Source organism: Mycobacterium palustre (assembly GCF_002101785.1).
Taxonomy (GTDB): domain Bacteria; phylum Actinomycetota; class Actinomycetes; order Mycobacteriales; family Mycobacteriaceae; genus Mycobacterium; species Mycobacterium palustre.
On record NZ_LQPJ01000091.1, the window covers coordinates 1 to 56,673 of the forward strand.

The 56,673-nt window shown below is 70.7% G+C and carries 54 protein-coding genes and 2 pseudogenes (1 of these 56 only partly in view); 24 read left to right on the forward strand and 32 right to left on the reverse strand.

The window, feature by feature from the left end; translation table 11 throughout:
- The 4 genes from ftsL to AWC19_RS09970 all read right to left on the reverse strand — a co-directional run.
- Positions 1–723, reverse strand: a 723-nt coding sequence (ftsL, locus tag AWC19_RS09955; protein WP_483869934.1) for a cell division protein FtsL, incomplete at its 3' end; no start/stop codon positions are given.
- On the reverse strand, positions 720–1,862 hold the full coding sequence (rsmH, locus tag AWC19_RS09960) for a 16S rRNA (cytosine(1402)-N(4))-methyltransferase RsmH (protein WP_085077894.1): 1,143 nt from the start codon (positions 1,860–1,862) through the stop codon (positions 720–722). The genes rsmH and ftsL, both read right to left, overlap by 4 nt.
- The gene (gene mraZ, locus AWC19_RS09965; protein WP_085077895.1) at positions 1,837–2,268 is read right to left on the reverse strand and encodes a division/cell wall cluster transcriptional repressor MraZ; all 432 of its coding nucleotides are present in this window, start codon (positions 2,266–2,268) and stop codon (positions 1,837–1,839) included. Before mraZ ends, rsmH begins: the two co-directional genes overlap by 26 nt.
- Before the next feature lie 438 nt (positions 2,269–2,706).
- On the reverse strand, positions 2,707–3,105 hold the full coding sequence (locus AWC19_RS09970) for a DUF3040 domain-containing protein (RefSeq protein ID WP_085077896.1): 399 nt from the start codon (positions 3,103–3,105) through the stop codon (positions 2,707–2,709).
- A 339-nt stretch (positions 3,106–3,444) separates the two neighbouring features.
- Between AWC19_RS09970 and AWC19_RS09975 the strand changes: the two genes are divergently transcribed.
- Together AWC19_RS09975 and lppM are read left to right on the forward strand one after the other, a co-directional pair.
- Positions 3,445–4,044 (forward strand): GNAT family N-acetyltransferase, encoded by a 600-nt coding sequence (locus AWC19_RS09975; protein WP_085077897.1) that lies wholly within the window; start codon positions 3,445–3,447, stop codon positions 4,042–4,044.
- Positions 4,045–4,157: 113 nt separating this feature from the next.
- Positions 4,158–4,814, forward strand: coding sequence for a lipoprotein LppM (lppM, locus tag AWC19_RS09980; protein ID WP_169718099.1), 657 nt, complete (start codon positions 4,158–4,160; stop codon positions 4,812–4,814).
- Here lppM and AWC19_RS09985 read toward each other — a convergent pair.
- Positions 4,811–5,713, reverse strand: coding sequence for a mycobacterial-type methylenetetrahydrofolate reductase (locus AWC19_RS09985; RefSeq protein WP_085077898.1), 903 nt, complete (start codon positions 5,711–5,713; stop codon positions 4,811–4,813). The two genes, lppM and AWC19_RS09985, sit on opposite strands and share 4 nt — an antisense overlap.
- Positions 5,714–5,912: 199 nt before the next feature.
- On the opposite strand from AWC19_RS09985, the gene idsA2 reads away from it, so the two are divergent.
- Positions 5,913–6,962 (forward strand): bifunctional (2E,6E)-farnesyl/geranyl diphosphate synthase, encoded by a 1,050-nt coding sequence (gene idsA2 / locus AWC19_RS09990; protein ID WP_085077899.1) that lies wholly within the window; start codon positions 5,913–5,915, stop codon positions 6,960–6,962.
- 10 nt (positions 6,963–6,972) lie between these two features.
- Positions 6,973–8,499: an alpha-(1->6)-mannopyranosyltransferase A gene (locus AWC19_RS09995; protein WP_142281103.1), complete on the forward strand. Its 1,527-nt coding sequence runs from the start codon at positions 6,973–6,975 to the stop codon at positions 8,497–8,499.
- Here AWC19_RS09995 and AWC19_RS10000 read toward each other — a convergent pair.
- Complete coding sequence (locus AWC19_RS10000) at positions 8,486–8,890, reverse strand: Rv2175c family DNA-binding protein (RefSeq protein WP_085077901.1); 405 nt, start codon at positions 8,888–8,890, stop codon at positions 8,486–8,488. The two genes, AWC19_RS09995 and AWC19_RS10000, sit on opposite strands and share 14 nt — an antisense overlap.
- 78 nt (positions 8,891–8,968) lie before the next feature.
- On the opposite strand from AWC19_RS10000, the gene AWC19_RS10005 reads away from it, so the two are divergent.
- Entirely contained in the window at positions 8,969–10,174 is a 1,206-nt protein-coding gene (locus AWC19_RS10005; RefSeq protein ID WP_211284892.1) for a protein kinase domain-containing protein, read from the forward strand.
- Between the two features lie 99 nt (positions 10,175–10,273).
- Here AWC19_RS10005 and AWC19_RS10010 read toward each other — a convergent pair whose 3' ends face one another.
- The 3 genes from AWC19_RS10010 to AWC19_RS10020 all read right to left on the reverse strand — a co-directional run bounded on the left by AWC19_RS10010 (position 10,274) and on the right by AWC19_RS10020 (position 13,222).
- Positions 10,274–11,662 (reverse strand): class II 3-deoxy-7-phosphoheptulonate synthase, encoded by a 1,389-nt coding sequence (locus tag AWC19_RS10010; RefSeq protein WP_085077902.1) that lies wholly within the window; start codon positions 11,660–11,662, stop codon positions 10,274–10,276.
- Positions 11,663–11,707: 45 nt separating this feature from the next.
- Positions 11,708–12,202, reverse strand: coding sequence for a polyadenylate-specific 3'-exoribonuclease AS (locus tag AWC19_RS10015; RefSeq protein ID WP_085077903.1), 495 nt, complete (start codon positions 12,200–12,202; stop codon positions 11,708–11,710).
- Positions 12,203–12,361: 159 nt separating this feature from the next.
- A complete protein-coding gene (locus tag AWC19_RS10020) occupies positions 12,362–13,222 on the reverse strand; it encodes a hypothetical protein (protein WP_211284896.1) in 861 nt (286 codons plus the stop codon).
- A gap of 115 nt (positions 13,223–13,337) precedes the next feature.
- Here AWC19_RS10020 and AWC19_RS10025 point away from each other — a divergent pair, with 115 nt between their 5' ends.
- Positions 13,338–14,621: a glycosyltransferase 87 family protein gene (locus AWC19_RS10025; RefSeq protein ID WP_085077905.1), complete on the forward strand. Its 1,284-nt coding sequence runs from the start codon at positions 13,338–13,340 to the stop codon at positions 14,619–14,621.
- On the opposite strand, the gene AWC19_RS10030 is transcribed toward AWC19_RS10025, so the two are convergent.
- The 5 genes from AWC19_RS10030 to AWC19_RS10050 form a co-directional block, all read right to left on the reverse strand.
- A complete protein-coding gene (locus AWC19_RS10030; RefSeq protein ID WP_085077906.1) occupies positions 14,618–15,346 on the reverse strand; it encodes a lysophospholipid acyltransferase family protein in 729 nt (242 codons plus the stop codon). The two genes, AWC19_RS10025 and AWC19_RS10030, sit on opposite strands and share 4 nt — an antisense overlap.
- 86 nt (positions 15,347–15,432) lie before the next feature.
- Positions 15,433–15,840 (reverse strand): hypothetical protein, encoded by a 408-nt coding sequence (locus tag AWC19_RS10035; protein WP_085077907.1) that lies wholly within the window; start codon positions 15,838–15,840, stop codon positions 15,433–15,435.
- Positions 15,837–17,096, reverse strand: coding sequence for an ArsA family ATPase (locus AWC19_RS10040; protein WP_085077908.1), 1,260 nt, complete (start codon positions 17,094–17,096; stop codon positions 15,837–15,839). The genes AWC19_RS10035 and AWC19_RS10040 overlap by 4 nt, the downstream gene beginning before the upstream one ends.
- A gap of 16 nt (positions 17,097–17,112) precedes the next feature.
- A complete protein-coding gene (locus AWC19_RS10045; RefSeq protein WP_085077909.1) occupies positions 17,113–17,550 on the reverse strand; it encodes an SRPBCC family protein in 438 nt (145 codons plus the stop codon).
- Between the two features lie 103 nt (positions 17,551–17,653).
- Positions 17,654–18,043: a polyketide cyclase / dehydrase and lipid transport gene (locus tag AWC19_RS10050; protein ID WP_085077910.1), complete on the reverse strand. Its 390-nt coding sequence runs from the start codon at positions 18,041–18,043 to the stop codon at positions 17,654–17,656.
- 81 nt (positions 18,044–18,124) lie between these two features.
- On the opposite strand from AWC19_RS10050, the gene AWC19_RS10055 reads away from it, so the two are divergent.
- Positions 18,125–19,927: an AMP-dependent synthetase/ligase gene (locus AWC19_RS10055; protein ID WP_085077911.1), complete on the forward strand. Its 1,803-nt coding sequence runs from the start codon at positions 18,125–18,127 to the stop codon at positions 19,925–19,927.
- A gap of 18 nt (positions 19,928–19,945) precedes the next feature.
- Here the strand turns inward: AWC19_RS10055 and pimB are convergent, their stop codons facing one another.
- The 4 genes from pimB to AWC19_RS10075 form a co-directional block, all read right to left on the reverse strand.
- Complete coding sequence (gene pimB, locus AWC19_RS10060; RefSeq protein ID WP_085077912.1) at positions 19,946–21,088, reverse strand: GDP-mannose-dependent alpha-(1-6)-phosphatidylinositol monomannoside mannosyltransferase; 1,143 nt, start codon at positions 21,086–21,088, stop codon at positions 19,946–19,948.
- A gap of 42 nt (positions 21,089–21,130) precedes the next feature.
- A complete protein-coding gene (locus AWC19_RS10065; RefSeq protein WP_372508548.1) occupies positions 21,131–21,859 on the reverse strand; it encodes a hypothetical protein in 729 nt (242 codons plus the stop codon).
- A gap of 151 nt (positions 21,860–22,010) precedes the next feature.
- The gene (gene ripC, locus AWC19_RS10070) at positions 22,011–23,147 is read right to left on the reverse strand and encodes a peptidoglycan hydrolase RipC (RefSeq protein ID WP_425436897.1); all 1,137 of its coding nucleotides are present in this window, start codon (positions 23,145–23,147) and stop codon (positions 22,011–22,013) included.
- Positions 23,148–23,365: 218 nt separating this feature from the next.
- On the reverse strand, positions 23,366–23,641 hold the full coding sequence (locus AWC19_RS10075; RefSeq protein WP_085077914.1) for a hypothetical protein: 276 nt from the start codon (positions 23,639–23,641) through the stop codon (positions 23,366–23,368).
- 137 nt (positions 23,642–23,778) lie between these two features.
- On the opposite strand from AWC19_RS10075, the pseudogene AWC19_RS10080 reads away from it, so the two are divergent.
- Positions 23,779–25,635 (forward strand): annotated as a pseudogene (locus tag AWC19_RS10080) (DEDD exonuclease domain-containing protein); the annotation flags it as partial.
- On the opposite strand, the gene trpD reads toward AWC19_RS10080, so the two are convergent.
- On the reverse strand, positions 25,573–26,706 hold the full coding sequence (gene trpD, locus AWC19_RS30500) for an anthranilate phosphoribosyltransferase (protein WP_142281105.1): 1,134 nt from the start codon (positions 26,704–26,706) through the stop codon (positions 25,573–25,575). The pseudogene AWC19_RS10080 and the gene trpD sit on opposite strands and share 63 nt — an antisense overlap.
- A gap of 95 nt (positions 26,707–26,801) precedes the next feature.
- On the opposite strand from trpD, the gene ctaE reads away from it, so the two are divergent.
- The 4 genes from ctaE to qcrB are packed head-to-tail and all read left to right on the forward strand — an operon-like array spanning position 26,802 to position 31,219.
- On the forward strand, positions 26,802–27,413 hold the full coding sequence (gene ctaE, locus AWC19_RS10090) for an aa3-type cytochrome oxidase subunit III (RefSeq protein WP_085077916.1): 612 nt from the start codon (positions 26,802–26,804) through the stop codon (positions 27,411–27,413).
- 37 nt (positions 27,414–27,450) lie between these two features.
- A complete protein-coding gene (gene qcrC / locus AWC19_RS10095) occupies positions 27,451–28,305 on the forward strand; it encodes a cytochrome bc1 complex diheme cytochrome c subunit (RefSeq protein WP_085077917.1) in 855 nt (284 codons plus the stop codon).
- A 5-nt stretch (positions 28,306–28,310) separates the two neighbouring features.
- Positions 28,311–29,519, forward strand: a complete 1,209-nt coding sequence (gene qcrA, locus AWC19_RS10100; RefSeq protein WP_211284898.1) for a cytochrome bc1 complex Rieske iron-sulfur subunit — start codon at positions 28,311–28,313, stop codon at positions 29,517–29,519.
- Positions 29,516–31,219 (forward strand): cytochrome bc1 complex cytochrome b subunit, encoded by a 1,704-nt coding sequence (gene qcrB / locus AWC19_RS10105; RefSeq protein ID WP_085077918.1) that lies wholly within the window; start codon positions 29,516–29,518, stop codon positions 31,217–31,219. Before qcrA ends, qcrB begins: the two co-directional genes overlap by 4 nt.
- A 4-nt stretch (positions 31,220–31,223) precedes the next feature.
- On the opposite strand, the gene AWC19_RS10110 is transcribed toward qcrB, so the two are convergent.
- Positions 31,224–32,858, reverse strand: coding sequence for a fatty acyl-AMP ligase (locus tag AWC19_RS10110; protein WP_085077919.1), 1,635 nt, complete (start codon positions 32,856–32,858; stop codon positions 31,224–31,226).
- Positions 32,859–33,120: 262 nt separating this feature from the next.
- Between AWC19_RS10110 and AWC19_RS10115 the strand changes: the two genes are divergently transcribed.
- Positions 33,121–33,354, forward strand: a complete 234-nt coding sequence (locus tag AWC19_RS10115) for a hypothetical protein (protein ID WP_085077920.1) — start codon at positions 33,121–33,123, stop codon at positions 33,352–33,354.
- Between the two features lie 9 nt (positions 33,355–33,363).
- On the opposite strand, the gene AWC19_RS10120 is transcribed toward AWC19_RS10115, so the two are convergent.
- The 4 genes from AWC19_RS10120 to ctaC all read right to left on the reverse strand — a co-directional run bounded on the left by AWC19_RS10120 (position 33,364) and on the right by ctaC (position 36,478).
- On the reverse strand, positions 33,364–34,008 hold the full coding sequence (locus tag AWC19_RS10120) for a DUF2561 family protein (RefSeq protein WP_085077921.1): 645 nt from the start codon (positions 34,006–34,008) through the stop codon (positions 33,364–33,366).
- The gene (locus tag AWC19_RS10125) at positions 34,008–34,799 is read right to left on the reverse strand and encodes an MmpS family transport accessory protein (RefSeq protein WP_085077922.1); all 792 of its coding nucleotides are present in this window, start codon (positions 34,797–34,799) and stop codon (positions 34,008–34,010) included. The genes AWC19_RS10120 and AWC19_RS10125 overlap by 1 nt, the downstream gene beginning before the upstream one ends.
- Before the next feature lie 183 nt (positions 34,800–34,982).
- Complete coding sequence (locus AWC19_RS10130) at positions 34,983–35,402, reverse strand: cytochrome c oxidase subunit 4 (RefSeq protein WP_085077923.1); 420 nt, start codon at positions 35,400–35,402, stop codon at positions 34,983–34,985.
- An 8-nt stretch (positions 35,403–35,410) separates the two neighbouring features.
- Positions 35,411–36,478, reverse strand: coding sequence for an aa3-type cytochrome oxidase subunit II (gene ctaC / locus AWC19_RS10135; RefSeq protein ID WP_443677528.1), 1,068 nt, complete (start codon positions 36,476–36,478; stop codon positions 35,411–35,413).
- Positions 36,479–36,658: 180 nt separating this feature from the next.
- Here ctaC and asnB point away from each other — a divergent pair, with 180 nt between their 5' ends.
- A complete protein-coding gene (asnB, locus tag AWC19_RS10140) occupies positions 36,659–38,617 on the forward strand; it encodes an asparagine synthase (glutamine-hydrolyzing) (RefSeq protein WP_085077925.1) in 1,959 nt (652 codons plus the stop codon).
- A gap of 87 nt (positions 38,618–38,704) precedes the next feature.
- On the opposite strand, the gene AWC19_RS10145 is transcribed toward asnB, so the two are convergent.
- Entirely contained in the window at positions 38,705–39,679 is a 975-nt protein-coding gene (locus AWC19_RS10145) for a carbohydrate kinase family protein (protein ID WP_085077926.1), read from the reverse strand.
- 133 nt (positions 39,680–39,812) lie between these two features.
- Between AWC19_RS10145 and AWC19_RS10150 the strand changes: the two genes are divergently transcribed.
- On the forward strand, positions 39,813–40,460 hold the full coding sequence (locus AWC19_RS10150) for an Rv0361 family membrane protein (protein ID WP_085077927.1): 648 nt from the start codon (positions 39,813–39,815) through the stop codon (positions 40,458–40,460).
- A 27-nt stretch (positions 40,461–40,487) separates the two neighbouring features.
- On the opposite strand, the gene AWC19_RS10155 is transcribed toward AWC19_RS10150, so the two are convergent.
- Both AWC19_RS10155 and AWC19_RS10160 read right to left on the reverse strand, forming a co-directional pair.
- Positions 40,488–40,844 carry an iron-sulfur cluster assembly accessory protein gene (locus AWC19_RS10155; RefSeq protein WP_068232292.1) on the reverse strand — a complete coding sequence of 119 codons (357 nt, stop codon included), beginning with the start codon at positions 40,842–40,844 and terminating at the stop codon, positions 40,488–40,490.
- Positions 40,845–40,912: 68 nt separating this feature from the next.
- Complete coding sequence (locus AWC19_RS10160) at positions 40,913–41,989, reverse strand: glycerate kinase family protein (protein WP_085077967.1); 1,077 nt, start codon at positions 41,987–41,989, stop codon at positions 40,913–40,915.
- A gap of 185 nt (positions 41,990–42,174) precedes the next feature.
- Here AWC19_RS10160 and AWC19_RS10165 point away from each other — a divergent pair, with 185 nt between their 5' ends.
- The 4 genes from AWC19_RS10165 to AWC19_RS10180 are packed head-to-tail and all read left to right on the forward strand — an operon-like array spanning position 42,175 to position 45,223.
- Positions 42,175–42,861, forward strand: coding sequence for a DUF3043 domain-containing protein (locus AWC19_RS10165; protein ID WP_085077928.1), 687 nt, complete (start codon positions 42,175–42,177; stop codon positions 42,859–42,861).
- A 27-nt stretch (positions 42,862–42,888) separates the two neighbouring features.
- The gene (locus AWC19_RS10170; protein ID WP_085077929.1) at positions 42,889–43,425 is read left to right on the forward strand and encodes a bifunctional adenosylcobinamide kinase/adenosylcobinamide-phosphate guanylyltransferase; all 537 of its coding nucleotides are present in this window, start codon (positions 42,889–42,891) and stop codon (positions 43,423–43,425) included.
- Positions 43,422–44,477 carry a nicotinate-nucleotide--dimethylbenzimidazole phosphoribosyltransferase gene (gene cobT / locus AWC19_RS10175; protein WP_169718101.1) on the forward strand — a complete coding sequence of 352 codons (1,056 nt, stop codon included), beginning with the start codon at positions 43,422–43,424 and terminating at the stop codon, positions 44,475–44,477. Before AWC19_RS10170 ends, cobT begins: the two co-directional genes overlap by 4 nt.
- On the forward strand, positions 44,474–45,223 hold the full coding sequence (locus AWC19_RS10180; RefSeq protein WP_085077931.1) for an adenosylcobinamide-GDP ribazoletransferase: 750 nt from the start codon (positions 44,474–44,476) through the stop codon (positions 45,221–45,223). The genes cobT and AWC19_RS10180 overlap by 4 nt, the downstream gene beginning before the upstream one ends.
- 11 nt (positions 45,224–45,234) lie before the next feature.
- Here the strand turns inward: AWC19_RS10180 and AWC19_RS10185 are convergent, their stop codons facing one another.
- Positions 45,235–46,341 (reverse strand): branched-chain amino acid aminotransferase, encoded by a 1,107-nt coding sequence (locus AWC19_RS10185; RefSeq protein ID WP_085077932.1) that lies wholly within the window; start codon positions 46,339–46,341, stop codon positions 45,235–45,237.
- A gap of 55 nt (positions 46,342–46,396) precedes the next feature.
- Positions 46,397–47,494: a glycine cleavage system aminomethyltransferase GcvT gene (gcvT, locus tag AWC19_RS10190; RefSeq protein ID WP_085077933.1), complete on the reverse strand. Its 1,098-nt coding sequence runs from the start codon at positions 47,492–47,494 to the stop codon at positions 46,397–46,399.
- Positions 47,495–47,538: 44 nt separating this feature from the next.
- Between gcvT and AWC19_RS10195 the strand changes: the two genes are divergently transcribed.
- Together AWC19_RS10195 and AWC19_RS10200 are read left to right on the forward strand one after the other, a co-directional pair.
- Entirely contained in the window at positions 47,539–48,663 is a 1,125-nt protein-coding gene (locus tag AWC19_RS10195; RefSeq protein ID WP_085077934.1) for an adenylate/guanylate cyclase domain-containing protein, read from the forward strand.
- A gap of 11 nt (positions 48,664–48,674) precedes the next feature.
- Positions 48,675–50,234 carry a leucyl aminopeptidase gene (locus AWC19_RS10200; protein WP_085077935.1) on the forward strand — a complete coding sequence of 520 codons (1,560 nt, stop codon included), beginning with the start codon at positions 48,675–48,677 and terminating at the stop codon, positions 50,232–50,234.
- A gap of 10 nt (positions 50,235–50,244) precedes the next feature.
- On the opposite strand, the pseudogene AWC19_RS10205 reads toward AWC19_RS10200, so the two are convergent.
- Together AWC19_RS10205 and AWC19_RS10210 are read right to left on the reverse strand one after the other, a co-directional pair.
- A pseudogene (locus AWC19_RS10205) lies at positions 50,245–51,838 on the reverse strand (phytoene desaturase family protein).
- A 3-nt stretch (positions 51,839–51,841) separates the two neighbouring features.
- Positions 51,842–52,309, reverse strand: coding sequence for an SRPBCC family protein (locus AWC19_RS10210; protein ID WP_211284893.1), 468 nt, complete (start codon positions 52,307–52,309; stop codon positions 51,842–51,844).
- 146 nt (positions 52,310–52,455) lie between these two features.
- Between AWC19_RS10210 and AWC19_RS10215 the strand changes: the two genes are divergently transcribed.
- On the forward strand, positions 52,456–52,797 hold the full coding sequence (locus AWC19_RS10215) for an aminopeptidase (RefSeq protein WP_085077936.1): 342 nt from the start codon (positions 52,456–52,458) through the stop codon (positions 52,795–52,797).
- Between the two features lie 18 nt (positions 52,798–52,815).
- Here the strand turns inward: AWC19_RS10215 and AWC19_RS10220 are convergent, their stop codons facing one another.
- Complete coding sequence (locus tag AWC19_RS10220; RefSeq protein ID WP_085077937.1) at positions 52,816–54,588, reverse strand: SDR family oxidoreductase; 1,773 nt, start codon at positions 54,586–54,588, stop codon at positions 52,816–52,818.
- A gap of 171 nt (positions 54,589–54,759) precedes the next feature.
- Between AWC19_RS10220 and sucB the strand changes: the two genes are divergently transcribed.
- Both sucB and AWC19_RS10230 read left to right on the forward strand, forming a co-directional pair.
- Positions 54,760–56,547 carry a 2-oxoglutarate dehydrogenase, E2 component, dihydrolipoamide succinyltransferase gene (gene sucB / locus AWC19_RS10225; protein WP_085077938.1) on the forward strand — a complete coding sequence of 596 codons (1,788 nt, stop codon included), beginning with the start codon at positions 54,760–54,762 and terminating at the stop codon, positions 56,545–56,547.
- Positions 56,548–56,562: 15 nt separating this feature from the next.
- Positions 56,563–56,673: the beginning of a TIGR01777 family oxidoreductase gene (locus AWC19_RS10230; protein ID WP_085077939.1), read on the forward strand. The gene runs 801 nt beyond the window's last position; only the first 111 of its 912 coding nucleotides appear in the window; its start codon is at positions 56,563–56,565; its stop codon lies off the right edge, out of view.

Here is a 56,673-nt window from a genome sequence, read left to right on the forward strand (position 1 = left end):
CACCGGCCCTGGCCCCGGAGGTCCCGGTGCCGGGGGCGGCGGCGGGGCCGGAGCCACGTCGGGAATCTTGGTGTTCAGCGGCGGTGGCGGAACGCCGTCGGCGGGCTTGGGCGTGCCGACCACCACCCAGTTACCCGCGGGGTCCTGCACCAGGTGTGCGGTGTCGCGGGTCGGGATCATGCCCTGCTTGCGGGCCGCCTCGGCCAGCGCCGGCGCCGACTCCGCCTCGCGCACGTCGCGTTCCAGCGCCTCCTTCTGCTGCTGCAGCATCCGGTTCTTCTCGCGGGCGTGGCTGAGCTGGTAGGAGCGCTCGGCGGAGTCGGTGGACAGCCACAGCGTCAGCGCCAGCCCGAGGCCCAGTGCCCCGATGACCAGCACGACGAACGGAACCTTGCGCGCCAGCGTCTGTGGCCGCAGGTCGACGGCCGCCAGCCGGGCCGCCAACCGCTCGGTCAACGGCGGGCGGACGACTCTGGGGGCCTTGGCCTTTCGCGCCTTGGCCCGAGCCTTGGCCTGGCTGGTGTTCTTGGGACGGGCCGAGCGCTCGACCGGCCGGGCGATGGGGCCCGTCTGCGGCGCGGACTTGGGCGCGCGGGCCTCGCGGGTGGGCGCCGAGGACCGGGTGCGGCGCGGGACCGCATCGGTCGAGGCGCGCCCGGCCTTGCGGGCCGACCGGTCGCGTCCGCGGCCGCGGCGCTTGGGCGCCTCGCGCTCTACCTTCATGAGTCGCCTTTCCCAAGTCGTTGCAGGGCGCGTAACCGCACTGCGGCGCTGCGGGGGTTGCGTTCGATCTCCGCGGCGTCGGCCCGTTCGGCGCCGCGCGTCAACGACCGGAACCTCGGCTCGTGGCCGGGAAGTTCGAACGGGAGGTCCACCGGCGTGCGCGACGCGACCGCGTCGGCGAAGGCGCGCTTGACGATCCGGTCCTCCAGCGATTGATAGGCCAACACCACGATGCGCCCGCCGCCGGCGAGCGCGTCCAGGGCGGCGGGAAGCGCGGCGCGCAGCGAGGTCAGCTCGTCGTTGACCGCGATGCGCAGCGCCTGGAAGGTGCGCTTGGCCGGATGCCCTCCGGTGCGCCGGGCCGGCGCCGGAATCGCTCGGTAGAGCAGGGCAACCAGCTCGGCGGTCGACGTGAACGGGGCGCGGGCGCGCTGCCGCACGATCTGTGCGGCGATGCGGCGCGCGAACCGCTCCTCGCCGTAGCGGTGCAGGATGTCGGCGAGCGCCGCCTCGTCGTAGGTGTTGAGGATGTCGGCCGCGGTCAGCGGCGCCGCCGGGTCCATCCGCATGTCCAGCGGGGCGTCCTGGGCGTAGGCGAAACCCCGCTCGGCCCGATCGAGCTGCATGGACGAGACGCCGAGGTCGAACAGCACCCCGTCGACGGATTCGGTTGCGCCGTAGCCGGATTCGGCCAGCGCGTCGACCAGGCCGTCATACCGGGTGTGCACCAGGGTGGTGCGGTCGGCAAAGGGCGCGAGCCGGGCCCCGGCGATGTCCAGCGCGGTGGGGTCGCGGTCGAGGCCGACGACGCGCAATCCGGGGAAATCGGTCAGGAACCGCTCGGAGTGGCCGCCCGCGCCGAGCGTGGCGTCGACGAGGACCGCCCCGGACCCGTCGGGGTGGTGGCGTGTCAGCGCGGGGGCCAGCAGCTCGAGGCAGCGTCGCAGCAGTACGGGCACGTGCCCGAAGTCCTGCGGGTTGTCAGCCACCGCAACACCGGGGGCTAACGGCGTGGCCCCTGCACCCGGGTCCCTGTCCGAAGGCGCGAACCTGGCGTTGGGGAAGTACGCCAGGGTCGGTTCGGGCAGAGGCCACGATGCACGGGCACGCGCCTCAGATGATGTCGCCGAGTGCTTCATCGCTGGCCGCGGAGAAGTTCTCTTCGTGGGTCTGCTGATAGTCGGTCCAGGCCTGGGCGTCCCAGATTTCGAGGTAGTCGACCGCCCCGATCACCACGCAGTCCTTGGACAGCCCGGCGTAGCGGCGGTGGTCGGCGGACAGGGTGATGCGGCCCTGGGCGTCGGGATGCTGCTCGTCGGTGCCCGCGGCGAGGTTACGCAGGAACGCCCGCGCGTCCGGGTTGCTGCGCGAGGCCTTGCTGGCCCGGCGGGCCAGTTGCTCGAATTCCGCCCGCGGGTACACGGCGAGGCTGTGGTCTTGGCTCTTGGTGACCATCAATCCCCCTGCCAGCGCGTCGCGGAACTTGGCGGGCAACGTGAGCCGCCCCTTGTCGTCGAGTTTGGGCGTGTAGGTGCCGAGAAACACCAGCTCACCTCCCCGTCGGGGTCACCCAAACGCTTCAGCCACCATACCCCACATTCCCCCACTTTGCCCCATTGATGGAGTGTCGTGGCGGAGTTTTCCGGGTCATCCGCCACTTTTCGCCGGCGCAGGGCGACCAGGGCACCCGCGTCGCGGCCGAGCGGACCTTTGGCGAGCCGGCAAAAGCGCACGTCAGCGGCCGGAAGCGGCCGTGTGGGGCGCGGTGGGGCAGCAAGTGGGGCCCGGTGGGGCGGGAATGCTGCCGTTCGGACTCGATTGCGGCTCAATCGGGACTCGGGAGGGGCCGGGAAGGGCCGGGCGGCCGAGACTGCGTGCAGGGCGTCGATCCGGCCCGGGACCACGCGCTCATCGCAGGCGCGGCGTGCACGAAAAACGGGGTAGCCCGTCGGCTACCCCGTGTGACGTCCTACGTTGCTGCGGCTAGTCGTCGAAGCGGCGGCGGAACCGGTCCTCCATGCGGCTGGTGAAGGAGCCGCCACCCCGGTTGCGCCGCTGGCGCGCCGAGCCGGGCGCCGAGGAGTGGTCGGGCCTTCCCGTCAGCCGCGGACCCGTGATGGCGTAGACGACGCCGCCGAACATGACAACGAAGCCGACGACGCTGAGGATCGGGAAGTTGCCGATCATCGTGGCCTTGACCGCCACCCCGAACACCAGCATCGCAAGACCGATGACGAATAACGCCGCGCCTTGCAGGCGCCGCCGGGTGGTCGGTGCACGGAACCCAACGCCGCGGACGCTCGACGCGAATTTGGGGTCTTCCGCGTACAGTGCGCTCTCGATCTGATCGAGCATCCGCTGTTCATGATCGGAGAGTGGCATTCGTCCCTCCTTGCCGACAGTTTGGCACGTCACTATCGATAGCACGCGGATGCCCGTTGTAAAGGCAACTAACACAGATGATACGAGGTCGATCTGCGCCGTACCACTGGTTCGGCAGCGATTCTATCCCGGCCGCGGCCCGGAACTCATGTGGGCCACAACACCCTGCGCGGCGCCACGCTCGCGACGGTGCGCGGTCCACGGGCCGGGTCGCTGCCACCGGTCGTCCAACCGAGCGCCGGGGTCCGATAATGGCGATAGCGCACGGGGCCGACCGACCGCACGAAAGCCAAAGCACCCGCACGCGACCGGACCACCGGACGAGGAGGGCACCGCGAGTTGGCGATATTCCTCATCGATCTGCTGCCGAACGATATGGAGCGCCGTCTCAGTGACGCCCTCGGGGTGTACGTCGAAGCGATGCGATACCCGCGGGGCACCGAGAACCAGCGCGCCGCGATGTGGCTGGAACACGTCCGGCGACGCGGCTGGCAGGGCGCGGCCGTCGTCGAAGTCGACGGCCCCACCGACGAACCGCCGCCGGCCGCCGTACTGGGCAGCGCGCCGTTGCTGGGCGTGGCATACGGCTACCCCGGGGCGCCCGGGCAGTGGTGGCAGCAGCAGGTGGTGCTGGGCCTGCAACGCGGCGGGTTGCCGCCCAACGAGATCGCCCGGCTGATGAGCAGCTACTTCGAGCTGACCGAGCTGCACATCCATCCCCGGGCCCAAGGCCATGGCCTGGGCGAGGCGCTGGCCCGCCGGCTGCTGGCCGGGCGCGCCGAGAAGAACGTCCTGCTCTCCACGCCGGAAACCAACGGCGAAGACAACCGGGCGTGGCGGTTGTACCGGCGGCTGGGCTTCAACGACATCATCCGCCGCTACCACTTCGCCGGGGACCCACGGGCTTTCGCGATCCTGGGCCGCGCCCTACCCCTGTAGCGGCACGGCGCGCCGGGACGCCCCACCGGATCTGGCACGATGACCTGGTGCGCGCCAGCCCTGCCCCGCCGAAAGCCCGTGGATTGACCCGTCGCTGGCGCCGCGTGGTGGGCATGGCGACCCTGCTGTTGCTGCTGGTGCCGCTGGCCACCGGGTGCCTGCGGGTGCGTGCGTCGCTGACCGTCTCCCCCGACGACCTGGTTTCCGGCGAGATCATCGCGGCCGCCAAGCCGAGAACACCCAAGGACACCGGCCCGCAGCTCGACAGCAACAACCTGCCGTTCAGCCAGAAGGTGGCGGTGTCAAACTACGACAGCGACGGCTACGTGGGCTCGCAGGCGGTGTTCTCCGATTTGACCTTCGCCGAGTTGCCGCAGCTGGCCAACATGAACTCCGACGCCTCCGGGGTGAACCTGTCGCTGCGCCGCAACGGCAACCTGGTGATCCTGGAAGGCCGCGCGGACCTGACCTCGGTGACCGACAACGACGCCAACGTCGAGCTCACCATCGCGTTTCCCGGCGTCGTCACCTCGACCAACGGGGACCGCGTCGAGCCCGACGTGGTGTCGTGGAAGCTCAAGCCGGGCGTGGTGAGCACCATGACCGCCAACGCGCGCTACACCGATCCCAACACCCGCAACTTCACCGGGGCGGGCGTGTGGCTGGGGATCGCGTCCTTCGCGGCCGCCGGGGTGGTCGCGCTGCTGGCCTGGGTCAGCCGGGACCGCTCCCCGCGGTTCACCGCGCCCGGCGACCAGCCGCCGGGTTAAATCGGTCCCGGCGACCCGGGCGACCAGTACTCCAGCATCTCCGCGAAGGTCTGGAACGCGGGTCCGGACACCCCGTAGGTCGCCTCGAAGTGGATGCTCAGCGGGAAGCCGAGCTCGCCGACCCCGTCGATCACGCGCTTGTACAGGTCGACCATGAGCTTGCGCTTCTGGTCGGGCTCGCTGGCGGCCAGCCTCTTGACGAAGGCCTGCTCGTCGGCCACCGCGGCGTTGCCCGGGTCCTGGATCAGCCAGTTGATCAGGCCGACGCGGCTCTCCACCTTCGGCACGAACCCGAAGGAAAGCAGCAGCTCGGGCCGGTGCTCGGTGTTCTTGGCGAACTCGGTCAGAAAGCCCACGATCGCGTCGGAATACAGCAGCTGGGTCATGCCGTAGGTCGCGCCCCGGTCGCATTTGAAGTTGAGCCGGCCCTGTTCGCCGTCGCGGGTGGGGATCACGATCACGCCGCGGTTGCTGACCAGGTCGCGGTAGATGGACAGGGCGTCGGTCGGCGCGACGCCGGAGCCTTCGCCGTCGTTCATCGTGCGGGGCACGCCGACGAACACCACGCCTTCCATCCCGGCCGCGCACAGGTCGCCGAGCCGCTGCCGCAGCGAGGCCTCGTCCATGAACGCCGTCACCTGCGTGCACAGGCCGCGCAGGCCCGGCAGTTCGGGCCTGATGATCGACCAGAAGTCCAGCACATCGAACTTCGGCTTCATCGCGACCGGGCGATCGTCGTCTTCGGCGATCATTCCGGGGATCATTACGTGCCGGATCCGGCCTTCGAGACCGGTTTCGGCCGAGTACCGCACCACTTTTCGCGCGTCGTCGAGTGCCCGCTCCGGCCCGTCCTCCACGTTGGGCGGCACCAGCTCGAGCGCGACGGTGTTGAGGGTCACGCGGCTCCTTTCCCTCAGACGACTAAGCGCAACGCGGCGCGGACACCCCCGCCAGCATAGGGGCGGTTAGTGAGGCAGTCGAAGCAACTCAGGCGCAAGCGACATAAACTGTCGGCCCTAGGACGAATATCCGTCACGCCGAGCAGAAAGGGGCGCCGCGCTGAGCCCAGAAGCCGCGGCAACAGCGGCAACCGTCGAGTTGACCGGCGCCGTCACCGAGCAGCTTCGGCGATACCTGCACGACCGGCGCGCCCAGACAGCCCACATCGGCGGCGACTACGACGTCCTGATCGGCGCCCTCGAGGACTTCGTGCTGGGCGGCGGCAAGCGGCTGCGGCCGGCGTTCGCCTATTGGGGCTGGCGCGCCGTGGCGACCGGCGAACCCGATCCCGAAGCGCTGCTGCTGTTTTCCGCCCTGGAACTGCTGCACGCCTGCGCGCTGCTGCACGACGACGTGATCGACGACTCGGCCACCCGTCGCGGCAAACCGACCACCCACGTGCGGTTCGCGGCCCTGCACCGCGACCGGGGCTGGCGCGGCTCCCCCGAGCGGTTCGGGGCCTCGGCGGCCATCCTGCTCGGCGACCTGGCGCTGGCCTGGGCCGACGACATCGTCTTCGCGGCGCCGCTGTCCCCCGAGGCTCGGGGCCGGGTGCAGCGCGTGTGGGCCGAGATCCGCACCGAGGTGCTGGGCGGGCAGTACCTCGACATCGTCGCCGAGGCCAGCGGCGCCGAATCGATCGCGTCGGCGATGAACGTCGACACCTTCAAGACCGCCTGCTACACCGTGGCGCGTCCGGTGCAGCTGGGCGCGGCCGCCGCCGCGGACCGGCCCGAGGTGCAGGCCGCCTTCGGCCGATTCGGGACCGACCTCGGCGTCGCGTTCCAGCTGCGCGACGACGTGCTGGGCGTGTTCGGCGATCCCGCGGTCACCGGCAAGCCGTCCGGCGACGACCTGCGTTCCGGCAAGCGCACCGTGTTGCTGGCCGAGGCGGTGGAACTGGCCGACAAGTCGGACCCGTTGGCTGCCAACCTGTTACGCGCCTCGATCGGCGCCCAGCTGACCGACGCACAGGTCGCGCAGCTGCGAGAGGTGATCGAGTCGGTGGGCGCGCTGGCCGCCGCGGAGCGGCGCATCGCCGCGTTGACCGAACGGGCGCTGGCCACGCTCGCGGCCGCGCCCATCCACGCGGCCGCCAAGGCGGGACTCGCCGAACTGGCCCGGATGGCCACGGACCGATCCGCCTAGGCCCGTGACGATGCCGACCGACACGCCCGTCGCCGACGCCGCCACCAGACAGTCTGCGGCGCAGCGGTTTTCACGGTTACGAGCGTTTACCGCCACCCCGGAGGCCGGCCCGGCGAAGCTGGGCTTCGTGGGCTCGGTGCTGATCACCGCCGGCGGGCTCGGCGCGGGCAGCACCAAGCCGCACGATCCCCTGCTGGAAGCGCTGCACCTGTCCTGGCTGCGCTTCGGGCACGGGCTGGTGCTCTCGTCCATCCTGCTGTGGACGGGCGTGGGCCTGATGCTGATCGCGTGGGTGCTGCTGGGCCGTCGGGCGCTGGCGGGCGGCGTGTCCGAGTTCGTGATGCGGGCCAGCACCGCCTTCTGGCTGGCGCCGCTGTTGCTGTCGGTGCCGGTGTTCAGCCGCGACACGTATTCGTATCTGGCGCAGGGCGCGCTGCTGCGCGACGGCTTCGATCCCTACGCCGTCGGGCCCGTGGCCAACCCGAACCCCTTGCTGGACAACGTAAGCCCGATCTGGACGATCACGACGGCCCCGTACGGCCCGGCGTTCATCCTGATCGCCAAGCTCGTCACGTTGACGGTCGGCAATCACGTGATCGCCGGGACGATGCTGCTGCGCCTGTGCATGCTGCCCGGGCTGGCGCTGCTGATCTGGGCCACCCCGCGGCTGGCGCACCACCTGGGCACCGACGGCGCGCTGGCGCTGTGGATCTGCGTGCTTAACCCGTTGGTGCTGATCCACCTGATGGGCGGCGTGCACAACGAGATGCTGATGGTGGGCCTGATGGCCGCCGGGATCGCGCTGACGTTCCAAGGCCGGCACGTCGCGGGCATGATCCTGATCACGGTGGCGATCGCGGTGAAGGCCACCGCCGGGATCTCGCTGCCCTTCCTGGTGTGGGTGTGGGCGCGGCACCTGCGCGAGCGGCGGGGTTATGCCCCGGCGCTCGCGTTCCTCGCGGCCACCGGGGCATCGCTGCTGATTTTTGCCGTCGTGTTCGCGATCCTGTCCGCGGTGGCCGGTGTCGGGCTGGGCTGGCTGACCGCGCTGGCCGGATCGGTGAAGATCATCAACTGGCTCACCGTGCCCACCGCGGTCGCCAACCTCATCCACGCCGTGGGCAGCGGCTGGTTCCCGGTCGACTTCTACGCCACGCTGCGAGTCACCCGGTTCATCGGCATCGGGATCATCGCGGTGTCATTGCCGTTGCTGTGGTGGCGATTTCGGCGCGACGACCGCGCCGTGCTGACCGGGATCGCCTGGTCGATGCTGGTCGTGGTGCTGTTCGTTCCGGCCGCGCTGCCGTGGTACTACTCCTGGCCGCTGGCGGTGGCGGCGCCGCTGGCGCAGTCCCGGCGGGCGGTCGCGGCCATCGCGGGGCTGTCCACCTGGGTCATGGTGATCTTCAAGCCCGACGGGTCGCACGGCATGTATTCCTGGCTGCACGTCGCGCTGGCCACGGCCTGCGCGCTGGCCGCCTGGTACGCGCTGCACCGCGCGCCGGAGCCGCAACCGGAATCGGTCAGTACGCCATAGCCTGTGCCCGGCGCACGACCTCCCGCGCCTGATGGGCGTGCAGCGCGTCGACGGGCCGGGCGTTGCTGATGGCGTCGCGGGTGCCGTCGCGCGTGATCGTCAGCGACGGGTCCGGGGTGAACAGCCAGCGCACGATCTCGGTGTCGTGATAGCCGCCGTCGTGCAGGATCGTCAGCAGCCCGGGCAGGCTCTTGACCACCTCGCCGGAGTTGGTGAAGAACACCTGCGGCACCACCACGCCGCCGCCCCGCCGCACCGCGACCAGATGGCCCTCCCGCAGCTGCTGCTGGACCTTGCTGACCGGCACGTGAAGCAACTCGGCGACCTTGGCCAGGTCATAGGTTGGCTCATCGGGGTCCAACACGTCGTCGCCGGCCGGGATACTGCTCATCAGCGAAAGTGTAGGCCCTGGCTTCGCCTTAGGACCCGCGTTCCGCGCTCGATTCCACAGCGCACCTACGATGGCCCGGTGGCCGGACCTCAGACGCGCGATCCCCTGGAGGACACGTTGCTGGACGGCCGCTATTTGGTGCAGTCCAAGATCGCCAGCGGCGGCACCTCCACGGTGTATCGCGGCCTGGACACCCGGCTGGACCGCCCGGTCGCGGTGAAGGTCATGGATTCTCGCTACGCCGGCGACGAGCAGTTCCTGACCCGCTTCCAGCTCGAGGCCCGCACCGTGGCCCGGCTGAAAAACCCAGGGCTGGTTGCGGTCTACGACCAGGGCCTGGACGCCAGGCACCCGTTTCTGGTCATGGAGCTGATCGAGGGCGGCACGCTGCGCGAGCTGCTCGCCGAGCGGGGCCCGATGCCACCGCATGCCGTGGCGGCGGTGCTGCGCCCCGTGCTGGGCGGGCTGGCCGCCGCCCATCGGGCCGGCCTGGTGCACCGCGACGTCAAGCCCGAGAACGTCCTGATCTCCGACGACGGCGAGGTCAAGATCGCCGATTTCGGGCTGGTCCGCGCCGTCGCGGCCGCCGGAATCACCTCCACCAGCGTCATTTTGGGCACCGCGGCCTACCTGTCGCCCGAGCAGGTGCGCGACGGCAACGCCGGGCCGCGCAGCGACGTCTACTCCGCCGGGGTTCTCACCTACGAGCTGCTGACCGGGCACACGCCGTTCACCGGCGACTCGCCGCTGTCGATCGCCTACCAGCGGCTGGATACCGACGTGCCGCCGGCCAGCCTCGCGATCGACGGTGTGCCAGCGCAATTCGACGAGTTCGTGCAGCGCGCGACCGCGCGCGACCCCGCAGACCGCTACGCCGACGCGATCGAGATGGGCGCCGAGCTCGACGCGATCGCCGAGGAGCTGGGCCTGCCGGGGTTTCGGGTGCCGGCGCCGCGCAATTCGGCCCAGCACCGGTCGGCGGCGCTGCACCACAGCCGGATGACCCAGCGACAGGCCGCCGCGCAGCCGCCGCGCCCGCCAGGGCAGGCGCCGGTACGCCACCCTACCCGTCAGCTGGAGCGCCCGCCCGCCCCCAAACTCGAGGATTACGAATATCAGCCCGTATCAGGGGAATTCGCGGGCATCGCGCTCAGCGAGTTCGTGTGGGCGCGCCAGCACGCGCGGCGCATGGTGCTGGTGTGGGTGGCCGTCGTGCTGGCGCTCACCGGCCTGGTCGCGACCGTGGCGTGGACGATCGGCAGCAACCTGACCGGCCTGCTGTAGCGCCTTCTCTCCGCGAGCGTGCGCGGTTGTATCCCCGCTGCGGCGTGTCGTCGTACCGACGCGCACGCTCGCGACAAACTGAAAGGACAAAACTGAAAGCTAGTCGCGAAGCATCTCGGCGACCAGGAACGCCAGCTCCAGCGACTGCTGGGTGTTCAGCCGCGGGTCGCAGGCGGTCTCGTAGCGGCCCACCAAATCGGTGTCCGAAATGTCTTGCGCCCCACCGAGACACTCGGTGACGTTCTCCCCGGTGATTTCGACGTGGATGCCGCCGGGGTGGGTGCCCAGCGCGCGGTGCACCTCGAAAAAGCCCTGCACCTCGTCGACGATGCGGTCGAAGTGCCGGGTCTTGTAGCCGTTGGACGACTCGTGGGTGTTGCCGTGCATCGGATCGCACTGCCAGATCACCTGGTGCCCGGTGGCCTGGACCTTCTCGACGATCGGGGGCAACAGGTCGCGCACCTTGTTGTTGCCCAGCCTGCTCACCAGCGTCAGGCGGCCGGGCCTGTTGTGCGGGTCGAGCCGCTCGACGTACTCGACGGCCAGCTCCGGCGTCATCGTCGGGCCGATCTTGACCCCGATCGGGTTGGCGATCACCTCGGCGAACGCGACGTGCGCGCCGTCGAGCTGGCGGGTGCGCTCGCCGATCCACACGGTGTGCGCCGACAGGTCGTACAGCTGCGGTTCGCCGCCCTCCACGTCGGACAGCCGCAGCATGGCCCGCTCGTAGTCGAGCACCAAAGCCTCGTGGCTGGCGTAGATCTCGGCGGTTTGCAGGTTGCGGTCGGCCACCCCGCAGGCGCTCATGAACCTCAGGCCCCGGTCGATCTCGGTGGCCAGCGCCTCGTAGCGCGCGCCGGCCGGCGAGGTCCGGACGAACTCCCGGTTCCAGTCGTGCACCAGGTGCAGGGAGGCCAGCCCCGACGAAGTCAGCGCCCGCACCAGATTCATCGCCGCGCTGGCGTTGGCGTAGGCGCGCACCAGCCGCGACGGGTCGTGCTCGCGGGCGGCGGCGTCGGGCGCGAAGCCGTTGATCATGTCGCCGCGGTAGGAGCGCAGCCCCAGCGCGTCGATGTCGGCCGACCGCGGCTTGGCGTACTGACCGGCGATGCGGGCCACCTTGACCACCGGCAGGCTGGCGCCGTAGGTCAGCACGACGGCCATCTGCAGCAGGGTGCGGATGTTGCCGCGGATGTGCGGTTCAGTGTTGTCGACGAACGTCTCGGCGCAGTCACCGCCCTGCAGCAGGAACGCCTCCCCCCGCGCGACCTGGGCCAGCTGGTCCTGCAGCCGGACGATCTCGGACGGCACCGTCACCGGCGGCACGCTCTCGAGCACCGTGCGCATCGCCGCGGCCTGCTCGGCGTCCCAGCTGGGCTGCTGGGCGGCCGGCTTGGCCAGCGCGGCGTCCAGCCGCGCGCGCAACTCGGTCGGCAGCGGCGGCAGCGACGGCAGCTGCTCGATCGGGATGTCGACGGTCCAGTTCATCGGTCCATGGTAACCGGGGCCGGAAATCGGCTCAGTGAGCGCTGATCAGGGCGAACGTTGCTCGCCGGAGGTGATCAGCCGGAAGCGGTGCAACTGGTCGCGCGCGTCGACCAGGGCGTCGTGCGCGTCGCGCGAGCGCGGCGGCATCCGGGGCGATCCGCGTTCCTCCCACAATTGCCGCAATTCCCTGGTGAAGCGGGGTATCGCCTTCGGCAGGGCCGGCATCGGCCCCCAGAGCTGGCACAAAGCGACGTGGTCGTAGGCACCGACCCAGGCCCACAGCTCGATCGGCTCGGGCCCGTCGACCCGCAAGAACTCCTCCAAATCGAGGCGGATCTGCTTGCGCGAGCGCCACAACGGCGACGACGGGTTCGGCAGCTTGGGCAACACGTTGGCCCGGACCCAGGTTCCGGCGCGCTCGGGGTCGAATTCGGTGGACACCGCGTAGTACTCGCGACCGTCCTCGGCGGCCACGCCGATCGAAATGAGCTCGATGGTGCGGCCGTCGTCGATGAATTCGGTGTCGTAGAAATAGCGCACCGTAGAAAGCCTACGGCCGCCGACGATGAGTGCCGGTACGGCACGAATAAGGAGGCGGCCAATCAGGCCACGGCCGCCGACGATGAGTGCCGGTACGGCACGAATAAGGAGGCGGCCAATCAGGCCACGGCCGCCGACAGCCGCTCTAGGCCTGCTCGCCTAGCTCCCGATCAAAATGGGCCCGGTGGGGGCCGGCGCCGGACGCACCTCTTGGTCGAGCTCGGCGTCGATCGTGCGCTCGTCGGGCAGGCGCGGGGTGCCCGCGATCGCGCACTGTACCCACAGCTTGGCGCGCACGATGGGGCGGCGCAGCCGCCGTTCCCGCTGCAGAGCGCGCCGCATCTTATCGGGCTGGGTGGCGTAGCGCCACCGGGCCCACGGGGCGTGGGGGCGCGATAGGCGGATCGCGCCGATGACCAGCAGCACGACGACGAACATGCCGAGCAGGCCTGTCCACACCTTGCCCTTGAGCACCACGACTACGGCCAGCGGCAGCGCCAAGACCATGGCGCCGCCCACGCCGGCCCGCAACGCCACCGAATCGGCGCCATGCCAGATCGGCAGGAAAAACATCAGCGGGTGCAGGCCCATGATCAAGAGCCCGGCCACCGCGACCGCGGCGAACACCGCGTCCACCGACGTGCGGCCGTCTTCCTCCCAGTAGACATCGGACAGGTGCAGGATCAACGCGTACTCGTCGAGCACCAAAGCGGCGCCAATACCGAAAAGCGTTGCGACGAAAGCGAATTCGGGCTCGTGTCCGTCCACGGACAGGGTCACCAGCGTTAGCCCGGAGACCAACACCAGAACCACCCCGAACGTCACGTGGTGGATGTGCACTCCGCCGATGTGCACGTTGCGCGGATGCCACCACCTCGCCCGCCGGCCCGACCGGTCGCGGTGGCGAATGAAGCGCACGAAACTGCGGGTGACGAAAAACGTCAAGATGAACGCGACGAGGCAGCACAGCAGAGGCAGCCGGCCGCCTTCGTGGATGTCATGCGCATACCACCGCGACACGCCGTACAGAAACCAGTGGAACACCCTTGAAAAGCTACGCCCGCGGCCGCCGTCCCTGCGGGAGCCGCGCTGGGGCACGTCGCGGACGCCGGCACCGATTACGCTGTTTCCCGACATGAGTAGATGGCGTGCGCCCGGGGTGGGCAGTCAGTCCGGGCGGGCGTTGGTGTGGCTGCCGCTCTGGGTGCTGGCCGCCGCAGCCTGGTATTACGTGGGCTGGCGCCTGTTCGGGCACACGCCGTACCGCATCGACATCGACATCTACCAGATGGGCGGTCAGGCCTGGTTGGACGGCCGGCCGCTGTACCGCGGCGACGTGTTGTTCCACACACCCATCGGGCTGAACCTGCCGTTCACCTATCCGCCGCTGGCGGCCATCGTGTTCTGCCCGTTCTCGTGGCTGCACATGCCGGCGGCCAGCGTGGCGATCACGGTGTTGACGCTGGTGTTGCTGATCGTGTCGACCGTGATCGTGCTGACCGGCCTCGATGTGTGGGACGACTCGGCCGTGGTGCCGGGGCCCGCGTGGCTGCGGCGGCTGTGGCTCGCCGCGCTGATCGCGGCCGGGGCGACGATCTGGCTGGAACCCATCGCCTCCAACTTCGCGTTCGGCCAGATCAACGTGGTGCTGATGACGCTGGTGATCGCCGACTGCGTGCCGCGACGCACGCCCTGGCCGCGCGGGCTGCTGATGGGCCTGGGCATCGCCCTGAAGCTCACCCCGGCCGTTTTTCTGCTCTACTTCCTGCTGCGCCGCGACGGCCGGGCGGCGCTGACGGCGCTGGCCTCCTTCGCGGGCGCGACGCTGCTGGGCTTCGTGCTGGCGTGGAGCGACTCGTGGGAGTACTGGACGCACACCGTGCACCACACCGACCGGATCGGTGAGGCGGCCCTGAACACCGACCAGAACATCGCGGGGGCGCTGGCCCGGCTGGGGCTCGACGAGCACGAACGCTTCCCGCTGTGGGTGGCCGCGTCCCTGCTGGTGCTGGCGGCGACCGTGTGGGCGATGCGGCGGGTGCTGCGGGCCGAGGAGCCGACGCTGTCGGTGATCTGCGTGGCCCTGTTCGGGCTGGTGGTTTCGCCGGTGTCGTGGTCGCACCACTGGGTGTGGGTGCTGCCGGCGGTGCTGGTGACCGGGATCCTGGCGTGGCGGCGGCGCAACCTCGCGCTGGGGGTGCTGAGCGCCGCCGGGGTGGCGCTGATGCGCTGGACGCCGATCGACCTGCTGCCCAAGCATCACGAGACGACGGCCAACCTGTGGCGTCAGGTCGTCGGCTCGTCGTATGTGTGGTGGGCGTTGGCCGTCATCGTGGCGGCGGGGCTCACGGTGACCGCCCGCGCCGGCCGGCCCGACGAGGCGGCCGCGCAGCTGACCCCGGTGGCGGCGACCAGCTAAACGACGGCGCTCTCGGGGATGCGGGTGGCGTCGGTCGCCGGCTGGGTGCCGTCGCCGCGTTCCTTGATGCTGGCGGCGTAGATGTCGACGTACTCCTGGCCGGACAGCCGCATCAGCTCGTAGATCACCTCGTCGGTGACCGCCCGCTCGATGAAGCGGTTGCCGGCCAGGCCTTCGAAGCGGGAGAAGTCCATCGGCTTGCCGAAGCGCACCGTGACCCGTCCGAAGCGCAGCATCGTGGTGCCGGGCGGGTTGACGACGTTGGTGCCGATCATCGCCACCGGAATCACCGGCACGCCGGTGTGCAGGGCCAGCCGGGCCAGCCCGGTCTTGCCCTTGTACAGCCTGCCGTCCGGCGAGCGGGTGCCCTCGGGGTACATGCCCAACAGCTTGCCCTGGGCCAGCACCTGTTCGGCGGTGTTGAGCGCGGCCTGCGCGGCGTCGGCGTTGGAGCGGTCGATCGGCACCTGGCCCACGGCGGTGAAGAACCAGCGGGAAAACCAGCCCTTCAGCCCGGTGCCGGTGAAGTACTCGGCCTTGGCCAGGAACGTGATTCGGCGCCGGACCACCAGCGGCAGGTAGAAGCTGTCCATGACGGCGAGGTGATTGCTGGCCAGAATCGCCGGCCCCGAGCTCGGAACGTATTCCAGCCCTTCAACTTTCGGTCGACCAAGCAGGGAAAGCAGCGGGCCCAGCAAGATGTACTTGAACAGCCAGTACCACATGGCCCTCCCTCTCGCCCGCGCCGAAACAGTGTTTCGGCCAACTGTACCGATCCGCGGCGGAAGCGACCACCATCGGACCCGCCGGGTCACTCCTCGACGGTGACCGGGATGGGCTGGTAACGGCTTTTCACGCCGCCGTCCCCGGCGGTGGTCTTCTCGTCGGGCTCGGCAGCGACGCCGCCGCCGTCGGGTGGCCCCTCCGGTGGCGGCTGCCCCGGCTTGTCGATGTCGCCCAAGTCGCTGACGATGCCGCGGATGACCTCCAGCAGCGCGACGCTGTGGTCGGCGATCACGGTGAGCAACGGGTGCTGGTCACCGGTCACCAGCGCGGCCAGCGCGCACACCGGACACCACACCTGCTGGCATTTGCCGGTCCCGACGCCGGAGCCCGCCGTCAGCGTGGCCGCCGCGCGCACCGCCGGGTCGATGCTGTCCAGGAGCGTCTGGGCGAGCCTGCGCAGTTCGGGACCGAGTTCGGGATGAGCCCCATTCACCTAGGCCACACCTCCGGATCGGGTCGAAAACGAACTGTCAGCTGGGCACCCCGCAGGTTGGCGTCCAGCACGGTGCATCGCCGCAGCACCGAGGCCAACCGGACCCTGCGTCGCAAGCCGCCCGCGCTGATGATCAAGTCGTCGTCGACGCGGCCCAGGGTCAGTCCTCGAGGATCGAGCTGGGGCAACGTTAGCCGCATCCGGTATATCGACCCAAGTCCCGACCCGGATTCCAGGTCGACCACCGGGCGCACCGGGCCGGGCGGCGCCGAGCCGCCGCGCCGGCGGGCGGCGTCGAGCAGCGCGCCCAGCGCCTTGGCGCCGATCGGCTCGCCGGACAGGTGCGGGGTCAGGACCAGCGCCACATCGCCGATGGTGGCGTCGAGCTCGTCGAGCACGGCGCGCTGTTCGGCGATGCGCTCGGCGTACCAGTAGAACGCGGGGTGCTCGGGCAGGTTGCGGTACTCGTAGGACTCGTCCTCGGTCAGGACCTGGTTGACGATCAGCTCCTCGACCCGCACGCCCATCAACGACAGCGACCCCAGCGTGCGCACCGCCTCGGCGGCGACCACCCGCTCGGGGGTCAGCACCAGATGCGCGCTGACCTGTTCGCCGTCGGTCAGCAGCGCGCCGAGCCGCTCCACGCTGGCGCTGATGCGCTCGATCAGCTCCACGACCGCGGCCCAGCGGGCGTCGTCGGAGGCGATCGAGAGCCGGCGATGCCGCGGCCACGCCCGCTCCACGTACAGCCCGAAGGTGGCGGGCAGGGTCAGCATCCGCAGCGCGTCGGCGGTCGAGGCGCAGTCGACGACGACGCGATCCCATTGCCCGGAGGCGGCGAGCTCGCCGACGGCGTGCAAACCCAGCACCTCCTGAACGCCGGGCAACGCCGAAAGTTCTTCGGGCGCAATGGCGCTCAGCTCGGAGTTGGGAAACCGCCGATCCAGCACGCTGACCGCGTCCTGCCACCGCGCCTCGAGCAGGGCCAAGGTGTCCAGCGCCAGCGCGTCGAGGAAGCCGCCGCCGGCCTGCGCCTGCCCGGTTTCCAAATCGGCGAGCACCCGGACCGGTTCCCCCCGGCCGCTGGGCGGAACCGGCACTCCCAGAACGTCGCCCAGCGAGTGCGCCTGGTCGGTGGAGACCACCAGCACCCGCTGGCCCGCGCCCGCGTCACGGACCGCGGTCGCGGCGGCCAGGGTCGACTTGCCTACCCCGCCCTTGCCGACGAAGAGGCCGATCCGGGCGGGGGTGGGCACCCGGGATTGCGCGGATTCACTCAGCCTCGACTCGTTTCTTCAGATCCTTCAAAGCGGTGTCGGTGAGCCTGCGCTCGGCCTTGCGCTTGAGCAAGCCGATCATCGGGACGGCAAGGTCGACCGACAGTTCGTAGGTGACGTCGGTGCCGGATCCCTTGGGGGTCAAGCGATATGAGCCCTCGAGCGACCGCAGCAGCGAGCTCGACACCAGGCTCCAGCTCAGCGACTGGCGGTCCTTGGGCCACTGGTAGGTCATGACCAGGGTGTCTTTGATGACGCCGGCGTCCATCACGAACCGCACCACCTTCGGGTAGCCGTCGGCGCCCCGCTCTTGCACCTCGGCTTCCTTGTACTCCGAGATCCACTCCGGGTAGGAGTCGATGTCGGCGATCACCTGGAGGACCGTGTCCGGATCGGCATCGATGTGAATGGTCTGCGTCGTCTTCTCCGCCACCTGGCTGTTGCCCTCTCTCCCGCAAGTGGGTAAGCCCGCAAAATGCAGGAGTACCCCGGCTCCCGGGCCGAAACGGTACTCGTCCTGCCAAACGTTGATCGAGTTAAACTACCGGAGAAACGCCGACCGGTCGTGACCGTTCTACCGTCCTTTTGACCTCGAAGGCCATTTTCTTGCCCGCCACCCGACGGCGGTGCGTCATTTTCGCCAGGTTGAGCTTGGCCAGCTGCCAGGCCGCCACGCCGCTGGGTTCGGCGTGCAGGAAGTAGTGCAGCACAACCCCGTCCAGCGACGGCTCCAGCCAGATCTCCATGGTGCCGGTCAGCGCGCCGGTGACGGTCCAGCGGATCCCCTTGTCGCCGCGGTCCTCGACGACGCGCAGCCGCAGGTCCGGCCACCACCGACGCCAGCAGGCCGGATCGTTGACGGCGGCGCCGACGGTGGCGCCGTCGGCCGCGACGAACGTCTCATCCGCGATCTGGATGCTGTTCATGAACTCAGCTTCACACACCCGTCGGCATCGCGGCTGTCGGGGCGGCCCGTGCTGCGCGAATGCGCGGATTAGGCTGGCGCCATGCGTGAGTACAGTGTCCCCGCCCGCTTTTCCGTCGGCGAGCACGACAACATCGCGGCGATGGTCTTCGAGCACGAGCGAAACGACCCGGGCTTCCCCATCTTCCGCCGCCTGGTCGACGGGGTGTGGACCGACGTCACGTGCGCCGAGGCGGCCGGCCAGGTCCGCTCGGCGGCGCTGGGACTGATCGGGCTGGGAGTGGAGGCCGGCGACCGGGTGTCGATCTTCTCGGCCACCCGCTACGAGTGGGCGATCCTGGACCTGGCGATCCTGGCGGTCGGCGGCGTCACCGTGCCGATCTACGAGACCTCCTCGGCCGAGCAGGTGCGCTGGGTGCTGCAGGATTCCGAAGCGGTGCTGGCATTCGCCGAGACCGACGCGCACGCCGCGACGGTCACCGAGCTCACCCCCGAGCTGCCGGCGCTGCGCCGGGTGCTGCACATCGACGGCTCGGGTCCCAAGGCGCTCGAGGCGCTCGCCGAGGCGGGCGAGTCCGTCGAGCCGGCCGAACTGACCGTGCGGCTCGAGGGGCTGCGGGCCGACGACCCGGCCACGCTGATCTACACCTCGGGCACCACCGGACGGCCCAAGGGCTGCCAGCTCACCCATTCCAACCTGCTCTATGAGACCCGCGGCGCCAAGGAATGCCTCCCGACGCTGCTCAACGAGGGGCAGCGGCTGCTGGTGTTTTTGCCGCTGGCCCACGTGCTGGCCCGCTCACTGACGCTGTCGGCGTTCGCCAACAAGGTGACGGTCGGCTTCACCAGCGACATCAAAAACCTGCTGCCACAGTTCGCGGTGTTCAAGCCGACGGTGGTGGTCTCGGTGCCGCGGGTGTTCGAGAAGGTTTACAACACGGCCGAGCAAAACGCCGTTAACGACGGCAACGGGCGGATCTTCGCGGCGGCCGTGCAGACCGCGGTCGACTGGAGCCAGGCACACGACCGCGGCGGGCCCGGGCTGCTGCTGCGCGCGCGGCACGCGCTGTTCGACCGGCTGGTCTACGGAAAGTTGCGCGCGGCGCTGGGCGGCGAGTGCCACGCGTCCGTCTCGGGTGGCGCGCCGCTGGGCGCGCGGCTCGGGCACTTCTACCGCGGGGTGGGTGTGACGATCCACGAGGGCTACGGCCTGACCGAGACCAGCTCGGCCATCACGGTGAACCAGGTCGGCAAGGTCAAGATCGGCACGGTCGGAACGTTGTTGCCCGGCAACAGCATGCGCATCGCCGACGACGGCGAGCTTCTGGTGCGCGGCGGCGTGGTGTTCAGCGGCTACTGGCGCAACGAGCAGGCCAACGAGGAGGCGTTCACCGACGGCTGGTTCAAGACGGGCGATCTGGGGGCGCTCGACGAGGACGGCTTTTTGAAGATCACCGGCCGCAAGAAGGAGATCATCGTCACCGCCGGCGGCAAAAACGTCGCGCCGGCGGTGCTCGAGGACCAGCTGCGGGCCCACGCGCTGATCAGCCAGGCCATGGTGGTCGGCGACGCCAAGCCGTTCGTGGGCGCGCTGATCACCATCGATCCGGAGGCCTTCGGCGGCTGGAAGGAACGCAACCACAAGCCGCCCGGGGCGTCGGTGGGCGATCTGGTCGCCGATCCCGACCTCGTCGCCGAGGTGGACGCGGCGGTCAAGACCGCCAACCTGGCGGTGTCGCACGCCGAGTCGATCCGCAAATTCCGCATCCTGCCGGTCGATTTCACCGAGGACACCGGCGAACTCACGCCGACGATGAAGGTGAAGCGCAACGTGGTGGCCGAGAAGTTCGCCGCCGACATCGAATCGATCTACGAGGAGGACTGACGCCGGGCCCGGGTCGGCTCAGCTGCGCAGCAGCTCGGCCAGCCGCCCGGCCAAAATGTCCCAGCGCCACTGCGACGTCACCCATTCGCGCCCGGCCGCGCCCATCGCGGCGGCGCGGTCGCGATCGCCCAGCAGCTCGCAGACGGCCTCGCCGACCTCGTCCGCCGAGCGGCCGTCGACCACCAGCCCAGTCTCGTTGTGCCGCACGGTTTCCGGCGCGCCGCCCGACCGGCCCGCGATCACCGGCACCCCCGTCGCCGAGGCCTCCAGGAACACGATCCCCAGGCCCTCGACGTCCATGCCGGCGCCGCGGGTGCGACACGGCATCGCGAACACGTCGGCCATCGCGTGGTGGGCGGGAAGTTCATCGGCCGGCACGCCGCGGGTGAACGTCACGTGCTCGGCGACCCCGCAGTCGTTGGCCAGCTTGCGCAGCGCGTCCAGATAGGGCCCGCCGCCGACGACGACCAGGGCCGCCCCGTCGACCCGGCGCCGGATCGCCGGCAGCGCCTTGATCAGCGTGTCCTGGCCCTTGCGCGGCACCAGCCGCGACACGCACACCACGGTGGGCCGCTCGCCCAGCCGGTAGCGGCGGCGCAGCTCGGCCCGCGCGGCCGGGTCGGGCCGGAACCGGTCGGCGTCCACCCCGGGCGGCAGGTACTCGAGCCGCGCGGCGGGACCGAAGGCCGACGCGAACCGCGACCGCGTGTAGCGGCTGACGAAGGTGACGACGTCGGTGCCGTCGCCGATGCGGCGCAGCACCGAGCGCGCGACGGGCAGCATCGACCAGCCGACCTCGTGCCCGTGGGTGCTGGCCAGCACCCGCGAAGCGCCGGCCCGCCGCGCCCGCGGCGCCAGCAGCGCCAGCGGCGCGGCGGCGCCGAACCAGACGGTGTCGATGCCGCGCTCGGCGATCAGCCGGCGCATCCCCACGTCGACGCCCGGTCCGGGCAGCATCAGCGTGCCGGGATGGCGCACCACGCGGTAGCCGGCGTCGGCGGCCGCCCGGTCAAAGGCGTCGGCGCCCCGCCACCGCGGGGCGTAGACCGTCACCGCGTGCGAGCCGGCGCCCGCCAGCCGGCCGACGAATTCGCCGAGGTAGGACTGGATGCCGCCGGGCCGGGGTGGAAAGTCGTTGGTTACCAGCAGCACCCGGCTCACGTGCGAAAGGCTATCCGGCGGCCGCCCGGACGCCGCACCGGTCTAGGCCAGCATCCATTGCTTCCACCGCGCGAAGAGGCCGCCGTAGTCGGTGCCGAGGACGCCGCGGATGGCGTTGTCCAGGTCGCCGTGCCCGACGCCGCACGCGGCCAGGTAGAACGCGCGCAGCCGGGACGGCCCGAAGGCGTCGGCGACGAATCGGGCGAACCACCACGCGCGGTCGTAGCCCAACGACCGCTGCGGCCCGGGCGTGTCGAGGTCGGCGTCCGAGGGCAGCGTCAGCGCGATCGAGAGCGCGTCGGTGGGTTTCGGGGTGGCCGGCCGGCCGACGAAGTCGGCCACCCCCTCGGTCAGCCAGCGCGGCGCGTCCGGGGCGGTGTCCACGCGCGCCGCGTAATGAAAAAGCTCGTGGGTCAACACGATTCGCAATGCCGGCTCGCTCATGGTGGCCGCGCCGGGTGCGAACACGATCCGCTGGCCGATCGCGGCCCGACGCGCCGGGTCGACGTGGTCGACGACCGTCACCGCCGCGATGTCGGCCCACTGGGCTTCCGGCCCGCCGCCGGCCGCGGCGCGAAACTCGTCGTCGGAACCGGCGGCGACCACCGAGATTTCGCGCGGCCAATCGCGTCCCCAGAAGGCCTCCACAGCGGCCACGGCGCCGCCGATGTTGACCGCGATTCGCGACAGCACGCGGCCGGCGACCGGCCCACCGCCGATGAGCCGGACGGCCCGGTCCCCGACCATCATGGGTGCCGCCGGGGCGCTCATCGGGCGACGCGGCGCGACGATCAGCTGCGGGCGGACCTCGGCGCCGCCCCGCTGCAGGCGCACCGGTGCGGCCGCGGACACGATCAATTCGACAAGGAAAACCCAGGCCAGCAGCAGCGGGAGCCAGCGGCGCCGCCGCGCCGCCGGGCGTTCAGTAGCGGCGCGCGTCGTGGACCGGGCCCGCGGCATTCATCGGCACCACCCGGACCGGCTGGCCGTAGGTGGAGGAATGGATCACCATGCCGTCGCCCACGTAGATGCCGCTGTGTGACGCGTCGTTGTAGAACGTCACCACGTCGCCGGGCTGCAGGTCCGACAGCGACACCGGCTGTCCGCCGACCGCCTGCGCCTGACTGGAGTGCGGCAGCGAGATCCCGGCCTGCTGGAAGGCCCACATCACCAGGCCCGAGCAGTCGAACCCCCCGGGTGCGGCACCACCCCACACGTAGGGCGACCCGACCTGGGTCAACGCGGCCTGAACGACGGTCGCGCGGTCGCCGCCGCCGACGCCGCCAGGACCCGGCGCGAACACTCCGCCCGGCGGCGGCGCCTGACCCGGGACCTGTCCGTCGGGCGGCGGCGCTCCGGGCGGCAGGGCGTCTGGGGCCGGCGCGCCGGGCCCAGAGGCGGCGGCCGGGACGGGGCCGGGGTCGGCGAGCGCGGTGCGCTGCTGCGGCGAAAGGGCCTGGTATTGCGACTTCACGACGGCGATCTGCACCTGCAGCTGGCTCTGCTTGGACTGCAGCGCCGCGCGGACCGCGGCGGCCCGCTCGGCGGCGCTCTTGGCGTCGGCCGCCGACTTGGCGGACGCCTGCTCGGCCTTGGCGGCCTGATCCCCGGCTGCCCGGAAGCTGGCCATCTGGTTGCGCATCTGGCTCGCCATCAGCCGCTGCACGGCCAGCTTGTCGATCAGGCCCTGCGGCGATTCCGAGGTCAGCATGGCCGACATGCCGTCGACGCGGCCGCCCATGTACTGCGCGGCGGCCAACTTGTTGACCGCCGCCTGGAACTGGGCCAGCCGTGCCCGCGCCGCGTCCACCGCGGCCTGGTCGTCTGAGTGCTTCTTTTCCGCCGCGCGCTGGGCCGCCAGCTTGTCGTTCAGGTCGAGCTGCGCGCTGTGCATCGCCTCGGTGGTTTGCTCGGCCTGCCGGGACAGCTGGTTCAGCTTGGCCAGCGCGTCATCGGCCGGGTCGGCAAGTGAATTGGTGGCAAACAGCCCCGCGAAAACGGTCAAGCCCGCTAACGTACCGAGAGCAGAACGTGTGAGAACACGCGCACGCGGGTACATACAGTCGAGCCTCAAATTTCATCCTTAAACGGCGTTAGACGGAACACTCGCAGGACACTGTCGGAGAGCCGTCGAGCTGGTTTAGGTCTCAAACAGGTTACGAAACGATATAAACGTTTGTCCAAAGCGCATCGTTAAGAAAATGGGTAGATTTCTGTCATTATCGTGTGAATGATGGCAGCCCTTTAAGAGCCCAGTAGTTTTGGCGCACAAGGCGATTACGCTACACCGGACCCTCGATCGCGGCGAATCGGGACCAGCCGCAGCCTCGGCGCCAGCCCGACGTCGGCGAGCACCTCGAGGGCCGCCCGCTCGTCGTCCGACAGCGTTTCGGGAACCCCGAGCAACACGCTGACCACACAGTCCCGGCATCGCAGACCCCGCACCGCGCAGTCGTCGCAGTCGATCAGCACCGGCGCGTCCGGGCCCGGCGCTCCGGTTCCGGCCCCGGTTCCAGCCCCGGCCCCGGGGTGAGCATTGCTTTTGCTTGCCATCAGGGGCGTCCTCTCGGTCTGGCTTCCCGACGCTTCGTCGGCCTACCCGCACGCTAACCGCGGGCACCGACATCTCTTTCGCGAAGCCCGGCGTGGGAACCGCTGCCCTGTCGGTGCTCGTGCCTAACGTCACCGCCATGGGTGCGAGCGGTGCGGCTCAGCTGAGTTTCGCCGACCTGGGCACCCCATGGGACCCGGCCGCCGGCCCCGTCCCCTTCGATGCTGAAACCCCTTTGCGGGAAACCACTTTCGTCGTCGTCGACCTGGAGACCACCGGAGGCCGCGCCAAGGGCGCCGACGGAGCCGTCGCCGACGCGATCACCGAGATCGGCGCGGTCAAGGTCCGCGGCGGCGTCGTGCTCGGCGAATTCGCCACCCTCGTCGACCCGCGGCGCGACATCCCGCCACAGATCGTGCGGCTCACCGGCATCACCACCGCGATGGTCTGCGACGCCCCGACCATCGACGCCGTGCTGCCGATGTTTTTGGACTTCGCGCGCGGGGCCGTCCTCGTCGCGCACAACGCCGGGTTCGACATCGGATTCCTGCGGGCCGCCGCCGAGCGGTGCGAAATCCCTTGGCCGCGACCGCCGGTGCTGTGCACGGTGCGGCTGGCCCGCCGCGTGCTGAGCCGCGAGGAGGCGCCCAGCGTGCGGCTGGCCGCCCTGGCGCGGCTGTTCGCGGTCGCGGCCCAGCCCACCCACCGGGCCCTCGACGACGCCCGCGCCACCGTCGACGTGCTGCACGCCCTCATCGAACGCGTCGGCAACCAGGGCGTACACACCTACGCCGACCTGCGCGCGTACCTGCCGAACGTGACCCCGGCCCAGCGCCGCAAGAAGGTGCTCGCCGATGCCCTGCCGCACCGCCCGGGCGTCTACCTGTTCCGCGGGCCGGCCGGGGAGGTGCTCTACGTCGGGACCGCCGTGGACCTGCGGCGGCGGGTGGGCCAGTACTTCACCGGCGCCGACCCGCGTGGCCGGATGAAGGAGATGGTGACGCTCGCCAGCGCGGTCGACCACGTCGAGTGCGCGCACGCGCTGGAGGCCGGCGTGCGCGAACTGCGGATGCTGGCCGCGCACGCCCCGCCGTACAACCGCCGGTCGCGGTTCCCGCAGCGCTGGTGGTGGCTGGCGCTGACCGACGAGGCGTTTCCACGGCTGTCGGCGGTGCGGGCGCCGCCGCACGACCGCGCCGTGGGCCCGTTTCGGTCCCGCACCGACGCGACCGACACCGCGGTTCTGCTGGCGCGGTTCACCGGGCTGCGGACGTGCACCGGCCGGCTGGCCCGGTCGGCGCTGCACGGGCCGGCCTGCCCGCCGGCCGAGGTGTCGCCGTGCCCGGCCGCCCGCGACGCCACGGCCACCCAGTACGCGGCGGCGGTGGCGCGCGCCGCGGCGCTGATCGACGGGCTGGACAGCGGCGCGCTGGACGCCGCCGTGCGGCAGGTCGCCGCGCTGGCCGAGCGGCGATTCTACGAGAGCGCCGCGCGGCTGCGAGACCACACCGCGACGGCCATCGAGGCGCTGTGGCGCGGGCAGCGGCTGCGGGCGCTGGCCGCGCTGCCCGAGCTGATCGCCGCCAAGCCGGACGGCGCCGGCGGCTACCACCTCGCGGTCGTGCGCCACGGCCAGCTCGCCGCGGCCGGCACGGCCAAACGCGGGGTGCCGCCGATGCCGGTCGTCGACGCGATTCAGGCTGGGGCACAGACGATCCTGCGCACGGCCGCCCCGCTGGGCGGCGCGCTGGTCGAGGAGACCGCGCTCATCGCGCGCTGGCTGGCCGGCCCCGGGGTGCGCATCGTCCGGGTGACCGGCGTGGACCAAGGAGGAGACGACGCCGGGTGGGCCTCCCCGCTGCGGTCGGCCGGCGCGTTCGCGGCGTGGGCGGCGCTGGCCCGCTCGGCGCGGGCGGCCGGCGAGCAGGTCGACTCAGAGCGCCTCGCCGAACCGCACCCATCGCGCGAGCAGCTGTTCGGCCGCCCCGGAGTCGATGGCCGCGCAGGCGCGCCGCAACCCCTCCTCCCACGCCGGGAGCCATTCGGCGCGGCTGGATAGCCCGGCGTGGGCGACCATCGCCCCGGCGGCGTTGAGCACGACGGCGTCGCGGACCGGGCCCCTGGCGCCGGACAGCACGGCACGCACCTCCGCGGCGTTGGTCTGCGCGTCGCCGCCCAGCAGCTCGGGCAGCTCGGCGCGGGCGAAGCCGAACCCGGCCGGGTCGAACGTCAGCCGGTCCACGGTGCCTGCCTGCACGCGCCAGATCGTGCTCGTGGTGGTGGTCGTCAGCTCGTCGAGCCCGTCGTCGCCGTGCACCACGAGCACGCTGGACCGGCGCGCGGCGAACACCCCGGCCATCACCTCGGCGAGGTCGGCGAACGCGCAGCCGATCAAACCCGCCCGCGGCCTGGCCGGATTGGTAAGCGGCCCAAGGAGATTGAAGACCGTCGGCACCCCGATATCGCGGCGCACCCCGGACGTGTGCCGGTACGACGGGTGAAACAGCGGCGCGAAGCAGAACCCGATCCCGACCTCGCCGATGCTGCGCGCCACCTGGTCGGGTGCCATGTCGATGCGCACCCCGAGGGCCTCCAGGGTGTCGGCGCCCCCGGACAGCGACGACGACGCCCGGTTGCCGTGCTTGACCACCGGCACCCCCGCCGCGGCGACCACGATCGAGGCCATGGTGGACAGGTTGACGGTGTTGACGCCGTCGCCGCCGGTGCCGACGATGTCGACGGCGTCGTCGGGGACCGCGCCCGTCGGCATCGGGCGCGCGTGGCTGAGCATGACGTCGGCCAACTCGCTGACCTCGGCCGCGGTGGGACGCTTCATCGTCATCGCCAGCGCGAAGGCGGCGATCTGGGCCGCGCTGGCGTCGCCGGCCATGATCTGGTCCATGGCCCACGCGGCCTGTCCCCGCGCCAGCGGCTGACCGCCCGTCAACCGGCTTAGGACCTGCCGCCACGACGGGGCGGGGCCGGGGGGCGTGGCTTCTGGTGACGCGGACACGCGCCGATGGTCCCACGAGGATCGGCGCGCCCCCAACCGTTGCCACGAGACCATCGGGCCGGGGCGGCAGCGGCCGGCCGGCGACGCGGAAAACGCCAATTCGCGACCCGGGTAGAGTTCGTCAACTACAAAGCGTCATACTTGCGGATGTGACCAGCGCTGTGGGGACCTCGGGTACTGCGATCACGTCGCGAGTTCATTCGCTGAACCGGCCGAACATGGTCAGCGTCGGCACGATCGTGTGGCTTTCCAGCGAGCTCATGTTCTTTGCTGGCCTGTTCGCGATGTACTTCACCGCGCGGGCGCAGGCCGGCGGGAAGTGGCCGCCGCCGCCGACCGAGCTGAACCTCTATCAGGCCGTCCCGGTGACGCTGGTGCTGATCGCGTCGTCGTTCACCTGCCAGATGGGCGTGTTTGCTGCCGAACGCGGCGACGTCTTCGGGCTGCGCCGCTGGTACGTGATCACGTTCCTGATGGGCCTGTTCTTCATCCTCGGCCAGGGTTACGAGTACTACCACCTGGTGTCGCACGGCACGACCATCCCGGGCAGCGCCTACGGCACGGTGTTCTACCTGGCCACCGGCTTCCACGGGCTGCACGTCACGGGCGGGCTGATCGCGTTCATCTTCCTGCTGGCCCGCACCGCGATGAGCAAGTTCACCCCGGCGCAGGCGACGGCCAGCATCGTCGTCTCCTACTACTGGCATTTCGTCGACATCGTGTGGATCGCGCTGTTCACCGTGATCTATTTCATCCGGTGACCCGGCAAAACGAACAGGAATGGACAGGAGTGCTCGGTTGAAGAAACTGGGGTCTACCCGATCCGCTAAGCCACGCGGCGCGTGCAACGACCGCGCGCGGCGGCGCCTGCGCCGGCGCCTGTCCGGCGGCTTGCTGCTGCTCGTCGCGCTGACCGTCGCCGGCGGCCTGGCCGCGGTGCTGACCCCCACGCCGCAGGTCGCGGTGGCCGACGAGTCGTCGTCGGCGCTGCTGCGCACCGGCAAGCAGCTGTTCGACACCTCGTGCGTGTCCTGCCACGGCGCCAACCTGCAAGGGGTGCCCGACCACGGCCCCAGCCTGATCGGCGTCGGCGAGGCGGCCGTCTACTTCCAGGTGTCCACCGGCCGGATGCCCGCGATGCGCGGCGAGGCGCAGGCGCCGCGCAAGGAGCCGATCTTCGACGAGTCCCAGATCGACGCCATCGGCGCCTACGTCCAGGCCAACGGCGGCGGACCCACCGTGGTGCGCAACCCCGACGGCAGCCTCGCGATGCGCTCGCTGCGGGGCGAGGACGTGGGCCGCGGCGGCGACCTGTTCCGCCTCAACTGCTCGTCGTGCCACAACTTCACCGGCAAGGGCGGCGCGCTGTCGTCGGGCAAGTACGCCCCGGACTTGGGGCCGGCCAACGAGCAGCAAATCCTGACCGCGATGCTCACCGGCCCGCAGAGCATGCCGAAGTTTTCCGACCACCAGCTGTCCTTCGAAGCCAAGAAGGACATCATCGGCTACGTCAAGACCGTCACCGAGGAGCGCCAGCCCGGCGGCTACGGCCTCGGTGGCTTCGGACCCGCACCCGAGGGCATGGCCGCCTGGATCATCGGCATGGTCGCCGCCATCGGGTTGGCACTGTGGATTGGGGCGCGAGCATCATGAGCGACTTGTCCGACAAGCAAGACGTGCGCGGCTCTGACACCGACAAGGGCACCGCCGTGGGCCGGGAGCCCGACGAGGCGGCGCTGGCCGCCATGTCTCAGCAGGAACTGGTGGCGCTGGGCGGCAGGCTCGACGGCGTCGAGACGATCGTCAAGGAGCCGCGCTGGCCGGTGGAGGGCACCAAGGCCGAAAAGCGGGCGGAGCGCGGCGTCGCGGCGTGGCTCGTGCTGGGCGGCCTGTTCGGCTTGGCGCTGCTGGTGGTCTTTTTGTTCTGGCCGTGGGAGTACAAACCCAAGGAGGCTGCCGGCAGCTTCCTGTACGACCTGGCCACCCCGCTGTACGGCCTGACGTTCGGGATGTCGATCCTGTGCATCGCCATCGGCGCGATCCTGTTCCAGAAGCGATTCATCCCCGAAGAGATTTCGATCCAGGAGCGGCACGACGGCGCCTCGCGCGAGATCGACCGCAAGACGGTGGTGGCAAACCTCGCCGACGCGTACCAGGGCTCGACGGTCGGCCGGCGCAGGCTGATCGGGTTGTCGCTGGGCATGGGGCTGGGCGCGTTCGGCCTCGGCACCCTCGTCGCGTTCGCCGGCGGCCTGATCAAGAACCCGTGGAAGCCGGTGGTGCCCACCGCCGACGGCAAGAAGGCCGTGCTGTGGACGTCCGGTTGGACGCCGCGTTACAAGGGCGAGACCATTTATTTGGCGCGCGCCACCGGCTCGGCCGGCGCCTCGCCGTTCGTCAAGATGCGCCCCGAGGACATCGACGCCGGCGGCATGGAGACCGTGTTCCCGTGGCGGGAGTCCGACGGTGACGGCACCACCCCCGAATCGCAGGAAAAGCTGCGCGCGATCAACCAGGGCGTCCGCAACCCCGTCATGCTCATCAGGATCCGGCCCAGCGACATGCCCCGGGTGGTCAAGCGCCAGGGCCAGGAGAGCTTCAACTGGGGCGAGCTGTTCGCCTACACCAAGGTGTGCTCGCATTTGGGCTGCCCGGCTTCGCTGTACGAGGAGCAGACCTACCGCATCCTGTGCCCGTGCCACCAGTCGCAGTTCGACGCGCTGCACTTCGCCAAGCCGATCTTCGGCCCGGCGGCGCGCGCGTTGGCGCAGCTGCCCATCACGATCGACCGCGAGGGTTATCTGGTCGCCAACGGTGACTTCGTCGAACCCGTCGGACCCGCATTTTGGGAGAGGACGACAACATGAGTCCAAAACTGAGTCCCCCGAAGATCGGTGACGTCCTGGCCCGCCAAGGCGAGGACGTCGACACCCGGTATCACCCGTCGGCGGCCGTCCGCAGACAGCTCAACAAGGTGTTCCCCACCCACTGGTCGTTTTTGCTCGGCGAGATCGCGATGTACAGCTTCGTCGTGCTGCTGCTCACGGGCGTGTATCTGACGCTGTTCTTCGACCCCTCGATGGCCGAGGTCACCTACAACGGCGCGTACCAGCCGCTGCGCGGCGTCGACATGTCCAAGGCCTTCGCCTCCACCCTGGACATCTCGTTCGAGGTGCGTGGCGGCCTGTTCGTCCGCCAGGTACACCACTGGGCCGCACTGCTTTTCGCCGCGTCGATCATGGTGCACCTGGCCCGTATCTTCTTCACCGGCGCGTTCCGGCGGCCCCGTGAGACCAACTGGGTCATCGGTTCGCTGCTGCTGATCCTGGCCATGTTCGAGGGCTACTTCGGCTACTCGCTGCCCGACGACCTGTTGTCGGGCATCGGGCTGCGGGCGGCGCTCTCCTCGATCACGCTGGGCATGCCGGTGATCGGCACGTGGCTGCACTGGGCCCTGTTCGGCGGCGACTTCCCGTGCGGCGGCGTCGGCAACGAATGCGCGGCGGTCGGCGCGATCATCCCGCGCATGTACGCCCTGCACATTTTGCTGCTGCCGGGCATCATCCTCGCCCTCATCGGCCTGCACCTGGCGATGGTGTGGTTCCAGAAGCACACCCAGTTCCCGGGCCCGGGCCGCACCGAGCACAACGTCGTCGGGGTGCGGGTGATGCCGATCTTCGCCGTCAAGTCCGGCGCGTTCTTCGCGGCCATCGTCGGCTTGCTGGGCCTGATGGGCGGGCTGCTCCAGATCAACCCGATCTGGAACCTGGGCCCCTACAAGCCATCTCACGTCTCGGCGGGCTCGCAGCCGGACTTCTACATGATGTGGACCGAGGGCCTGGCCCGCATCTGGCCGCCCTGGGAGTTCTACTTCTGGCACCACACCATTCCGGCCGCGGTCTGGGTGGCCCTGATCATGGGCCTGATCTTCGTGCTGCTGATCGTCTACCCGTTTTTGGAGAAGCGGTTCTCCGGGGATTACGCGCACCACAATTTGCTGCAGCGCCCGCGGGACGTGCCCGTGCGCACCTCGATCGGCGCGATGGCGATCGCGTTCTACATGGTGCTCACGCTGAGCGCGATGAACGACATCATCGCGCTGAAGTTCCACATCTCGCTGAACGCGACGACGTGGATCGGGCGCATCGGGATGGTGATCCTGCCGCCGCTGGTCTACTTCATCACCTACCGGTGGTGCATCGGGCTGCAGCGCAGCGACCGGGAGGTGCTCGAGCACGGCATCGAGACCGGCATCATCAAGCGGCTGCCGCACGGCGCCTACATCGAGCTGCACCAGCCGCTGGGGCCCGTCGACAGCCACGGTCACCCGATTCCGCTGGAATACGAGGGCGCGGCGGTGCCCAAGCGGATGAACAAGCTGGGCTTGGCCGGCACCCCGGGTTCGGGCAGCTTCCTGTCCGCCGACCCGGCGTCGGAGGACGCGGCGCTGCGCGAGGCGGCGCACGCCGGTGAGCAACGCGCCCTGACCGCGCTGCGCGAATACCAGGACAGCATCGTCGGCTCGAACGGCGAACACGGCGCCGGTTCGCCGAACGGCGAGCACTAGCCGGTCAGCTGACCAGCGACAGCGCGTAGGCGCGGCGCAGCTTGCCCGACGGCGTCTTCGGGATGGCGCCCGGGGCCAGCACCACCACGTTGCGGGGCCGCGCCGCGACCTCGGTGACCACCTCGTGGGCCACCTGGCGCCGGATGCGGCGCACCTGGGCCGGGTTGTCGACGTGGTTGGATTCCACCGCGACGGCGAAGGATTCGCGGGAATGACCGGCGTCGAGCCGCACCGCCGCCACGCATCCCGCGCGCACCCCGGCGACCCGCCCGGCGGCGCGCTCCACGTCCGTGGGATAGATGTTGCGTCCGGCCACGATGATGACGTCCTTGGCGCGGCCGCAGACCACGACGTGCCCCTGCTCGGTGAGATATCCCAGGTCCCCGGTGGAAAACCAGCCCTGGTCGTCCTGGGCGTGCACGAAACCGCCGACCGTGACGTAGCCGGACGTGACCGAATCGCCGCGCACCTCGATAAGCCCCACGCCCCGGGTCGGCTCGATAGCGCCGTCCTCGTCGACGATGCGGGCCTCGATGCCGTCGAGCGGCGGCCCGAGGGAGGCCAGCCGGCGGACGTTGCCGGTGGTGGCGGGGACCGCCCGGCGCAGCACCGCGAGCATGTCGGCGTCCACCTCGTCGACCACCAGTCCCCGGCCGCATTGCGAAAACGACACCGCCACAGTGGTTTCGGCCATCCCGTAGGCGGGCAGGATCGCCTCGGGACGCAGCCCGAACGGGGCGCCCGCCGCGCAGAAATCCTCCACGTCGGCCGGCTCCACCTGCTCCGAGCCCGACAACGCCCACCGCAGCGAGGACAGATCGAAATCGCCGGGCTTGGCGTGCCGGCGCAATCGCTTGGCCAGCAAGGCGTACGCGAAATTGGGGGCCGCGGTCATCGTCCCCCGGTACTTGTCGATGAGCTTGGGCCACAACAGGATATCGGCCAAAAAGTCGACCGGTGTGACCTTGACCAGCTCGGCGCCGAACAGCATCGGCACCGTCAGGAATCCGGTCATGCCCATGTCGTGAAACAGCGGCAGCCAGCTCACGATCACGTCGGTGTCCAGGTCGTATTCGGCGCCGACGAACATCGCCTTGGCGTTGGCCATCACGTTGGCGTGGCTGATCGCCACTGCCTTGGGACAATCGGTGGAACCCGACGTCAACTGCAACAGTGCCAGGTCGTCCTCGCCGCTGTCGACGACGCCGACCGGTGTCGCGGCCAGCAGCTCGCCGATCGTCACCACGGCGACCCCGTGCCCGGCCAACACCGGCACGACGGCCAGGAACGGCTCGGACACGATCACCACCGTCGCCTCGATCATCGCGATAATCGCCAGGGTGTCGCGCGCCCACACCTGCAGATCGGTGCGCGGCGTCGGCTGATGCAGCATGGTCAGGCAGGCGCCGCGCAGCCACACGCCCTGCGCGGTCGGCGCGATTTCCACCGGGGCGCCGGCCAGCACCCCCACCCGATCGCCCGGGCCGACGCCCAGCCCGGCCAATCCCCCGGCCACCCGGCGGGCCCGCCGATGGACCTCAGCCCACGTCGACCGGACCGGCGCCCCGGGGTCACCGGTGACCAAACCGCGCGCGCTGGACTCCGCGCTGCCGAGCATCGAATCGATGAACCTGCTCACCGCCGCCTCCTACGTCAGGTGTGCACAAACCGTTGGCCATCTCGGGACATATGAGGTGACGCCGCGACGCTACGGCGGTGGTGGGCGCACACCGTGACGGCGCGCCCGCGGCGGAGCCGTCGTTGTGATATCGCAACATAGCCGTTGCGCCGCACCGAATCACGAAAGCGTGTCCAAGGCATGTCCAAAGGTATTTCCGCAGTCGTCGGCGCGAAACCTGAATCGCAGGTAGGGTTACCGAGACAACGTGAGGACAGGTGAAGTGGTCATACAGAACTGGTGCGACGCACCGCAGATTCATCCATCGCAGATCCGGGTCGGTGACGTCATCGGCACGCCGCGCCCCACCGAACTGCGCCTCACGGTCAAACTGATCAGCGGGCCGCAGACCACTCCGCGGCAGTGGACCTTCTTCAGCAGCGACGGCAACGGCCGCCAGCGCACCAGCACGTTCGGCGAGGACGAGATGGTGCGCCGATACGCCAAAGCGTCCTGAGCAGCCCGGCTAGCGGGCGTCGGCGAGCCGGCGCAGCTGGCGCACGTGCAGCCACTCCACCACCGGCATGCCCAAGGTGACGGCCGCGGCCAGGCCGTAGCCGACCCAGGAGGCGCCGTCGTGCCCGACGGCCATCAGGTAGGTCGCCGCCGCGGCCGCGATCAGCGCCGCGCCCATCGTGCCCGTCAGGATCACGGTGCCACGCAACCAAACCCGGTCCACGGCCGTACCCGACCACTCCTCCGCGGTCGGCCGCGCCGCCTGCACCCGGGGCTGCCGCGCCCGCTCGGCCGCGGTGCGCGGGGCGGGCGACATCAGCCGCACCGGCGGCCGGTCCGCGCGTGACGCCCCCGTCGATCGCGCGGCCGGGTCGGTCAGGCCCATGCGCCGGGCCCGCAGCAGCACCGGTATCGCCCCGGCGATGATCAGCGCGGACACGATGATGACGGCGTAGAGCACCCACGGCGTGTGGTTGCTAGTGGCCATCTTGTGAAAGCCGCTGCCCAGCTCCGCCAGCGCGACGGCGGCGGCCACGCTGACGCCCAGCAGCACCAGCCAGATCGCGGCGCACGCCCCGAGCAGGATGCGGTCGATGACGTCCGGGGGGACGGTGTCGGACCCGCGCCGGTAGGCCGAATATCTGCTGCTGACCATCAGCAGCTCGTCTGCGGCGCGTCGTTGGTGTTCGACGACAGCACCGTCCCGTCGCTGGTGGTGATCGAGCAGTTGAGCCTGCTCACCCGGAACAGGCTGGACGCCTCGACCGAGCCCACGTCGGACTGCGAGATCGGCGTGACGGTCATCGACCACGGGATGTACACGTTGTGCTGCGTGCGGCGGCGCCCCGAGGCGTCGACGTAGGTCACCGAGATGATGTCGCCGGGCGCCTTGGTGCCGGTCACCGAGTAGGTGACCTGCCGCGGGCCGGCCGGCGTGCTGGTCGGCGGGGGCGGCGGTTTGGTCGTCGTGATCTCGTCTTGGATGGGCGGCGTCGACGGCGTGGTGGTCGTGGCCGGGTTGGCCAGCTTGCTGGTATTGGTGCGGGTCACCAGCAGCGACACCGAAACCACCAGCGCGATCGCGGCCACGATGGCGGCGATGCCCACGACCCAGGGCCAGCGCGGGGCACGGTGTTCGTCGTCCTCGGCGGCGTCGTCGTAGTCGTCGTACTCGTAGAGCCGAAGGTCGGCCGGCACGTAGGGGCCGCTGATAAAGTGCTCGGACTCCGGGGCCGAGTAGGCCCGCGAGTAGGCGTCCGTCGGGCCCGTCTGGTCGGCCCCCGCGATCCCGGCGCCGTCGTCGAAAGGCTCCAGCTCGTCGTGGGATTCGATCGCCTCGGGTTCCGGGGCGTCGCCGGAGCGACCGCCGGCGTCCGGTTCATGGGTGAGGTCGCCGGCGGGACGGTGTTCTTCAGGTTCTGGCCCCGGAGGAATCGGCCCGCTCATCTTTGCCTGCCCTGTCCAACTGCATCACCAGCGCGCGGGGCTTCGCGGCTAGACCGTTGCGCGCGCGCTTGGGAACTTCTCATAGTGCTTGGGCAAACCCTACCGAACCGACTAGCGCGAAGAAGTCTCGGCAAACGGGCCGGCGATCAACTGATGCCCTGATTGTGACCTTCGGGTCGCAAATCAGTGCTTCTCGGGGCCGACGTAGTACTCGAAGACCAATCCGGCCGCAGACGCGAGGATGAACACCACCCCGGCGGTGATCAACCACGGCAGCCACAGCGCGATGCCGGTCGCCGCCACCGAGCCGGCCAGCGCGACCAGGATGGGCCACCAGCTGTGCGGCGCGAAGAACCCCAATTCGCCTGCGCCGTCGCTGATCTCGGCCCCTTCGTAGTCCTCGGGGCGGGTGTCGAGCCGGCGCGCCACGAACCGGAAGAAGGTCGCCGTGATGAACGCCAGCCCACCGGTCAGCGTCAGCGCGGTGGTGCCCGCCCACTCCTCGCCGCCGGTGGCGTACAGCGCCGTCAGCACCCCGTACAGCAGCGCCGCCAAAAAGAAGAACGCGGCGATGAATTCGAACAGCCTCGCTTCGATATGCATTGCGGGTCCTAACCTACTGGGCTCGTGTTCGCTTCGCCGCGGCGCGTGTCGAACGGGTGGGTCGTCACCGCGAGCGGGGACTGCGCGATCGCCTGCAACGCCTCGGCGTTGGTCTTGCCCGCGATCCGCTGCTGCAGATACGCCTTGAAGTCGTTGGCCGGCACCACCCGAACCTCGAAGTTCATCATCGCGTGATAGGTGCCGCAGAACTCGGCGCAGTGACCGACGAAAGCGCCGGTCTTGGTGATCTCGTCGACCTGGAAGACGTTGACGGAGTTGTTGGCCCGCGGGTGGGGCATCACGTCACGCTTGAACAGGAATTCCGGCACCCAGAACGTGTGCACGACGTCGGCCGAAGCCAGCTGGAACTCGATGCGCTTGCCCGCCGGCAGCACCAGCACCGGGATCTCCTGCGGGGTCCCGAGGATCTCGACCTTGTCGTAGTTCAGGTAGCTGCGGTCGGCGATGTTGATCCCATGCACCGGGCCGACGCGCTCCTCGCCGTGCTCGTCCTTGCCCTCGGGCTTGGAGACCACGGCCTGTTTGCGCGCCTGGTCGGCGCCGTCGTACGTCAGCGTGCCGTCCTTGAAGTTGACCTTTTGGTAGCCGAACTTCCAGTTCCACTGGAAGGAGGTGACGTCGACGACCACCTCGGGGTCCTTGGCCAGGTGCAGCATCTTCTCCTGCACCACCACGGTGAAGTAGAACAGCACCGAGATGATCAGGAACGGCGTCACCGTGAGCACGAGTTCCAGGGGCATGTTGTAGCCGAACTGCCGGGGCAGTTCGGTGTCGGTGGCCTTCTTGCGGTGAAACGCCGAGGACCAGAAGATCAGGCCCCACACGATGACGCCGACGAACAGGGCGGCGATTACCGACCCGATCCACAGCTCCCGGTTCCAGTGCGCCTGCGGGGTGATGCCGTCGGGCCAGCCCATGCCCAGCACCTGCGTCCAGCTGCATCCGCTCAGGGTGACCGCCAGCAGGCCCAGCGTCGCGGCCAGCGCCAGCGGCCGCAGCCGACGGGAAAGCCGGCGCCGAAGGCCCGGCCGAGTGCCCCGGAAGCGGCGAGCCACAGGCTGCCGAGACCTGCCCTGCGACAAACGTTGCGAACGGACCTGCTCGCGAGGTGACACGGTGGCGCCTCCTGCTTGGATTCGAATACTACGCAGCGTAGACCACGCCGCTCGGCCCGGCGACGAAACCCCGGCCGGTCAGCCGCCGCCCGCGGCGCGAGTGGGGCATACTGGGGCGCCGTGTGTGGTCTGCTGGCGTTCGTCGCCGCCCCGGGCGGTGCCGGCGGTCAGGCCGACGCGGCGGCTGGTGCCGTCGCCCGCGCCTCGCACCTGATGCGCCACCGCGGGCCCGACGAGCCGGGCACCTGGTCGGACCCGGGCGCCGACGGGGCCGCGGGCAGCGTGGTGTTCGGCTTCAACCGGCTATCCATCATCGACATCGCGCATTCGCATCAGCCGCTGCGGTGGGGGCCGCCCGACGCACCCGACCGCTACGTGCTGGTCTTCAACGGCGAGATCTACAACTACCTCGAGCTGCGCGACGAGCTGGCCGCCCGGCACGGCGCCGTCTTCGCCACCGAGGGCGACGGCGAGCCGATCGTCGCCGGCTACCACTTCTGGGGCACCGGCGTGTTGTCGCGGCTGCGCGGCATGTTCGCCTTCGCGCTGTGGGACACCGAAACTCGTGAATTGCTTTGCGCCCGTGACCCTTTCGGCATCAAGCCGCTGTTCATGGCCACCGGCACCGGCGGCACGGCCGTGGCCAGCGAGAAGAAATGCCTGATGGATCTGGCCGAACTGATCGGGTTCGACACCGAGATCGACGGCCGCGCGGTGCAGCACTACACCGTGCTGCAGTACGTGCCGGAGCCCGAAACCCTGCACCGCGGGGTGCGCCGGCTGGAGTCGGGCTGCTACGCCCGCATCCGGCCCGGGCAGCGGCCCGAGACCACCCGCTACTTCGTGCCGCGGTTCGCCGCCACGCCGATCACCCGCGGCACCGAGCGGGCCCGCTACGACGAGATCACCGCGGTGCTCGAGGATTCGGTGGCCAAGCACATGCGCGCCGACGTCACCGTGGGGGCGTTTTTGTCCGGCGGCATCGACTCCACCGCCATCGCGGCGCTGGCCATCCGGCACAACCCCCGGCTGATCACCTTCACCACCGGCTTCGAGCGCGAGGGATTCTCCGAGATCGACGTCGCGGTGGCCTCCGCGGAGGCGATCGGTGCCCGCCACATCGCCAAGGTAGTCACCCCCGACGAGTTCGTCGTCGCGCTGCCCGAGATCGTCTGGTATCTCGACGAACCGGTCGCCGACCCCGCGCTGGTGCCGCTGTTCTTCGTGGCCCGCGAGGCGCGCAAGCACGTCAAGGTGGTGCTCTCCGGCGAGGGCGCCGACGAGCTGTTCGGCGGCTACGCGATCTATCGGGAACCGTTGTCGCTCAAGCCTTTCGACTACCTGCCGCGGCCGCTGCGGCGCTCGGTCGGCAAGGTGTCCAGGCCGCTGCCGGAGGGCATGCGCGGCAAGAGCCTGCTGCACCGCGGGTCGCTGACGCTCGAGGAGCGCTACTACGGCAACGCCCGCAGCTTTTCCGACGCGCAGCTGCGCGACGTGCTGCCCGGGTTCCGCGACGACTGGACCCACACCGACGTCACCGCGCCGGTGTACGCCGAGTCGAGAGGCTGGGACCCGGTGGCGCGCATGCAGCACGTCGACCTGTTCACCTGGCTGCGCGGCGACATCCTGGTCAAGGCCGACAAGATGACGATGGCCAACTCGCTGGAGCTGCGGGTGCCGTTCTTAGATCCCGAGGTGTTCGCCGTGGCGTCGCGGCTGCCGGTGGAGGCGAAGATCACACGGACCACCACCAAATACGCGCTGCGCCGCGCGCTGGAGCCGATCGTTCCGGCGCACGTGCTGCACCGGCCCAAGCTCGGGTTTCCGGTGCCGATCCGGCACTGGCTGCGCGCCGGCGAGCTGCTGGAGTGGGCGTACGCGCTGACGGCCTCGTCGCAGGCGGGGCACCTAATCGACCTGCGGGCCGTGCGCCGGATGCTCGACGAGCACCGCAACGGCGTCAGCGATCACAGCCGCCGGCTGTGGACGGTGCTGATCTTCATGCTGTGGCACGCGATCTTCGTCGAGCACACCGTGGTGCCGCAGATCCGCGAGCCGCACTACCCCGTGCAGCTCTGAGGGCTCCCGGCGCGCGAGCGTGACGGCACCGCGACAAAGCGAGCCGCGTTTCGCAGCGTGGTTACGCCCGCGAGATGTGTCGAGACGTCAGGCGAGCACCGCGGCGATCTCGGCGGCCGCGTCGTCGCCGTAGGCGCCGGCCAGCCGCGACTTGGCGACCTCGTGGTCCCAAACCCATTCCTGCGTCCCGGTCGACTCCAGCACCAGCACGGCCACCAGCGACCCCAGCTGCGCGGACCGCTCCAGGCTGAGGCCGGCGCTGCGCCCGGTGAGGAACCCGGCGCGGAACGCGTCACCGACGCCGGTCGGGTCGACCTGGCTGGTCTCGGGCACCACGTCGACGTGGGTGGTGGTGCCGTCGGGCTCGACGATGTCCACGCCCTTGGGGCCCAGCGTGGTGACCCGCAGCTCGATCTGGGCCATCACGTCGGCCTCGGTCCAGCCGGTCTTGGACAGCATCAGGTCCCACTCGTAGTCATTGGTGAACAGGTACTTGGCGCCGTCGATGAGCTGGCGGATCTCGTCCCCGGAGAGCCGGGCCAGCTGCTGGGACGGGTCGGCGGCGAACGGCAGACCCAGCTTCCGGCACTCCTCGGTGTGCACCACCATGGCCTGCGGGTCGTTGGCACCGATGATCACCAGGTCCGGCGTGCCGATGGACGACACCACGTCGGCCAGCCTGATGTTGCGGGCTTCCGACATCGCGCCCGGGTAGAACGACGCGATCTGGGCCATGTCCACGTCGGTGGTGCAGGTGAAGCGGGCCGTGTGCGCGGTCTCGGAGATCAGGACGTGGTCGCAGTTGACGCCGTGGGACTGCAGCCATTCGCGGTACTCGCCGAAGTCGTCACCCGCCGCCCCGATCAGCGCGACATCCCCGCCGAGCACGCCGATGGCGAACGCGATGTTGCCGGCGACACCGCCGCGGTGGATCACCAGGTCGTCGACCAGGAAGCTGAGCGACACCTTTTGCAGGTGTTCGGCGAGCAGCTGCTCGGAAAACTTGCCGGGAAACCGCATCAGGTTGTCGGTCGCAATCGAACCTGTCACCGCGATCGTCACGAAATCTCCACCCTTCGTTAGTAAGGTTATCTAGCTTACTCGGGCGCGACCGTCGTCGCGTCGCGGTCGGCGCTACGCCGTGCGCTAGCCTGCCAAGGGATCAGGGTCCCGTCTACCACGGTAGGAGAACCACATGGCCGGTCCGCACACGCCGGACCACAGCGTCGGCGCCGACGGGCCAGCGCCCCACCCCGGGTCCCAGCCGGTCGAGTTGCGCGTCGAGTTGCGCAACGACCCCGCCGGAGCGGCCCCGCCCAATTATGCCGGGCAACCGCCGCTGCCCTACCCCCCGCGGCGGCCCAAGCGGAGGCTGGTCATCGGCCTGTTGGTGGCCGTCGTGCTGGTGGCCGCCCTGACGGTGGCGATCGTGTACGGGGTGCGCACCAACGGCGCCAATACCGGAACCTCCCTCTCGGAGGCCACCGTGAAGACGGCGATCCAGGACTACCTGGACGCGCTCGAGCATCGCGACGTCGACGTCATCGCCCGCAACGCGCTGTGCGGGCTCTACGACGGGGTGCGCGACAGGCGGTCCGACCAGGCGCTGGCCAAGATGAGCAGCGACGCGTTCCGCAAGCAGTTCTCGGCGGTCCAGCTGACCTCGATCGACAAGATCGTCTACCTGTCGCAGTATCAGGTCCAGGCGCTGTTCACCATGCGGGTCACGCCGGCGACCGGCGGCCCGGCCCACGGCGACGTGCAGGGCGTCGCCCAGCTGCTGTTCCAGCGAGGCCAGGTGACGGTGTGCTCGTACGTGCTGCGCACCGGCGGCTCCTACTGAGCCGCCGGGCCGCGGGTCAGACCGGGATCAGTTGAACGAGTCGCCGCAGGCGCAGGAGCCCGTGGCGTTCGGGTTGTCGATCGTGAAGCCCTGCTTCTCGATCGTGTCGACGAAGTCGATGGACGCGCCCTCGACGTAGGGGGCGCTCATCCGGTCGACCGTGAGGGTCACGCCGCCGAACTCCGCGGTCAGGTCGCCGTCCAGCGTCCGGTCGTCGAAGAACAGGTTGTAACGCAGCCCGGCGCAGCCGCCCGGCTGGACCGCGATGCGCAGCGCCAGGTCGTCGCGGCCCTCCTGGTCGAGCAGCGACTTGGCCTTGGCAGCGGCGGCTTCGGTCAGGATCACGCCGTGGGTCTTGGCGGTCGACTCGTTCTGCACCGTCATTGCTTCTCCTACATGGCTCTCGGTCGGGCACGCATCCACGGGGTTCCACTCGGGAAAGGCCCACTGCCTCAACGGTACCTCGCCGGGCCGCTATTCCCGAGTCGCGCCGCCACCTCGGACGCCAAACCCATGAGCTGATTCGCCGCGTCGGCCTGGGCCAATCGCACCGAACCCGCGTAGTCGGCGATGGACAGGGCCGACATGATGCCCGACGAACGCACCGCCGAACTCTCCAGTCCCACCTGCCCGGCCAGCACGATCACCGGGATTCCCAGCGGGCGGGCCGAGTCGGCGAGAAAGCCGACCACCTTGCCGTGCAGGGACTGTTCGTCGAACTTGCCCTCGCCGGTGACGATCATGTCCGCGACCTCGAGGTCGTCGGCCAACCGGGTGTACTCGGCGATGATGGCCGCCCCCAGCTCAAAGCGGCCGCCCAGCGCGAGCAGGCCGGCCCCGATGCCCCCGGCCGCGGCCGCGCCCGGCTCCGAGCTGACGTCGCGCCCGGCCGCCGCCTCGAGTTCCAGCGCCCACGCCTCCAGCCGGACCTCTAACGCCGCGACGGTGGCGGTGTCCGCGCCCTTCTGCGGCCCGAACACGCGCGCCGCGCCCCACGGCCCCACCAGCGGATATTCGGTGTCCGAGGCGGCGACCAGGTCCACGTTGGTCAGTTTGCGGCGGGCGGCGTCGAAGCCGCCGAGCTCGCCGATCATGCCCTGCCCGCCGTCGGTGCAGGCGCTGCCGCCCAGCCCGACGACGATCCGCTTCGCCCCGGCCTGCAGCGCGTCGGCGATCAGCTGCCCCACCCCCCTGCTGTGGGCCGCCAGCGCGGTTTCCGGGGTCGGCGGGCCGTCGAGCAGGGTCAGCCCGCAGGCCTGCGCGACCTCCAGAAACGCCGTCGCCGAGGCCCGGTCGAACACCCACTCCGCGGTGACCGTGGTGTCCAGCGGCCCACGCACCCGCGAGCGCCGCTTCTTGCCCAGGCGGCTGGCCAGCACCTCGACGAAGCCCGGGCCGCCGTCGGACTGCGGGGCCACGGTGAACCGGTCGCCCGGGCGCGACCGATTCCAGCCCGTCGCGATGACGGCGGCCGCTTCCACGGCCGACAAACTGTCCCCGTAGCAATCCGGGGCCACCAAAACCTGCATGGCCGGCAACCGCAGACGGCCGGGTGCGAGGCCAGCGTCATCCGCGGCCATCGTGCCGTCGTCCATCACAGGTAGCCATTCATCACAGTCAAGCCTAGGGCCAATCCAAACGCTGGCACATGACCGATAACACCGCAGCGCGGGGGCCTGACGGCGCGCCTCATCCGGGAAGTAACCTGACCACTGTGAAGCTGATGGGCCGCAGAAAGGGCCGCGAAGACGACCCCGAAGGGGCGACGCCTGCGGTTGTCGAGGCCGCCGAATTCCCGGACACCGCGGCTCGCGGGTCCGCCCGGACCGGCCCCAAGGGCCGGCCCACCCCCAAGCGCAGCGAGGCCCGGCGCAACGCCAAGAAGGGCCCGGTCGCGCCGGCGCCGATGACGGCGGCCGAGGCGCGGGCCCGGCGCAAATCGCTGGCGGGTCCCAAGCTCAGCCGCGCGGAGCGGCGAGCCGAGCGGGCCGCCAACCGCGCCCGGATGACCGATCGCCGGGACCGCATGATGGCCGGCGAGGAGGCGTACCTGCTGCCGCGCGACCAGGGTCCGATCCGGCGCTACGTGCGCGACGTGGTGGATTCCCGGCGCAACGTGCTGGGCTTGTTCATGCCGGCGACGCTGGCGCTGATGTTCGGCATGTTCGCGGTCCCGCAGCTGCAGTTGTATGCCTCCCCGGCAATGCTGGTGCTGATGGTGGTGATGGGCGCCGACGGCCTGGTTTTGGGCCGCAAGGTGAGCAGGCTGGTCGACGCGAAATTCCCGGACAATACCGAAAGCCGTTGGAAGCTAGGCCTTTACGCGGCGGGCCGGGCTTCGCAGATACGCCGGATGCGGGCCCCGCGACCGCAGGTCGAACGCGGCAGCAGTGTCGGCTAAGCGGCGCCCGAAGGCCGCCTGAGTCCGGTGCGCACCCTGGTGCTGGGCGGGATCCGGTCGGGCAAGTCGCGGTGGGCCGAGGAAGCCATCGCCGAGTCGCTGCCACCCGGAGAGCCGGTCCGCTACCTGGCCCCCGGCCCGGCCGGCGGCGGCGACGCCGCCTGGGCGGACCGGGTCGCGCGGCACCGAGGCAGGCGGCCCGAGCATTGGTCGACCGTCGAAACATGCGACATCGCAACGCAATTGCGCGAGTCACCGGGTATTCCGACGCTGATCGACGACCTCGGCGGCTGGCTGACCGCCACGCTGGATCGCAACCACGCCTGGGACGGCGGATCGGTGGCCGGCCCCGTCGACGACATGCTGGCGGCCGTGCGCGAATTCGGCTCCACGCTGGTGCTGGTCAGCCCGGAGGTCGGGCTGGCGGTGCTCCCGGCCACCGCGTCCGGGCGCCGGTTCGCCGACGAGCTGGGCGAGTTGAACCAGCGGGTCGCCGCGGTCTGCGACCGGGTGGTGCTGGTGGTCGCCGGACAGCCGGTGCCGATCAAGCCGCCGGGCCGCTGATGGAATTCCCGCCAGTGACGCCGCCCGACGCGGACGCCGCCGCGGCCGCCCGGGCCCGCCAGGACACGCTGACCAAACCGCGGGGCGCGCTGGGCCGCCTGGAGGATCTTTCGGTGTGGGCCGCGTCGTGCCAAGGCCGTTGCCCACCACGGCAATCCGAGCGCGCGCGGGTGGTGGTCTTCGCGGGCGACCACGGGGTCGCGCGGTCGGGGGTGTCGGCCTACCCGCCGGAGGTGACGGCCCAGATGGTCGCCAACATCGACGCCGGTGGGGCGGCGATCAACGCGCTGGCCGACGTCGCCGGCGCGACGGTGCGGGTCGCGGATCTGGCGGTCGACGGCGACGCGGCCTCGCCTCGGATCGGCGCCCACAAGGTCCGCCGCGGCAGCGGCAACATCGCGACGCGGGACGCGCTGACCGACGGCGAGACCGTCGCCGCGATCGCCGCGGGCCGCGCCATCGCCGACGAGGAGGTCGACGCCGGCGCCGACCTGCTCATCGCCGGCGACATGGGCATCGGAAACACCACGCCGGCAGCGGTTTTGGTGGCGGCGCTGACGAACGCCGAGCCAGTCTCGGTGGTCGGCCTCGGCACCGGGATCGACGACGCGGGATGGGCGCGCAAGACCGCCGCGGTGCGCGACGCCCTGTTTCGGTCGCGCGCCGCGCTGCCCGACCCCGTCGCGCTGCTGCGCAGCTGCGGCGGCGCGGACCTGGCCGCGATGGCCGGCTTTTGCGCGCAGGCCGCCGTGCGGCGCACGCCGCTGCTTCTCGACGGGCTGGCGGTGACGGCCGCCGCGCTGGTGGCCGACCGGCTGGCGCCGGGCGCCCGGCAGTGGTGGCAGGCCGGTCACCGGTCCACCGAGCCGGCCCACGCGCTGGCCCTGGCCGCGCTCGAGCTGGACCCGATCCTCGACCTGCGCATGCGGCTGGGCGAGGGAACCGGCGCGGCGGTGGCGCTGCCGGTGCTGCGGGCCGCGGTGGCGGCGCTGTCGACGATGGCCACCTTCGGCGAAGCCGGGGTGGCCGGCCCGTCTGCGTCACCGCCGTGATCCGTTCGGTGGCAACGGCTTTCGCATTCGAAACGGTCCTGCCCGTTCCGGGTGCGGCGGCCTCGCCGATGGGGCGCGGCGCGATGGCCGCGCTGCCGGTGGTGGGCGCCGCGCTGGGCGCGTTGGCCGCGGCGGCTACGTGGGGCGGCGCCTTGGCCTTCGGTTCGTCGAGCCCCCTGCCGGGGTTCCTGGCCGTGGCGGCGCTGCTGCTGGCGACCCGCGGGCTGCACATCGACGGCGTGGCGGATACGGCCGACGGGCTGGGCTGTTACGGGTCGCCGCAGCGCGCGCTCGCGGTGATGCGCGACGGGTCGACCGGACCGTTCGGCGTGGCCGCGGTCGTGCTGGTGATCGCGCTGCAGGGGCTGGCGTTGTCGGCGCTCGGGACGGCGGGGCTCGCCGGGATCGCCGTCGCGGTGTTCGCCGGTCGGGTCGCCGCGGTGCTGGCCTGCCGCCGGTCGGTGCCGGCGGCCGACGGCAGCGCGCTGGGCGCCCGGGTCGCCGGCAGCCAGCCCGCGCCCGTGGTCGCGGCCTGGGTGGTGGCGCTGGTGGCCGTTTCGGTGCTCGCCGGCCCGCGGCCGTGGCAGGGACCGGTCGCGATGCTCGCCGCTCTGGGCTGCGCCGCCGCGCTGGTCCGGCACTGCGTGCGCCGGTTCGGCGGCATCACCGGCGACGTGCTGGGCGCCGCGATCGAGCTGACGACGACGGTCGGCGCCGTTGCGCTCGCGGCGCTGATGCGGTTCTAAGGCCGGCCCGTTCAGCCCAGGCGGGCCATCCAGCCGTGGGTGTCGGCGAAGGTGCCCCGCTGGATGCCGGTCAGGGTGTCGCGCAGCGCCATGCTCACCTCGCCCGGTTGCCCGTCGGCGATGGTGAACTCGGCGTCGCCGTACTTCACCCGCGCGATCGGGGTGATCACCGCGGCGGTGCCGCAGGCGAACACCTCGGTGATCTCCCCCGCGGCGGCCTTCTTCTGCCACTCGTCGATGTCGATCTTGCGTTCCTCGACGGAGAATCCGGCGTCAATGGCCAACTGCAGCAGGGAATCCCGCGTGATGCCGGGCAGCAGCGAGCCGGACAGCTCCGGGGTGACCAGCCGCGCCGTGCCGCCGCTGCCGAGCACGAAGAACAGGTTCATCCCGCCCATCTCTTCGACGAAGCGGCGTTCGACGGCGTCCAGCCATACCACTTGCTCGCAACCGTTTTCGGCGGCCTGCGCCTGCGCCAGCAGCGAGGCAGCGTAGTTGCCGCCGAACTTGGCCGCGCCGGTGCCGCCCGGGCTGGCCCGCACGTACTCCGTCGACACCCACACCGTGACCGGGTTGATGCCGCCCTTGAAGTAGGCGCCGGCCGGCGAGGCGATCAGCAGGTAGCGGTACTGCTTGGCGGGCCGCACGCCGAGACCGGGCTCGGTGGCAAAGACGAAGGGCCGCAAGTACAGCGACTCCTCGCCGCCCGCGGGCGGCACCCACGCCTTGTCGACGGCGACGAGCTGGCGAAGGGACTCGATGAACAGGTTTTCCGGCAGTTCGGGTATCGCGAGCCGCCGCGCCGACGACCGCAACCGGGCGGCGTTGGCGTCGGCGCGGAACGACACGATCGAGCCGTCGGCCCAGCGGTAGGCCTTGAGGCCTTCGAACACCCCTTGCGCGTAGTGCAGCACGATCGCCGAAGGGTCCAGCTGGATCGGGCCGTACGGGATGACGCGGGCGTTGTGCCAACCCCGGCCCTCGGCGTAGTCGATGGACACCATGTGGTCGGTGAAGTACTTGCCGAAACCGGGCTCGGCCAGGATTGATTCACGTTCAGCGTCGGTAGCCGGATTAGACACGCGCTGAACAGTGAACTCGGGTGAGCCGCTGGTCATGGGCCGATTGTATATCCGGATGTCACCGGGTTTTTCCCACGTGAACCGGTGGCGGCTAACGCGTTTTCACCGCGACGAAGGGCGGGCGGACCACCTCGCACTCGGCGGCGCGGCCGCGGACGTCGACGGTGACGCGGTCGCCGTCGTCGATCCCGGCGTCGCTGTCGATGAGCGCCAGCGCGATGCCGGCCTGCAGCGTCGGCGAGAACGTGCCCGACGTGGTGACGCCCACCGGTGTGTCGCCGGCGAGCACCGTCAGCCCCGGGCGCAGCACCCCGCGGCCCACCATGCGCAGCCCGCGCAACAGCCGCCGCGGCCCCGCCTGCTTCTCGGCAAGCAGCGCGTCGCGGCCGAAGAACGCCTCCTTCTTCCAGCCGACCGCCCAGCCGCACCGGGCCTGCAGCGGCGAGATGTCCAGCGAAAGCTCGTGCCCGTGCAGGGGATAGCCCATCTCGGTGCGCAACGTGTCGCGGGCGCCCAGGCCCGCGGGCTCGCCCCCGGCCTCGGTCACCGCCACCATCAGCGCGTCGAACACCACCCCCGCCGAGTCCCACGGCGGCAGCAGCTCGTAGCCGTGCTCGCCGGTGTATCCGGTGCGGCACACGCGCACCGGCACCCCCCGATACGAGGCGTCGGCGTAGCCCATGTAGTCCATGCCGGTCGGCAGGCCCAGGACGCCGAGCACGTCGGCCGACCGCGGGCCCTGCACGGCCAGCACCGCATACGAGCGATGCTCGTTGGTGATCGCCAAGGCGTCCGGGGCGGCCGCCCGCAACGCCTCGACCACCGCGGTGGTGTTGGCGGCGTTGGGCACCAAGAAGATCTCGTCGTCGGCGACGTAGTAGGCGATCAGGTCGTCGATCACGCCGCCGGATTCGGTGCAGCACAACGTGTATTGGGCCTTGCCCGGGCCGATGCGGCCCAGGTCGTTGGTGAGCGCGGAGTTGACGAACCGCGCCGCGCCGGGCCCGCGGACCAACGCCTTGCCGAGGTGGCTGACGTCGAAGAGGCCGACCGCGTTGCGGGTGGCGTTGTGCTCGCTGACGGTGCCGGCATAGGACACCGGCATCAGCCAGCCGCTGAACTCGGCGAAGTTGGCGCCCAGGTCGCGGTGGCGGTCTTCCAGCGGCCCGTGCTGCAGGTCATCGGTCACGACGACTGACCCTAATCGTCGCCGCGGCTGGCACACTTGGGTAGGTGTCCGATCCGCTCGACTTCGACGAGCTACGAGCCGCGGGAATCGCCAACCCGCGCGAGCGGGCCGACCTGATCAAGTACCTAATCGGGCTGGGCTTCACCGTCGACGAGATGGCCGAGGCCGAACGCCGCGGGCGGCTGTTCGGGCTTGCCGGCGACGTCCTGGCCTGGTCCGGACGCCCGGTCTACACGCTGCAGGCCGCCGCCGACCAACTCGGTTTGTCGGCCGAGGACGTGGCGCACGCCTGGGCCTTGCTGGGCCTGACGGTCGCCGGCCCCGACGTTCCGGCGCTCAGCCAGGCCGACGTCGACGCGCTGTCGACGTGGGTCAGCCTCAAGGCGGTGGTGGGCGAGGACGGCGCACACGGCCTGCTGCGCGTGCTCGGCGCCGCGATGGCCCGCCTGGCCGAGGCCGAGGGGACGTTGATCCGCGCCGGCACGCCGGACATCCAGATGAACTACACCCACGACGAGCTCGCCACGGCGCAGGCCTACCGCTCGGTCGCCGAGTTCATCCCCCGCCTCGGGTCTTTGATCGACGTGGTGCACCGCCACCACTTGACCAGCGCCCGAACCTATTTCGAGGGCGTGCTGCTCGGCACGTCGGCGACCGTGGTGTGCGGCGTCGGTTTCGCCGACCTGTCCAGCTTCACCGCGTTGACCCAGGCGCTCACGCCCGCGGAGCTGTCGAACCTGCTCACCGAGTTCGGCGCCACCGTCGCCGATGTCGTGCACCGCGCCGGCGGGCGGGTGGTGAAGTTCATCGGCGACGCCGTGATGTGGGTGTCGTCGTCGCCCGAGCGGCTCGCCAGGGCCGCGCTCGACCTCGTCGACCACCCGCGGGCGCGCGAGGCGGGCCTGCACGTGCGCGCCGGCCTGGCGCACGGCGCGGTGCTGGCCATCAACGGCGACTACTTCGGCATCCCGGTCAACCTGGCCGCCCGGCTGGTGGCGGCCGCGGCACCCGGCCAGATCCTGGCGGCGGCCGAGGTCCGCGACGCGTTGCCCGACTGGCCCGCGCGCGGCCAGGCACCGTTGACGCTCAAGGGGTTTGACGACCCCGTCGCCGCCTTCGACCTGCACGTCGGTGACCGAGAGGGCACCGACGGCGCACCCGGTGACTAGGGTGGTTTGCCGTGACCACCGAACCTGGCTACCAATCCCCCATCGTCAACGTCGCCACCTCGCTGCCGAAACGCGGCGCGGGCGGCGCGGTCTTGCTGGTGCCGGTCGTCTCGACCGGCGACGACGACCGGCCGGGCGCCGCCGTGGCGGCGGCCGAACCGTTCTTGCCCGCCGAGGCGGTCGGCGAGATCGAGGCGGCCCTGCGCGCGCTGGAGGCCACCGGCGGCAGCGAACAGGTGCACCGGTTGGTGGTGCCGTCGCTGCCCGTGGCCAGCGTCCTGACGATCGGCCTGGGCAAGCCGCGATCCGAGTGGCCGGCCGACACCGTGCGTCGGGCGGCCGGCGTGGCGGCGCGGTCGCTGGGCGGCGCCGAGGCGGTGATCACCACGCTCGGCGAGCTGCCCGGCGACGGCGCGCGCTCGGCCGCCGTGGAGGGTCTGATCCTGGGCAGCTACCGGTTCACCGAGTTCCGCACCGACAAGACCGCCCCCAAAGACAAGGGGCTGCGCCGGATCACCGTGCTGGCCTCCGAAACCGGGCGAGCCAAGCAGGCCAAGGACGAAGCCGCCCACGGCGCGGCCGTGGCGACGGCGGTCGCCACCGCGCGTGACCTCGTCAACACTCCCCCAAGCCACCTGTTTCCCGCCGAATTAGCAAGGCGTGCAAAGGAATTGGGCGAATCCGTCGGGCTCGAGGTCGAGGTGCTCGACGAGAAGGCGCTGCAGAAGGGCGGCTACGGCGGGATCATCGGCGTCGGCCAGGGATCGTCGCGCCCGCCGCGTCTGGTGCGGCTGACCCACCGGGGCTCGCGGCTGGCCAAGAAGCCCAAGCACGCGAAGCGGGTGGCGTTGATCGGCAAGGGCGTCACGTTCGACACCGGCGGCATCTCGATCAAGCCGGCCGCGTCGATGCACTGCATGACCTCCGACATGGCCGGCGCCGCCGCGGTGATCGCGACCGTCGCGCTGGCCGCGCAGACAAGGCTGCCCATCGACGTGATCGCCACCGTCCCGATCGCCGAGAACATGCCGTCCGCGACGGCGCAGCGCCCCGGCGACGTGCTGACCCAGTACGGCGGCACCACGGTCGAGGTGCTCAACACCGACGCCGAGGGCCGGCTGATCCTGGCCGACGCCATCGTGCGGGCCTGCGAGGACAACCCGGACTACCTGATCGAGACCTCCACGCTGACCGGCGCGCAGACGGTGGCGCTGGGCGCCCGGATACCGGGGGTGATGGGCAGCGACGAGTTCCGCGACCGGGTGGCCGCGATCTCGCAGCGGGTGGGCGAGAACGGGTGGCCGATGCCGCTGCCCGACGAGCTCAAGGAGGACCTGAAGTCCACGGTGGCCGACCTGGCCAACGTCAGCAATCAGCGCTTCGCCGGCATGCTGGTGGCCGGGGTGTTCCTGCGCGAGTTCGTCGCCGACGGGGTCGAATGGGCGCACATCGACGTCGCCGGCCCCGCCTACAACACCGGAAGCCCGTGGGGTTACACGCCCAAGGGCGCCAGCGGCGTGCCCACCCGGACCATGTTCGCCGTGCTCGAAGACATCGCCGCGAACGGCTGACCGCCGAGCGTCACCGCGTCAGCAGCGAGATCACGGCCCGGCTCAGCTTGCGGCGCGGCCAGCCGCCGACGCCGGCGGCGGCCAGCGCGGCGTTGGCCGCGTTGCGCCCGCAGGCGCCGTGCACCGAGCCTCCCGGCGAGGCCGACGCGCTGCCCAGATACAGCCCCTCGACCGGGGTTTCGGCGCGCCCCAGCCCCGGGGCCGGGCGGAAGACCAGCATCTGTTGCAGCTGCGCGGTCCCGCCGTTGAGGGCGCCCAGGTGCAGGTTGGCGTCGCTGGCCTCCAGGTCCGACGGGCGTTGCACGAACCGGTCGGCCACCGCCGCACCGAAGCCGGGAGCGTGGTCCTCGATCACCTGGTCCACCGACTTGGCCAGCTGCTCGGCCGATGCGTCGTCGGCGACGTAGCGCGGCAAATGGGTGTAGGCCCAGACGCTTTCGGTGCCCGCCGGTGACCTGCTCGGGTCCGCGGTGGTGGTCTGGCCGAGCAGCATGAACGGGTTGTGGGGCACCACGCGGGTGTTCAGGTCGGCCATCCAGCGCACCAGCCCGTCGGCGTCGGCGCCCAAGTGCACGGTGCCCACCTTGCGCAGGGTTTCCGCCCGCCACGGGATGGGCCCGTTCAGCGCGTAGTTGACCTTGACCACCGGCGGGTCCCACTCGTAGTGCTGCAACTCGCGGCGCATGCCCGCCGGAACGCAATCGGCGGGCAGCATGTCGCAAAATAGCCGCGGCGCGCTCACGTCGGCCACGATCGCCCGCCGCGCCCGCACCGTGCGGCCCCCGCTCGTCGTCACGCCGACCGCCCGCCCCCCCGTGCACCAGCACGCGGGACACGTTGTGGTTGCACTCGATTCGCGCGCCGGCCGAGCGGGCGCGACGCACCAGCGCGGCCGTCAGCTGTCCCGAGCCGCCGACGGGCACCGGCCAGCCGTGGTCCTGCGCCAGCATCGTCATCAGGAAGCCCATCGCGCCGCTGACGGGCGCGTCCGGGGGGACGTCGGTGTGCATCGCGTTGCCCAGCAACAGCACTCGGGGACCGTCGCCGACGAACAACTGCCTGGCCAAGGTGTTGGCCGGCTGCACCAACAGCCGCGCCAGCCGAACCGCGTCGCCCGTGCCGAGCTTGAGCAGCAGCCGCAACATCGGGCCCACCGGCGGAAACGGCGCCAGCATGGCGTCGAGCAACGGCGCCTTGATCTTGTTCCACAGCTCCACCACGCGCCACCAGTTGTCGCCGTCGGCGGCCTCGCGGCGCGCCAATTCCGTTGCGGTGCGGGCCGGGTCGCGGTAGATGACGGGCGGGTCGTCGTCGGCCGCGCCGCGCGGGTGACCCACCACCACCGGCGCGTGCGACCACCGCAGCCCGTGATCCTCCAGCGCCATCGCCCTCATCGCCGGGGAGGCCACCGTCATCGGGTAAAAGGAGCTGAACAGGTCGGTGACGTATCCGGGGGTCAGCTCGGCGCTGCGCACCGCACCGCCCGGCTCGGGCTGCGCCTCGAGCACCAGCACGTCCCAGCCCGCGTCGGCCAGCATCGAGGCGGCGACGAGCCCGTGGTGTCCGGCCCCGATGACGACGGCGTCGGCCGTCTCGGTGGCCATGTCCTATTTGACCTGGCTCGGCTCGAGGCGTTCGGCGAGCGCGGTCAACCGCAACAGGCATTCGCGGTTGCGCGGATGCGCGGCGGCCAAAGCCAGCTGGTTGGGAATGAGCTTGATCGGCCCCTCGACCGGCACCTCGATCATTTCGATCCGGCAGCCACCGTCGGCAATGTCACTGAGCCGCAACGTGATCCGCGCCTCTCCGAACCACCCGAGGCCCGCCCGCAGGACGAGTTCCTCACCGCGGGTGCAACTTTCGACCGTCGTCTGGTCGCTGATCACCAACGGCCACACCCCGATGGAGTGCTTGATGGCCGAACCCGGCTGCGGCCAATTCGGGTCGACCGCGCGGGTCCGGCTGTTGCCCACCACCCATTGCGCATACGTCCATCCGTTTGCCATCGCGTCCCAGACTTGTTGTCGCGACGCCCGCACCTCGCGGACCGCGGCCATCTTTTCGATCGCCGTCATTTGAAGAATCCTTTCGCACCGGCCTGACGCCTACGGATACCCCGGCGGGCCAAAACCATGCCTCCGCCCCGGGCGGCGCGGGTTTAGGGGGCGTGGCCGGTGGTTACTACGGTGTCACACCATTGGCATTCGACAGGAGGCAAACAGTGACTGTCCGACGGTTGATCATCGCGGTGGGCGCCGTGCTCTTGCTGGCCGGCGTGATCGGGTTGCTGGTGCCGGTGTCGGTATCGGACAACAACGGCACGTCCGTTTCGTGCGGAAACGGGATCGCCACGGACTTGTCGAGTGCGCGCAGCGCCAACGAGAAGAACGGCTCGAACATTCCGGTCCTGAACCAGGTCATCCCGCACACCGACTTCGTGGCGCAGTGCCAATCGTCGGTCGGCACCCGGCGGTCGTGGACCATCCCGCTGGCGGTCATCGGGGTGCTGGCGATCGGCGGCGCCCTGGTGGTGCGGCGAACGACCGGGTCCCGAGCGGTTTAGCGGCGCCCTGGCGGCGGCTCAGATCACCTTGATCCGCGCGGTGCTGCGCAGCGCCTGCGGCGCCACGCGGGAAACCCCGTAGACGGCATACGCCTCCGGCGCGACGGGCCGGATCGGCTTGTTCTTGCTGACCGACGACAGGATCGCCGCGGCGACCTTGTCCGGGCCGTAGTGGCGCAGCGCGAACAACCGGCCCAGCTGGCCCCGCCGGCCGTCGACCGTCTCGCTCTTGCCCGCGGGGGCGTAGAACCGGGTGGTGTTGATGATGTTGGTGTTGATGACGCCGGGGCAGATCGTGGTCAGCCCGACGCCCGCGGCGTCGAGCTCGGCGCGCAGGCAATCCGAGAACATGTAGGTCGCGGCCTTGGAGGTGCAGTACGCGCTCAGCGACTGCAGCGGGACGTAGGCGGCCATCGACGCCACGTTGACGATGTGGCCGCCGGTGCCGCGCTCGACCAGGCGCCGGCCGAACGACCGGCAGCCGTTGACCACGCCGCCCAGGTTGATGTCGATCACCCGGTCGAACTCCTCGGCCGGGGTGTCGAGGAATCCGCCGGCGTGGCCGACGCCGGCGTTGTTGACGACGATGTCGGGCACGCCGTGTTCGGCGCTGATCCGTTCGGCGAACGCCTCGACCGCCTCGCCGTCGGACACGTCGAGCACGTACGGGTGCGCCACGCCGCCGCGGGCGACGATCTCGGCCGCGGTCTCCTTGACGGTGGCCTCGTTGACGTCGCTGACCACCAGCTCGGCACCGGCGCGGGCGAACGCGTAGGCGGTCTCGCGGCCGATGCCGCTGCCGGCGCCGGTCACGGCCACCAGGGTGTCGCCGAACTGTCCGCGCGGCCGCCCCACCTCGGCGCGCAACATCGCACGGCTTGGCCGCTTGCCCTCAACCAGGTCGGCGAAGTCGTGTACCGCGGCCGCCATCACCTGCGGGTGTGACATCGGGGAGAAGTGGCCCGCCCTGATGTCGCGGCGCCACAGCCGCGGCACCCAGCGCGGCGTGACGTCGTAGCCGTGGGGCCGCACATAGGGGTCTTTGGTGTTGACGATGAGCTGCACCGGCACGTCGACGACGTGGATCGGGCGCTTGCGGGAGAACGAGCGAAAGTAGTTGGCGGGATAGGTCTTTACCGAATGGGCGGCGTCCCGGGCCAATTGCGCGGAGTGATGGATGTTGTCGTCGGGGACGTGGCCGACGATGGCGCGGCGCACCGGCGCCACCGACAACGCCAGTCGCAGCGCCAGCGGCGCCAGCACCGGGATCGAGAACAACACCATGTAGCTCAGCCGCAGCGCCTGGCTCAGGGCCCGGGCGAACCTCCGGGGGCGCCAGGGCCGGCGCAGGCCGCCGAGAATGTAGTCGACGAGGTGGTCCTGGCTCGGGCCCGACACCGACGTGAACGACGCGACCCGGTCGCCGGCGCCGGGGCGGGTGAGGTATTCCCACACCCCGACCGAACCCCAGTCGTGGCCCAGCACGTGCACCGGCCGGCCGGGGCTCAGCTCGGAGATCACCGCCTGGAAGTCGTCGGCGAACCGGGCCATGGTGTAGGCGGACACCGGCTTGGGCACCGACGACATGCCGACGCCGCGGTTGTCGTAGCGGACGATCCGGAACCGCTCGGCCAGCAGCGGCACCACCCCGTCCCAGAGCACGTGCGAGTCGGGGAACCCGTGCACCAGGACGACGGTCGGGCCGTCGGGATCGCCCTCTTCGTATACCGCGATGCGGGCGCCGTCGGTGCTGTCAACGAACCGCTGGGGTGCCTGTGGTGTTGCCGGCATCGAACCTCCGCGCACGAGCTTGCAGTGGCCACACCGTAGCAAGCACGATCCGGCCGGGATGGCGGCCCGAGACGGTCCGCCCTGGATGCGTGCCGACAGACGCGCAGTGACAGGATAGTTTTGGATTGTTCGACCCGCCCCGACCCACGAGCGATCGAGGAGTCAAAAGAGATGCCCTTCTCCGTCCAGATGCCGGCACTCGGTGAGAGCGTCACCGAGGGGACGGTCACGCGCTGGCTCAAGCAGGAAGGCGACACGGTCGAACTCGACGAGCCGCTCGTCGAGGTGTCCACCGACAAGGTCGACACCGAAATCCCGTCCCCCGCCGCGGGTGTGCTGACCAAGATCATCGCCCAAGAGGACGACACCGTCGAGGTCGGCGGCGACCTGGCCGTCATCGGGGACGCCGGGGAAGAGCCGCGGGGCCAGCCGGAAGCCCCGAGCCAGTCCGAGCCGCCCAGCCAACCGGGACCCCAGGAGCAGCCGGAACCCGAGGCCCAGGCTCAGCCCGAGCCCGAACCGGCGGCGCCGCAGGCCTCGGGGGGTGGCGATTCCGGTGACGGGCAGCCGGTGCTGATGCCCGAGCTGGGTGAGTCGGTGGCCGAGGGCACTGTGACCCGCTGGCTAAAGAAGGTCGGGGATTCGGTCCAGGTCGACGAGGCGCTGGTGGAGGTGTCCACCGACAAGGTGGACACCGAGATCCCGTCCCCGGTCGCCGGCGTCCTGCTCAGCATCACCGCCGAGGAAGACGCCACCGTGCCGGTCGGCGGCGAGTTGGCCCGCATCGGCGCCGGTTCGCAGGCCGGCGCGCCGCCGGCTCCCACGCCGGCAGCCCAGCCCGAGGCCAAGCCGGAACCGAAACCGGAACCCAAGCCCGAACCGGCCGCCGGGCCCGCCCCGGAGCCCAGGCCGGAGCCGAAGCCCCAGCCCACGGCCGAGCCCGCGCCCGCGCCGAAGGCCGAGCCCGCCCCGGCCCGACCGGCGGCCGAATCGGGGCCCGACGGGGCGCCGTACGTCACCCCGCTGGTGCGAAAGCTGGCCGCCGAGAACAACATCGACCTCGCCCAGGTCAAGGGCACCGGGGTGGGTGGTCGCATCCGCAAGCAGGACGTGCTCGCCGCGGCCGAGCAGAAGAAGGCGCCGCCGGCACCGGCGCCGGCCGCCGCGGCGCCAACGGTCGACGGCGGTAAGGCCGCTCCCCGGCCCGCGCCGACTCCGGCGCCCGCGTTGGCCCACCTGCGCGGCACCACCCAGAAGGCCAGCCGGATCCGTCAGATCACCGCGGCCAAGACCCGCGAGTCGCTGCAGGCCACGGCCCAGCTCACCCAGACCCACGAAGTCGACATGACCAAGATCGTGGCGTTGCGGGCCAAGGCCAAGGCCGCGTTCGCCGAACGCGAGGGGGTGAACCTGACCTTCCTGCCGTTCATCGCCCGCGCGGTCATCGACGCCCTCAAGATCCACCCCAACATCAACGCCAGCTACAACGAGGAAACCAAGGAGATCACCTACTACGACGCCGAGCACCTCGGCTTCGCGGTGGACACCGAGCAGGGCCTGCTCTCCCCCGTCGTGCACAACGCCGGTGACCTGTCGCTGGCGGGGCTGGCCCGGGCGATCGCCGACATCGCCGAACGCGCCCGGTCCGGCAACCTCAAGCCCGACGAGCTGTCCGGCGGCACGTTCACGATCACCAACATCGGCAGCCAGGGCGCGTTGTTCGACACCCCGATCCTGGTGCCGCCGCAGGCCGCCATGCTGGGCACCGGGGCGATCGTCAAACGGCCGCGCGTGGTGGTCGACGAATTCGGCAACGAATCCATCGGGGTCCGCTCGGTGTGCTACCTGCCGCTCACCTACGACCACCGTCTGATCGACGGCGCCGACGCCGGACGTTTCCTCACCACGATCAAGCACCGGCTCGAAGAGGGAGCGTTCGAGGCCGACTTGGGGTTTTAGGGGGATTAGACAACAGTGCCGAAGGCGGCCATCGCCATTGCCGGCTCGTCCGGCCTGATCGGCTCGGCCTTGGCCGCGGCGCTGCGGGCCGCCGACCACCGGGTGCTGCGCATCGTGCGGCGCACG

Excerpts from the sequence above, each read along its gene's own strand:
- AWC19_RS10055 (WP_085077911.1), top strand. The coding sequence starts at position 18,125 with ATGCGTGAGTACAGTGTCCCCGCCCGCTTTTCCGTCGGCGAGCACGAC.
- AWC19_RS10220 (WP_085077937.1), bottom strand. The coding sequence starts at position 54,588 with ATGCCGGCAACACCACAGGCACCCCAGCGGTTCGTTGACAGCACCGAC.
- AWC19_RS10130 (WP_085077923.1), bottom strand. The coding sequence starts at position 35,402 with ATGCATATCGAAGCGAGGCTGTTCGAATTCATCGCCGCGTTCTTCTTT.
- lppM (WP_169718099.1), top strand. The coding sequence starts at position 4,158 with ATGGCGACCCTGCTGTTGCTGCTGGTGCCGCTGGCCACCGGGTGCCTG.
- qcrB (WP_085077918.1), top strand. The coding sequence starts at position 29,516 with ATGAGTCCAAAACTGAGTCCCCCGAAGATCGGTGACGTCCTGGCCCGC.
- AWC19_RS10210 (WP_211284893.1), bottom strand. The coding sequence starts at position 52,309 with ATGACGGCGATCGAAAAGATGGCCGCGGTCCGCGAGGTGCGGGCGTCG.
- AWC19_RS10120 (WP_085077921.1), bottom strand. The coding sequence starts at position 34,008 with ATGGTCAGCAGCAGATATTCGGCCTACCGGCGCGGGTCCGACACCGTC.
- AWC19_RS10065 (WP_372508548.1), bottom strand. The coding sequence starts at position 21,859 with ATGAGCGCCCCGGCGGCACCCATGATGGTCGGGGACCGGGCCGTCCGG.
- ripC (WP_425436897.1), bottom strand. The coding sequence starts at position 23,147 with ATGTACCCGCGTGCGCGTGTTCTCACACGTTCTGCTCTCGGTACGTTA.
- AWC19_RS10075 (WP_085077914.1), bottom strand. The coding sequence starts at position 23,641 with ATGGCAAGCAAAAGCAATGCTCACCCCGGGGCCGGGGCTGGAACCGGG.
- AWC19_RS10050 (WP_085077910.1), bottom strand. The coding sequence starts at position 18,043 with ATGAACAGCATCCAGATCGCGGATGAGACGTTCGTCGCGGCCGACGGC.
- AWC19_RS09970 (WP_085077896.1), bottom strand. The coding sequence starts at position 3,105 with ATGCCACTCTCCGATCATGAACAGCGGATGCTCGATCAGATCGAGAGC.
- trpD (WP_142281105.1), bottom strand. The coding sequence starts at position 26,706 with ATGGTCTCGTGGCAACGGTTGGGGGCGCGCCGATCCTCGTGGGACCAT.
- AWC19_RS10155 (WP_068232292.1), bottom strand. The coding sequence starts at position 40,844 with ATGACGGTGCAGAACGAGTCGACCGCCAAGACCCACGGCGTGATCCTG.
- AWC19_RS10160 (WP_085077967.1), bottom strand. The coding sequence starts at position 41,989 with ATGCAGGTTTTGGTGGCCCCGGATTGCTACGGGGACAGTTTGTCGGCC.
- sucB (WP_085077938.1), top strand. The coding sequence starts at position 54,760 with ATGCCCTTCTCCGTCCAGATGCCGGCACTCGGTGAGAGCGTCACCGAG.
- AWC19_RS09995 (WP_142281103.1), top strand. The coding sequence starts at position 6,973 with ATGCCGACCGACACGCCCGTCGCCGACGCCGCCACCAGACAGTCTGCG.
- AWC19_RS10025 (WP_085077905.1), top strand. The coding sequence starts at position 13,338 with ATGAGTAGATGGCGTGCGCCCGGGGTGGGCAGTCAGTCCGGGCGGGCG.
- AWC19_RS10185 (WP_085077932.1), bottom strand. The coding sequence starts at position 46,341 with ATGACCAGCGGCTCACCCGAGTTCACTGTTCAGCGCGTGTCTAATCCG.
- AWC19_RS10000 (WP_085077901.1), bottom strand. The coding sequence starts at position 8,890 with ATGAGCAGTATCCCGGCCGGCGACGACGTGTTGGACCCCGATGAGCCA.
- AWC19_RS10030 (WP_085077906.1), bottom strand. The coding sequence starts at position 15,346 with ATGTGGTACTGGCTGTTCAAGTACATCTTGCTGGGCCCGCTGCTTTCC.
- AWC19_RS10125 (WP_085077922.1), bottom strand. The coding sequence starts at position 34,799 with ATGAGCGGGCCGATTCCTCCGGGGCCAGAACCTGAAGAACACCGTCCC.
- rsmH (WP_085077894.1), bottom strand. The coding sequence starts at position 1,862 with ATGAAGCACTCGGCGACATCATCTGAGGCGCGTGCCCGTGCATCGTGG.
- AWC19_RS10150 (WP_085077927.1), top strand. The coding sequence starts at position 39,813 with ATGGCCGGTCCGCACACGCCGGACCACAGCGTCGGCGCCGACGGGCCA.
- AWC19_RS10010 (WP_085077902.1), bottom strand. The coding sequence starts at position 11,662 with ATGAACTGGACCGTCGACATCCCGATCGAGCAGCTGCCGTCGCTGCCG.